Below are 57,671 nucleotides of genomic sequence, written 5' to 3'. Positions count from 1 at the left end.
CGGTGATGACACCCTCGTTGCCGACGCGCTGCATGGCGTCCGCGATCTGGCGACCGATCGATTCTTCGCCGTTGGCGGAGATGGTGCCGACCTGTGCGACTTCGTCGGAGTTCTCGACGGTGCGCGCGGCGCCCTTGATCTGCTCGACGACCTTGGAGGTTGCGAGGTCGATGCCGCGCTTGAGGTCCATCGGGTTCATGCCGGCGGAGACGGCCTTGACGCCTTCCTTGACGATGGCTTGCGCCAGAACGGTCGCGGTGGTGGTGCCGTCGCCCGCTTCGTCATTGGTGCGGGAAGCGACTTCCTTCACCATCTGCGCGCCCATGTTCTCGAACTTGTCCTCAAGCTCGATTTCCTTGGCGACGGAGACGCCGTCCTTGGTGATGCGCGGGGCGCCGAACGACTTGTCCAGAACCACGTTGCGGCCCTTGGGGCCGAGGGTGACCTTGACCGCATCGGCGAGGGTGTTGACACCCTTCAGCATCCGGTTGCGGGCGTCGGTATCGAATTTCACGTCCTTGGCAGACATAAGCTTCACTCCTTAAGATGTTGTTGAGGAAATGCGTTCCGGGTCAATCGCTCAGGCGATGACGCCCAGGATGTCGCTTTCCTTCATGATCAGCAGCTCTTCGCCGTCGATCGTCACTTCGGTGCCGGACCACTTGCCGAACAGGACCTTGTCGCCCTCGGACACGGCCATCGGGATCAGCTCGCCGCTGTCCTTGCGTGCGCCTTCGCCACAGGCCACGATGGCACCTTCGGCGGGCTTTTCCTTGGCGGTTTCGGGGATGATGAGGCCGCCCTTGGTCTTGTCGTCGCTCTCGACGCGACGGACCAGAACGCGGTCATGAAGCGGTTTGAATGCCATCTTCGAGTCTCCTTGGCTCAAAGTTTGTTCCATTGTGTCCCCCCTCAGGCAGACACGTTAGCACTCACCGTAGCCGAGTGCTAACGAGCCGGAGATAAGGAGGCGCCAAGAGGGTGTCAACAACGCGTCTGCAAAAATTTGCGACGTCCTGCCGCAGGTTTCGTGATGCGCTGCGACGTGGCGTTCTCGGGGGCAACGCCTGTCAGAGGCCGGAGGCGATTTCAACCGGCAGCGCCATGCCGCAGGCGGGTCCGCGCGCGTCAGTCGGCAGGCGCGCCGCCCCAATCGGCCAGCCCCTTCCGGCCCTCCGCGCTGAGGGCGTAGATCCCGGTCTCGACCTTCTCGAACCAGCCGTAATGGTTGTCGCGCATGATCCGCGTGGCCTCCGGCACGCCGGTGGCGCGGGCCACGAGCGCGCCCTTCTCGGCGCCCGCCTCCGCAAGGTAGGCCGCGCAGGCCAGCGCATCCTGCCGGTAGCCCGTGACCAGGCCGTGCCGCGTGGCCCCGCCGTCATTGGGGTCGCCGCGAAGACGCGCGAAAGCGCGGAGGAGCTTGGCCTTCGCCCGCTTGTTCTGCCTCGGCGCATAAGGCCCCGGATCGCAGAGCACCTCCACGGCCCCGTCGCGCTCCCGCACGGTGATGAAGCCCAGTCCAAGCCGCCTGCACAGCGCGAGATTGTCCTTCAGCGCCCGCTTGGCACGGGGCCCCGTGGGCCGAGTCACCGCGATGTAGACATGGTCCGTGACCTGCAGTCGCGCGCAGGCCTGATGGATCAGGCCCAGCGTAACCGCGCGTTTCAGCTCCACGATCACCGGGTCCAAGCCCGCCTTCACCCCCACCACATCCGCCGCGCCGACCTCGCCCTTCACGACATAGCCCTGCGCTTCGAGAAGCCGTTTTACCGGCGCGTAAAGATCACGTTCGCGTCCCATCGCCCGAAACCTCGCCCGCCCGCTTGCCCCGTGCAAGGGCTCCGCCTAGCTTTGAGCGGACCCGACCCGGAGATGATGCATGCGCGCCCTTCTCGCCCTTCTGTTCTGGCTTCTCCAGGCGCCGCTCGCCCTGGCGCTCTGCGCAGGCACCGATCTGCGCGCGACCCTCTCGCCCGAGACCCGCGCCTCCGTGGCAGCCGAGGTTGCCGGGATGCCCTATGCCGAAGGCAACCACTGGATTGCCCGGCGTGACGAGGAGGTCGTCCACCTCATTGGCACGATGCATGTGGACGATCCGCGCTTCGACGCGGTGACCGACCGCCTGCAGCCCGTGATCGCCGATGCGCGCCTGCTTCTCCTCGAAGCGACAAAGGCCGAACAGGACGCGCTCACCGCGGATCTGGCCAATGATCCGAGCCTGCTGATCCTGTCGGAGACCACCCTGCCCGAGCTTCTGAGCGAAGAGGATTGGCAAGCCCTGTCGCGCGCCGCCTCCGATCGCGGCATTCCGGGGTTCATGGCCGCGAAGATGAAGCCCTGGTACCTGTCGCTCGTCCTCGCGCTGCCGCCCTGCATGCAGGCCGAGATGGGCGCTGCCAACGGGCTCGACGCCCAGCTCGAAGCCCTGGCCGAGGCCGCGGGCACGCCCACCGCCGCCCTTGAGGATCCCCGCAGCGTCTTCGCCGCGTTCGAGGAAACCCCGCTCGAGGAGCAGGCCGCGATGATCCTGCCCTCCGTCATGGATCCCGCCGATGCCGAGGACATGTTCGCCACCCTGCGCGGAGCCTATTTCGACGAGAAGACCGCGCTCGGCTGGGTGCTGTCGACGACGCTGGCCGCTGAACTGTCCCCCGCAGGCCCCGAAATGGTCGCCGACGCGATGGCCCGGGCCGAGGATGCGCTTCTGACCGACCGGAACCTCGCCTGGATGTCCGTGATCCTGCCCGAGGTGCAGGTGGGCGCCCCGATCGTCGTGGCCGTGGGCGCCGCGCATCTGCCCGGCGAGACCGGGCTTCTGAAGCTCTTGGAGGCGGAGGGCTTCACCCTCAGCCGCGCAGAGTTCTAGGCGGCAAGCCCCCGGCCTTTCAGCAGCGCATCGACCTCGGGCATCTTGCCCCGGAACGCGATGTAGAGCTCGTCCGCCTCCGCCGATCCGCCCTTCGACAGGATGAACCGCTCCAGCTTGTCGGCCATGGCCGGATCGAAGGCCCCGCCTGCCTCCTCGAAGGCCGCGAAGGCATCGGCATCCATCACCTCCGACCACATGTAGCTGTAATAGCCCGAGGAATAACCGTCACCCGCGAAGACATGGGCGAAATGCGGCGTTGCGTGCCGCATCGCGATGGCGTCCGGCATGCCGATGCTGTCCAGGATTTCCGCCTGTCGCGCCATCGGATCGGCGGGCGGCGGTCCGTCATGGAACTCCAGATCCACAAGGGCCGAGGCCACATATTCGACCGTCTGGAAGCCCGCATCGTAAGTCGCGGCTTCCAGCACCTTGTCGAGCATGGCCTGCGGCATCGCCTCGCCGGTTTCCGCATGGGTCGCGAAATTGCGCAGCACTTCGGGCACTTCGAGCCAGTGTTCGTAAAGCTGGCTGGGCAATTCGACGAAATCCCGCGCGACGGATGTGCCCGCCATCGACCCGAAGGTCACGTCCGACAGCATCTGGTGCAGCGCATGGCCAAACTCGTGAAAGAGCGTGCGCGCGTCGTCATAGGACAGAAGCGCGGGCGCGCCTTGGGAAGGCTTTGCGAAATTGCAGACATTCACAACGATGGGCGCCTTGGGATCGGGCTTTTTCGCTTGCATCCGCATGGCCGAACACCACGCCCCCGAGCGCTTCGAGGCACGGGCGAAGTAATCGCCGACGAAGACCGCGCAATGCGTGCCGTTGCGCGTCACTTCCCAAGCGCGGCAATCGGGATGATAGAGCGGCACATCGAGCGGTTTGAACTCCAGCCCGAAGAGCCGGTGCGCGCAATCCATCGCCGCCTCGATCATCCGGTCAAGTTGCAGGTACGGCTTCAGCGCGGTCTCGTCGAGATCGTGTTCCTCCCGCCGCCGCGCCTCCGAATAGTAATGCCAGTCCCAGGGCTGCAGCGGGCCGTTCACGCCATCGGCGGCCATACGCTCCGCGAGCTTGGCCGCGTCCTCCTCGGCGCGCGCACGGGCCGGAGTCCAGACCGCATGCAGAAGATCGCGCACCTTGTCGGGGGCCCCTGCCATTTCGGTCTCGAGCTTGTAGGCCGCGAAGGTCTCGTAGCCCAGCAGCTTCGCGCGCTCTTCCCGAAGCGCCAAAACTTCGGCGGCAATCTCGCGATTGTCGGTCTCACCGCCATTCGCACCGCGTGCCACCCAGGCCCGCCAGGCCAGTTCGCGCAGGTCGCGCCGGGGCGAGAATTGGAGAAACGGCGTGATCAGCGACCGCGACAGCGTGATGACCGGGCCCGCGGCACCCCGTTCTTCGCCCGCAGCGCGCGCGGAGGCTTTCAACCAGTCCGGCAGACCTTCAAGATCGGCCTCCGCCAATTCCATCTGCCAGCCCGCCTCATCGGCCAAGAGGTTCTGGGTGAACGCGGTGCCCAACACCGACAGGCGCGATTTGATCGCGCGCATCCGCTCCGCATCGGCCCCCGTCAATGCAGCCCCGGCACGCACGAAGCCGCGCCGGGTGAGCATCAGGAGGCGCGCCTCCTCCCCGTCGAGATGCAGTGCGTCGCGCTGCTCCCACAGCGCCTCGATCCGGGCGAACAGCGCCGTGTCGGCATAGATGCCCGCGAAATGCTCGGCCAGCTTGGGCGAGAAGTCGCGCTGCAATTCCTGCCGCTTGGGGTTCGTATCCGCCCCCGCAACCGAGAAGAAGGTCGACAGCACCTTGTCGAGCGCAGACCCCGCCCCTTCCAGCGCCAGCACCGTGTTCTCGAAGGACGGGGCGGCCGGGTTTTCGGCGATGGCCGCGATCTCGGCCTTGTGCTCGATCAGCGCGGTCTCCAGCGCAGGCGCGAAATCATCATCGGCGATGGCGGCGAAAGGCGGCAGTTGAAACGGCGTGTCCCAATCCGCGAGCAGGGCATTTGTCATGGAGATCTCCTTTGGCCTTTATCTATGGTGCTCCGACAGCCCCGGCAATGCAGCCCGACGCGCCTTAGCCCTGCGATGCGCTTCCGCAGACCGGGCAATCCGCCCGGCGTTTCAGCGCGATCTTGCGCGTCTCGCCCCAAAGCGCATCGTAGATCAGCATCTCGCCTTTGAGAGGCGCGCCCGCCCCGGTGACGATCTTGATCGCCTCGACAGCCATCATCGCGCCGACGACCCCCGGCAAGGGGCCCAAAACCCCTGCCTCGGCGCAGGAGGGGGCGAGCCCCGGTGCGGGTGCTTCGGGGAAGATACATTGATAGCAGGGGGTGCCTCCCGCGGGGTCGAAGACCGAAAGCTGGCCTTCCCACTGGCTGAGCGCCCCGGATATCAGCGGCAGACCCGCCGCCACCGCCACCCGATTGGCGAGGTAGCGCGTGTCGAAATTATCGGTCCCGTCCAGGATGACATCGTAATCCGCAAAGAGGTCCGGCGCGATCTCATCGGTCAGACGGCGGTGATAGGGACGCACTGTAACGCCGGGGTTCTGCGCCTCCATCGCGGCTTGGGCGGAAAAGACCTTGGGCAGGCCGATATCCGCGTCGCGGTGGATGACCTGCCGCTGCAGATTGGCATTCTCGACCGCGTCGTCGTCTATCACGCCGATCGTGCCGACGCCGGCGGCGGCCAGGTATTGCAGCGCAGGCGCGCCGAGACCGCCTGCCCCGAGAACCAGCACCCGCGCCTCCTTAAGTGCCTTCTGGCCCGGCCCGCCCAGCTCACGCAGCACTATATGACGCGCATAGCGTTCAAGCTCCGTGCTGGAGAAGGTGCCCTTGGGTTGCTGGGCCGCGACCGCGCTTTCCTCGGCCTCTTCCTTGGCGACCGCCCGCGCTTTCACCCGCGCCAGAAGCTTGCGGTAGAAGAAGACGAACAGGCCGATGATGCCGAGGACCAGCCAGGGGGCGGCATTGTCACCGGTCATCGCCCGGACGGGATGACCATCGGGCAGCACGATATGCGCGGCCAGAATGGCCAGGTACAGCAGGCCGATCATGATGAAACGCGCCTGTTTCGGCGTGCCCATCAGGTGCCCGATCCCCCAAAGCGCCCCGGACAGCGCCAGAAACAGCAACATCAGTCGATCCCCGTCGATCCAAATCCACCCGCACCGCGCTCCGTCTCCGAGAGCCGGTCCGTCACGCCGAATGTGGCGCGCAGGACCGGGGCGACAACCATCTGCGCGATCCTGTCGCCATGGGCGATGGCAAAAGGCTCCGTCCCGGCATTGAGCACGATCACCCCGAGCGGCCCGCGGTAATCCGCGTCGATGGTGCCGGGCGCGTTGGGCAGCGTGATCCCGTGCTTCAGCGCGAGGCCCGAGCGCGGCCGGATCTGCACCTCGAAGCCTTCGGGGATCGCAAGTCGCAGACCCGTCGGCACCAGCATCCGCACGCCCGGCTCCAGGACATGGGTCGCGCGGTCCGGAAAGTTCGCCCGCAGATCCGCGCCCGCAGCGCCCGCGCTGGCATAGACCGGAAGGCCCAGCGCCCGGTCGGCGTCCTCGTCCCACGTGATATCAATGGCGACCAAATCCGCAGCCTTCCCTTGGTTCATGGACGCAAATCGCGCCTTATCCGTTCTGAAGCGCCTCTGCGATCCGTGCGGCCAGACGCGCGGCCACCTGATCCTTGCCCATGCGCGGCCAGCTCTCTGCGCCACCTGCGGTGATCAGGGTCACGGCATTCTCGGTCCCGCCCATGATCCCGGTCGCAGGCGAGACGTCGTTCGCGACGATCCAGTCGCAGCCCTTCCGGGCGCGCTTGGCGGTGGCGTTGGCTTCGACATCGTCGGTCTCCGCCGCGAAGCCCACGACCAGGGACGGACGCCCCGCCTCGAGCTGCGAGATCTCCGCCAGGATGTCGGGGTTTTCGGCGAATGTCAGGACCGGCAAACCGCCCTTCGTCTTCTTGATCTTCGACGTGGCCTCTTCGGCCATGCGCCAATCTGCAACCGCCGCGGCGCAGACAACCGTGTCCGCGGGCAGCGCGCCCAAGGCCGCCTCGCGCATCTCGCACGCCGTCTCGACGCGGGTCACCGCCACGCCCTCGGGCGGGGGCACCTGCGCCGGGCCGGTGACGAAGATCACCTCTGCGCCCAGCGCCGACAGGGCCCGCGCGATGGCGGTTCCTTGCGCACCGGAGGACCGGTTCGCGATGTAGCGCACGGGATCGATGGGCTCATGCGTCGGCCCAGAGGTCACGACGATGCGGCGCCCTTTCAAGGGGCCATCGCCCAGCCGCGCCTCGATGGCCGCGACGATTTCCAGCGGCTCGGACATTCTACCGGGCCCGTATTCGCCGCAGGCCATATCGCCTTCGTTCGGGCCGGAGACCGCAACGCCATCGCCGCGTAGCGTGGCGAGGTTGCGCTGGGTTGCCGGGTGATCCCACATGCGCACGTTCATGGCGGGTGCGATCAGAACAGGCGTATCGGTCGCCAAAAGAAGGGTCGAGGCCAGATCATCCGCCCGCCCGGTCGCCATCTTCGCCATCAGATCGGCCGTGGCCGGGGCCACGACCAGCAAATCCGCCACGCGGGACAGCTGGATGTGCCCCATCTCTGCTTCCTGGGTCAGATCGAAGAGGTCGCGATGCACGTTCTGTCCGGCCAGGGCCGCCACCGACAAGGGCGTCACGAATTGTTCCGCCGCCTTGGTCAGAACCGGGGTGACCGCCGCCCCACGTTCGCGCAGGCGCCGGATCAGATCGAGCGACTTGTAGGCCGCGATACCGCCGCCGATGATCAAGAGAATGCGTTTGCCACTCAGCATGCGCCGTCCGCCCCCGTTGCTCCGCTCAGGTCTAAAGAGGCGGGCCGTTGCGCACAAGCCGATGCGCTTGCGCAATGTGGCGGGCGGTAGTCAGCGAAAGGCGGCGCAGGGATCGCCACGATCGACGGGCGGCGCGATCTCGACCATGTCGAAGCCCTGATCGAGTTTTGGCCCACCCTCCTCGGCCTGCCCGAGCGAAAAGACCGACACATCCGGCTCCGCAGAGGCGATCATGGCGGGCGCGCCCCAATCGGGCCGGGCATGGCCGTTGCCGGTAATCACCACGACAGGCGCACCGTGAACCGCCAGAGCCGTGAGCGCCGCTTCGGCCAGGCTCGCGTCGCGAAGCCGCTGAATATCCACCATCACGGGCAGCATTTCGGGGGGCAGCGCGTCGCAATGTGCCTCGGCCTGCAACGCCTCACGCTCGGCTTGCATGTCCTCGGCAAGCGCGCGGTCCAATCCGAAGCGGGATGCGCCCGGACCGAACGCCTCCGCAACACCCACATCCATTGCGCGGCGCGCCTCGTCACGCGGGATGGCGGCCCCGAAGACCGTCGCCTGCGGCGCGGCGGCAAAGATCGGGTAATACATGGAGAAGTCGGGCCAGCCGCTATTTTCCCAATCAAGGCGTGTCCGAAGGGCGTCTTCATCGGCGACAAGCGTGGGCGTGACCTCGCCTGCCTGATCCGGAGTCAGCATCTCGAACACCATCGCTTTCGGTGCGATTTCGCGAACGAGCTGCGCTTGTCGTTCATGATGAGCCGGGTTGTCATGCTGCTCGCCAAAAAAGACGATCTCGGCCGACATGAAATCGCCCCCGCTCGCATATGCGGCGGAGGCGAAGAGGCTGAGAAGGGCTGCGATCACGCGAGGAATGCGTGGACCTCGCGCGACTGGCTTTCGAGCGTCTTGCGCATCTTCTGAAAGGCTGCTGCCTCAAGCTGGCGAACCCGCTCCTTCGAGAGGCCCAACTCGTTGCCGAGGCTTTCGAGCGTGCGCGTCTCTTCGCGCAGCTTGCGTTCGCGGACGATGAAGCGCTCCCGATCGTTCAGCTGCTGCATCGCAACTACCAGCCATTCGCGCAGCTGCGCGTTGTCGTGATCGTCCTCGACAAGCTCGGAGGCCTGCGCGCTGTCATCTTCCAGCGCGTCGATCCATTCGCGGCCTTCATCTTCCACCGATTGCGTCGCGTTAAGCGAGTAGTCGGATCCCGAAAGGCGGCCTTCCATCATCTCAACGTCGTGCAGCGGCACGCCGATCTCCGTGGAGATCATCTGGCGCAGCTGATGACGGTCGAGCGTATGACCGTTGGCAGCGGCTTCCCGTTCGATCCGCGCCTGAACCCGACGCATGTTGAAGAACAGGGACTTCTGCGAGGATGTCGAGCCCGTCCGAACCATCGACCAGTTGCGCATCACATAATCCTGCACGGAGGCCTTGATCCACCACACTGCATAGGTCGAGAAGCGCACGCCACGATCGGGATCGAACTTTTCCGCGGCCTTCATTAGGCCAAGCCCGGCCTCCTGAATGAGATCGTTCATCGGGGCGCCGTACCGCTTGAATTTCGCAGCCATGGAAATCGCGAGCCGCATATAGGCGGTGATGAGTCGGTGGAGGGATTCCTCACACCGCTGGTCGCGCCAGGCGTAAGCCAGCCGAAGTTCGGTTTCGGCATCCAGCAATTCTGCCTTCATTGCCCGCCGCGACAAAGTCTGATCGTTGAATGCATCAAGCGCCATATTCACTCCCCAGTGGAATACGAAAGTCGGTCGTTCTTGTCTTCGGGAACTATTACGCAGGGACAACGCCCCCAGATCACATCCGGTTTCCAAAAAATTCTTTAACACCGGATGTTTTGGCAATCATTGGCAACGCTGCAGCGCGATTTCGGGTACCGACTGCGCAAATGTGTACAATTGTCGACTTCGCTAGTGCGTTGACGCAGGGGCATTTAACGACATTCCAAAAGTGAATCCGCGATATCTCGCCCGCCCTTCAGGCGCGTCGCGCGGATACGAATTAATTTTTCGCATAAGGCTTTGAGCATTCTCGGAAGCGGCCGGTTCGCCGGGCCCGCGGCGTGATTTCAGGCGGCCATTCGCGCGCCGCTGTGGGTCATTAACCGATCGCTAACCCTGTGTCTGGCACCAAGGACGGGTTGGGAGGGACCGCATCTTGGTTGCTGAGGCCTATACCGTCGCCTTTGAAGGCGTCTCCGCGCGCATGGTTCAGGTCCAGTGCGCCGTCACCCCGGGTCTGCCCGCCTTTTCCATCGTCGGCCTGCCCGACAAGGCCGTGTCCGAGGCGAAAGAACGGGTCCGCACCGCGCTCTCCTCGCTTTCCATCGCGCTCCCGTCGAAACGGATCACAGTCAATCTGTCGCCCGCGGATCTGCCGAAAGAGGGATCGCATTTCGACCTGGCCATCGCGATGAGCCTCCTCTCGGCCTTGGAAATCCTGCCGCGCGATGCGGTGTCGGGATCGGTGGCGCTGGGGGAATTGTCGCTCGATGGCACGCTGGTTCCGGTCGCGGGCGCCCTGCCCGCCGCCCTGGCTGCCGCGGAAGGCGCGCGCGGGCTCGTCTGCCCGAAGGCCTCGGGTGCGGAGGCGGCCTGGGTCGAGGCCTGTCAGGTCATCGGCGCGGAGTCGCTTTTGCAACTCCTGCAGCATTTCACGGGCCAATCGCCCCTGCCTCCGTGCCAGGCCGGGGAGGTCACCGCCCTGCCGCCCTGCCGGGATCTGCGCGACGTGAAAGGGCAGGAACGGGCAAAGCGTGCCTTGGAAATAGCCGCGGCAGGACGCCATCACCTGATGCTGGTCGGCTCACCCGGATCCGGCAAATCGATGCTGGCGGCCCGGCTTCCCGGTCTCCTGCCCCCGCTCTCACCGGTGGAGGCGCTCGAGACGTCGATGATCCATTCGCTGGCAGCCCTGCTGGACGAGGGCGGGATTTCTCGAGCGCGGCCGTTTCGTGCGCCGCACCATACTGCCTCCATGGCTGCGATCGTGGGCGGCGGGCGGCGCGCCGCGCCGGGAGAGATCAGCCTTGCCCATAACGGTGTGCTGTTCATGGATGAATTTCCGGAATATCCGCGCGCCGTGCTCGAGACGCTGCGCCAACCGATCGAGACGGGCGAGGTGATGGTGGCGCGCGCCAATGCCCATGTGACCTATCCGTGTCGTTTCATGCTGGTGGCCGCGGCCAATCCGTGCCGCTGCGGGTACCTGCCGGATGCGGACAGGGCCTGCTCGCGCGCGCCGCTGTGCGGCGAGGATTACCTCGGGCGCATCTCGGGTCCGTTGATGGACAGGTTCGACCTGCGTGTGGAGGTGCCCCCTGTCTCCATGCAGGATCTGGACACGCCGCCAAGTGGTGACAGCTCCTTGGCCGTGGCCGGCCGCGTCGCCCAGGCCCGTGCGCGCCAGCTTGCGCGTTACGGCGAGGGCGACGCCGTGCGCACGAATGCCGATGTCGAAGGGCAGCGCCTGGACGAGGTTGCCACGCTCGATACCGAGAGCCGTCTTCTGATCACCCGCGCGGCGGAGCGCATGGGCCTGTCGGCCCGCGGATACCACCGGATTTTGCGCGTGGCGCGCACCATCGCTGACCTCGACGGGTCCGACGACATTGCGCGGGCGCATGTCGCCGAAGCCCTGGGCTACCGGCTGGTCAGCCGCCGCGAGAGTTAGGCGCGACGCGCCTCGATCGTCTCCCAGAGCTTGGCGGCCACGTTGATCCCGTCGAAGCGCTCGAGCTCCTGGATCCCGGTGGGCGAGGTCACGTTGATCTCGGTCAGCCAGTCCCCGATGACGTCGATGCCGACGAAGATCTGGCCTTTCTCGCGCAGGAGCGGGCCGATCTTGGCGCAAATCTCGCGGTCCCGGTCGGTCAGGGCGACCTTCTCGGGCCGTCCGCCCACATGCATGTTGGAACGCACCTCGCCTGCGGCAGGCACCCGGTTGATCGCGCCCACGGGCTCACCATCGACGAGGATCACGCGCTTGTCGCCCTTGCTGACCGCGGGCAGATATTTCTGCACGATCAGCGGCTCACGCGAGAAGCCGGTAAACAGCTCGTGCAACGAGGACAGGTTCCGATCCTCCGCCGCGAGCTTGAATATCCCAGCCCCGCCATTGCCGTAGAGCGGCTTGAGGATGATATCGCCATGCCGATCGCGGAACGCTTTCAGCGTTTCGAGGTCGCGCGCCACGGCCGTGGGCGGGGTCAGGTCGGGAAAATCGAGAACGAGCAGCTTTTCGGGGAAGTTGCGCACCCAGAACGGATCATTCACCACGAGCGTGGTCTGCGACAACCGCTGCAAAAGGTGCGTCGTGGTGATGTAATGCATGTCGAAGGGCGGATCCTGGCGGAGCCAGACCACATCGAACTCGGCCAGATCGACGGTTTCCATCTCGCCCAGGATCGCGTGATTGCCGACCTCGCGCTGCACTCGAAGTGTGCGGCCACGGGCTGTGATCCGACCCTCCTCATAGGCCAGCGCGTCGGGGAGATAGTAGAACAGGCTATGCCCCCGGGCCTGCGCCTCCTCTGCGATGCGGAAGGTGGAATCCGCCTCGATATTGATGGGCTCGATCGGATCCATCTGGATGGCGACTTTCATAGGGGCGCTCCTTCGCAGGCGTGATTTCCGCCTAGAGATGCGCCAAGCACGGTCCGAGGGCAATGGTCCGCGGATAAGGTGACGATTGCGCGACGCTCGATCCAACCCACGCCTCGCGACCATCCCGAATGCGGTATGCGTAAGCAAATGTGCTCAACAGACTCGCCGCATTCTGATAAAAAGCGGGGCATACCGCAGGGCCGGGATGGCATTGCAGCGCAATGGCGCGGCGCCGATGCCGGATCTGCACCCGCGTCATCGATGCAAAACCTGCTTCGGTCCAGAGGGATCAGGCGGCGAAGGCATTCTCGATGATCCGGATCTCGCCATGAGCGTTTTGCAGCGCCACATCGAAACGCATCTCCGTCAGGGCGCCGCGCGGCTCCCCTGCGAGGAATTCCTCTGCCGCAGCACAAAGCCGCGTCATCTGGCGCGGCGAGACACGTTCCGCCGCCCGTGAGAAAGACCGGCTTTTCTTCACTTCGACAAAAATCAGGGCCTCGCCATCGCGCAGGATCAGATCGACCTCGCCCGATTTGCCGCGCCAACGCGTCCGCGCGATCGCATATCCGCGGCGTTCGTAATCCGCCGCAACGCCACTTTCGGCAGACAGCCCGCCGAGATACGCCATCTTGCCGAGGTCCGGATTAATCATTCCCATCGCGCGCGTTTTCCTGCAACTTCATGGCCTGTTGATAGACGGGCCGTTTTTTCACACCGAACATGGCAGAGACCGCTTCGGCGGCATCGCGCACCGACATCGTCTTCAGCGCCTCTTCCAACGCGACCGTAACATCCGATTCGCTAATTTTTTCCTTATCTGCCCGCGATATCAGCACGACGATCTCGCCCCGCGCCTGTTCATCCTGATAGTGATCCGCCAGTTCCTCGAGCGATCCCGACCGGACCTCTTCGAATTTCTTGGTCAGCTCGCGACAAACGGCAGCCGGACGCTCCGCCCCGAGGGTTTCCGCCGCGGCGCGCAGCATCGCGCCCAGCCGCTTCGGGCTTTCGTAGAACACGAGTGTCGCAGGAATACCGGTCAGCTCGGACAGCGCCGCGCGGCGGGCGCCCGAAGCATTGGGCAGAAACCCCGCAAAGAAGAACCGGTCCGTCGGCAGCCCCGCCACCGTCAGCCCTGCAATGACCGCAGCGGCCCCGGGGGCAGCGGTCACTGGATATCCTGCATCGCGCGCGGCGCGGGCCAGATCGAAGCCCGGATCGGAAATCATCGGAGTGCCCGCCTCCGACGCGTAGGCGATCGTCTTGCCCTCGGCCAAGGCCGCCAGCAGCTTGGGGCGCATCGCGGCCCCGTTATGCTCATGATAGGAGAGGCAGGGCCGCCCGCCCAGCGCCACGCCATGGATCTCCAGAAGGCGCCGCAGCGCGCGGGTATCCTCGGCCGCGAGGATATCGGCCTCCGCCAGCACATCGAGCGCTCGAAGCGTGATGTCGCGCGCATTGCCGATCGGTGTCGACACAAGGGTGAGACCGGGCGAAACCTTGCTCTTTGCCGATATCATGGTTGGACCCGCCCCCGCGCTGTTCTACTCTGCGTCCGGATAATAGCGGCGATCCGGACCGGTCGCTCGAAATCAGGACCGAGGGGGCCCCGTATCACGATGTTTGCTGTATTCAAAACCGCCCGTCGCAGCTTGCGCGCATTATGCGCCGCTGCGGGCCTGTTCACCCTGGCCGCCTGCGATGTGGGCACGCTCACCTCCTCCCTTCCCGGAGGCGGCACCAGCGTCGACCCGTCGCGTCCCGTCCCGGTGGCGCTTCTGATCCCGCGCTCGGACAGCGGTGCGGGCAACATTCCGCGCGATCTGGAAAACGCCACGCGGCTCGCCATGCAAAGCCTCGACGGTGTGTCCGTCGATCTGCGGGTCTATGACACGGCAGGCAACCCCGCGACCGCAGGCGCCGTTGCACAACAGGCCGCAGATGAAGGCGCGGTGGTCATCATCGGGCCGCTTTACGCAGAATCCGCCAATGCCGCGGCCATCGCCGTGGCCGATGAGGGCCTGAACGTCCTGAGCTTCTCGAACAATCCCACGATTGCGGGCGGGAACCTGTTCATCCTCGGGCAGACCTTCCAGAACACGGCCGATCGCCTGATCGGCTACGGCGTACGCCAGGGCCGCAGCGATATCGCGGTGCTCTACCAGGACAACCTCGCCGGTCAGATCGGGCGCAACGCGATCCAGAGCGCTGCTGCGCGCAACGGCGCCCAGGTCGTCGGCGCGGAGCCTTACGCGCTCAACACCGAGAGCCTGACCGGCGCGATCGGACGGGTGAAGCCGCTCGTGGATGCGGGCACGGCGGACGCATTGTTCCTGACCGATAGCTGGGAAGGCGGGCTCTCCGTGGTCCTGCAACTGGCACCCGAGCAGGGAATTTCCCCCCAGAGCACGCAATATATGGGGCTGACGCGCTGGGATTCGCGCCCGGACGGCTTCCAGCTTGCCGGGATCGAGGGGGCCTATTTCGCGCTGCCCAACCGCAGTGCCATCGCGTCCTTCGAAAGCCGCTACACGGCGGCCTATGGTGCCGCCCCCCATCCGCTGGCCGCGCTGGCCTTTGACGGCATGGCCGCGGTCGGTGCGCTGGTGGGTCAGGGCCGAAACAACACGATCGGCCCCGCAGCCTTGACCCAGGGTGCTGGCTTCCAGGGCGCAAGCGGGGTATTCCGGTTCCGGCCCGACGGTACGAATGAGCGCGGGCTTGCCGTGGCAACCATTCGCAACCAGCAGGTGACCATTCTTGACCCCGCCCCTCGCGCCTTCGGCGGTGCAGGCCTCTGAGCTCCAGGGGCCGCCCGCAGCGGCCCCTGACCTGATCCTCCCACCCGAGGTCATTTTCGACCGCGACGCGGTACGCGACCGGCTTTGGTCGGCCATCGGGGATGCCACAGACGAGCGCTCCGTTCGCGAGGCCTGCGTGCGCGTGCTGCGCGAGGCGCGCGATGCCGGGCGCAAGGCTGTGGCGGAGGCCTTCGCGGAGGCGCCGTTCCGCGCCCATGCCACAACCCATGCCTATACCTACATCACCGATGGCGTCGTCGCGCTCACCTTCGAGATCGCGACGGAGCGGCTCCACCGCATGCCGAACCCCACCGAGGCGCAGCGCATCGCCGTCATGGCCGTGGGCGGTTACGGACGCGGCGAGATGGCGCCATTCTCGGATGTCGACCTGCTTTTTCTGAACCCCTACAAGATCACCGCTTGGGCCGAGAGTGTCATCGAATCGATGCTCTACATCCTGTGGGATCTGAAGCTGAAGGTCGGCCATGCCTCGCGCACCATCAAGGATTGCCTGAGACTGGGACGCGAGGATTTCACCATCCGCACCGCGATGCTGGAATCGCGCCTGGTGACCGGACATGCCCCGCTGGCCGAGGAGCTCGAGACACGGCTGCGCGAGGACCTCTTCAAGGGCACCGAAACCGAGTTCGTGACCGCGAAGCTCGCCGAGCGCGACAGCCGCCACGAAAAACAGGGCGGCCAGCGCTACATGGTCGAACCCAATGTCAAAGAGGGCAAGGGCGGTCTGCGCGACCTGCAATCGCTCTACTGGATCCTGAAATACGTTCATCACACCGATGATGCGGAAACGCTTGTCGGGCGCGGCATCTTCCGCCCCGAGGAGTTTCGCACCTTCGTCGAGGCGGAGAATTTCCTCTGGGCCGTGCGCTGCCATCTGCACCAGATTGCCGGCCGCGCGATGGAGGTGCTGAGCTTTGACATGCAGGTCGAGGTGGCGGACCGCATGGGCTTTTCCGATCGCGGCGGCCGCCGTGGCGTCGAGATCTTCATGCAGGCCTATTTCCGCCACGCGGTCGCCGTGGGCGATCTGACGCGCATCTTCCTGACCGCGCTCGAAGCCGAGCAGACGAAGGAAGCGCCCCTGCTCCTGCGCATCTTCAATCGCCCGCCGCGCACCCGGAAAGGCTATGAGGTGCTGAACGGGCGCCTGGCCATTTCCGACGATGCGGATTTCCTCGCGGACAAGATGAACATGCTGCGGCTCTACGAGGAGGCGTTGCGCACGGGCCTGCTGATCCATCCCGACGCGATGCGCCTCATCCAGGCCAATCTGCACCTGATCGACGACGACATGCGCAATTCCCGCGAAGCGCGCCGCATCTTCCTCGACCTGATGCTGAAACACGGCAATCCCGACCGCGCCCTGCGCCGCATGAACGAGCTCGGTGTGCTCTCGGCTTTCATCCCGGAGTTCGAACCCATCGTCGCGATGATGCAGTTCAACATGTATCATCACTACACGGTCGACGAGCATACCATCCAGTGCATCTGGCACCTGTCGGAGATCGAGCACGGCAACCTTGTCGAGGAATTGCCCGTCGCCTCGGAGATCCTGAACGAGGGCGTCAATCGCAAGGTGCTTTATGTGGCGTTGCTCCTGCACGATATCGGCAAGGGCCGGGACGAGGATCATTCGGTCCTTGGCGCCAAGATCGCCCGCAAGGTCGCGCCGCGCCTGGGGCTCAGCAAGGCGGAATGCGCGACGGTGGAATGGCTGATCCGGCATCACCTTCTGATGTCAGACATGGCCCAGAAGCGCGACATTGCCGATCCGCGCACGGTGCGCGATTTCGCCAAGGCGGTGCAGACGAAGGAGCGGCTCGATCTGCTTTGCGTGCTGACGGTCTGCGATATCCGCGGCGTGGGTCCGGGCACCTGGAACAACTGGAAGGCGGCGCTGCTGCGCGCGCTCTATCGTCAGACGCGTCGCGCCCTCGAATCCGGGATGGAGGCGCTCAATCGCGAGAACCGGGGTGCCGAAGCCAAGCAACTCCTGCGCGAGAAGCTGTCCGACTGGGACAAGAAGGATGTGCGCGCCGAGACAAGCCGCCATTACGAGACCTATTGGCAGGGTCTGCATGTGACCGCCCACGTGGTCTTCGCGGAGCTGCTGCGCGGGATCGACACCGACGAGATCCGCATCGATATCCATGCCGACGAGGACCGGGACGCCACCCGCGTCTGTTTCGCATTGGCCGATCATCCCGGCATCTTCGCGCGGCTTGCAGGCGCATTGGCGCTGGTGGGGGCCAACGTGGTCGATGCGCGGACCTATACGTCGAAGGACGGCTTTGCCACGGCGGCCTTCTGGGTGCAGGACGGCGAAGGGGCCCCCTACGAGACATCGCGCCTGCCCCGCCTGCGCTCCATGATCGAGCGCACGCTCAAGGGCGAGGTCGTGGCCCGCGAGGCGATCAAGTCGCGCGACAAGATCAAGAAGCGCGAACGCGCCTTCAACGTGCCGACCTCGATCACCTTCGAGAACGAAGGCTCGGAAATCTACACGATCATCGAGGTCGATACCCGGGACCGGCCGGGTCTTCTGCATGATCTCGCGCGCACCCTGTCGGAATCGAATATCTACATAGCCAGCGCGGTTATCGCGACCTATGGCGAACAGGTCGTGGACAGCTTCTACGTGAAGGACATGTTCGGGCTGAAATTCTACACGCCCTCGAAACAGCGCGTGATCGAGCGTCGTTTGCGCGCGGCGATCGAAGCGGGCGCCGAACGCGCGCGGGAGCAATAAGCGCAACCGTGCAGAAATTTATCTAAATTTCTGTCCGCACCACGCCTTCCTGCGCATCAGCCCCGGTGGCATTGGTGCTGCGATCCGGGCGGGCCTCAAAATCGTAATTAAGATTTTGGCGCCTCATCCGAAGCTGCCGTGGCAGAACCAGCCCGAGGACAAGGCTCCGCCATAGGCATAATACAGCCACAGCCGCTCGCCCCGGTCCGTCTCCACCCGCCAGTAATCGCGCTGACCCGAGCGCCAGTCGGGCTCCTCCAGCCACCATTCGGGGGCGATCCGTTCGGGGCCTTCCAGCCCGGTTGCGGAAAAGTCCCGCCCGCGCCAGCGGAATTGCCGCGGCGGATCGGGCGTGTCGGCCGCATGCACGGGCTCGGGCCGCCACAGCAGCAGCGGGCGCGGCGTGGCCGGACGCGGCCAGCCCGTCGCGGGTTCGGACCAGGCCGCCGCCAGCGTCAGCGCGGATTTCTCGGGGATATGGCTCGATGCCGGATGGCGGCGCGTGATCGCCTCGAGCCCCAGCCGCGCCCCGAGCCGCCCCACCAGGTCATCGAGCGCTGTCTGCCCCGACAGCCGCGCGGCGACCACCCGTCCCGCCTCCCGGTGCCCCACCGGATCGCGGGCATGGACCGGCTCGTGCATGCTCACATCGAGGCGCAGCATGTCGATGCCGAAGCCTGCATCGATCTCGTCCATCTTCATCGCCAGGAGCGGGCGCAGCCGCGCAGGATCGGCGCTGGGACGCGCAAGGCCCACGCCCAGCCATTGCATCGTCCCATCGGCGCGATATGCCTCGAGCCGCACCTGCCGCGCTCCGCGCCCCTTGCGGCTGAGTTTTTCGCAAAGCGGCGGCAGCATCCGGTCGAGCCCGGCCAGAAGGTCGGCCTCGAGCCCGATGGGCTCGGGCAAGCTCAGCCGGATCGAGAAGCGGTCAGGCGGGGCGGCGGGGCTGATCGGCTCAGGCGCCGCGCCCATCGCCTGATCGAGCCTGTAGACGAGCCCCGTGCCGAAGCGCCGCGCAAGGCTGGCGCGCGGCTGGCCCGCCAGATCCCCGATCCGCCGCAGCCCCAGCCGCGAGAGCTGCGCGACACTCTCTTCGGGCAGGCGCAGCGCGGCAATGGGCAAGGGCGAGAGCGCGCCATAGGTCTTGCCCGGGGCGGCGATGCGCGGGGCCTTCGCGGTCGCACCGCCCTCCCCCGGCCCCGAAACCTGTGGCAAGGCGGGCGCCGCCCCGCCCCGTTCCCAATGGCGCCGCTTGCCCGCCCGCGACCGCGTCGCCCGCGCCTCCTGATCGACCGCATCGCCCGTCCGGTGCGAGCCCGCCTGCGCCCCGCCATAGCGCGCGAGCGCCCAGGCCGCCCCATAGGTATCGGCAATCCCCGGCGAGACGCTGAGCCCCAGATCCGTGCAATCGAGCATGACCTGCGCCAAAAGCGCGGCCTCGCCGCCGAACAGATGCGCGCAGCCCGTCAGGTCGATCACCAGCGCATCGGGCTCCTCCCGCCCGACCCAGGGGGAAAACTTGCCCGCCCAGCGATGGAGCACCCCCAGAAAGGCTGCTTCGTGATGGGGATTGGCCCGCCGCGTCAGAAGATCGGCGCAGGCCGCATGGGCATCGCGCAATGGCTGGCCCGGATAGAGCCCGGCCGCACTGGCCGCAACCGACAAGGCCCCCAGCACCTGGGCGTTGCCGATCTCGCGCATGGTGGCAAAGGGCGCGGCACCGAGCGTCGGATCCTGGCGGATCAGCCGTTCGGCCCCGAGGCGCGGAAACCAGAGGGAGAGGATACGTCGGTTGGGCATGCGGGCAGCGCAAGTTTGTTCGCTCTTTGTTCTAATTCGCCCGACCCTGCGAGTCGAGTCCTCCCTCCCACTGGTCGCGAATGCGATTGCGCCTACCTACCGCCTCGGACACTTTCGCAGGAAAATCAGGATCGGAGGACAGATATGAAAACCCGTGCAGCCGTGGCGCTCGAGGCCGGAAAACCGCTCGAAGTGATGGAGGTGAACCTCGAAGGTCCCAAGGCGGGCGAGGTCCTCGTGGAGATCAAGGCGACCGGCATCTGCCACACGGACGAATTCACCCGCTCGGGCGCCGATCCCGAGGGGATCTTCCCGGCGATCCTCGGCCATGAGGGCGCGGGCGTTGTCGTCGAGGTGGGCGAAGGCGTCACCACGCTGAAGCCCGGCGATCACGTCATCCCGCTCTACACGCCCGAATGCCGCGAATGTGCCTCCTGCCTCTCGGGCAAGACCAACCTCTGCACCAAGATCCGCGCGACGCAAGGCCAGGGCAAGATGCCCGACGGCACCACGCGCTTCTCGATGATGGATGGCACGCCCATTCATCACTACATGGGCTGCTCGACCTTCGCCAATCACACCGTCCTGCCCGAGATCGCGCTCGCCAAGGTGCGCGAGGACGCACCCTTCGACAAGATCTGCTATATCGGCTGCGGCGTCACCACCGGTATCGGCGCGGTCATCAACACCGCGGGCGTCGAGATCGGATCGACCGCGGCGGTTTTCGGCCTGGGCGGCATCGGGCTCAACGTGATCCAGGGCCTGCGGCTCGCGGGTGCGGACAAGATCATCGGCGTCGACATCAACAACGAAAAGAAGGCCATGGCCGAGCATTTCGGCATGACCCATTTCGTGAACCCGAAAGAAATCTCGGGCACGGTTGTCGAGGAGATCGTGAACCTCACCAAGACCGATTTCGATCAGATCGGCGGGGTGGATTACTCCTTTGATGCCACCGGCAACGTGCAGGTGATGCGCGACGCGCTGGAATGCACCCATCGCGGCTGGGGCCAGTCGATCATCATCGGTGTCGCGCCCGCAGGCGCGGAAATCTCAACCCGCCCCTTCCAGCTTGTCACGGGCCGGGTCTGGAAAGGCACGGCCTTCGGCGGCGCCAAGGGCCGAACCGACGTGCCGAAGATCGTCGACTGGTACATGGACGGCAAAATCGAGATCGACCCGATGATCACCCATGTGCTGACTCTCGATCAGATCAACGAAGGCTTCGATCTGATGCATGAGGGCAAGTCGATCCGCGCGGTCGTGCAGTTCTGATCACATGTCTTGCGGCCCCGGAACGGAACCGGGGCCGCAACGCACCAATCTTCGTATCACGCGAGAAACCGGGCCGAACGCGCTGGACAAGAGACCCGGCGACATCGCCCCTTACCGTTGCCCGGTCGATGCGGTAAGGCCGGAACACAGCCCTCCCAATCCCCCGTCCCGAAGGACAGAGATCATGGCCAATTCCGATCGCAACTCGCTTCTCGCCGTGCTGATCGACGCCGACAACACGTCCCCGAAATATACCCGCGCGCTCTTCGAGGAGATCGCCACCTTCGGCGAGGCCGCGGTCCGCCGCTGCTACGGGGATTTCTCCAGCCATCACATGGCGGGCTGGTCCAAGGTCTCGGCGGAGTTCGGACTTGTCCCGCATCACCAGCCCGCGAATACCGTCGGCAAGAACGCCTCGGATATCGCGCTCGTGATCGACGCGATGGACCTCATGCATTCGGGCCGCTTCGACGGCTTCGTTCTGGTCTCCTCGGACAGCGACTTCACACGTCTTGCCTCGCGGCTGCGCGAACAGGGGCTCGAGGTTTTCGGGATGGGCATGCAGAAGACGCCCGATGCCTTCCGCAAGGCCTGCAAGCGCTTCATCTTCCTCGAGAACATCGCAGGCGCCGCCGAGGCTGCCAAATCCGGCTCAGCCGAGACCAAGGCCCATGGTAATCTCGAAGAGGCGCGCAACCTGATCTTCTCGGCGATGGATGCGATCGAGCAGGACGACGAATGGTACACGCTGGGCCAACTCGGCCAGTACCTGACCGCGTCCAACCCGGATTTCGACACCCGCACCTATGGCAAGCGCAAGCTGTCGGACCTCATCGCCGATCTGAAGGTCTTCGAGACCAAACGCTCAAGCGGCAATCAGCTTCTGGTGCGCCGTCTCGACTGAGATCCGGCCCGGTCCGGCAGCAAACCGAGCCGCGCACCGGGCCGAGCCTTGAACCTTTCAATGCCGGTCGGCGCGGGCATTGCGCGGTCGGCCCCGCTGCGCGGCGCACAGCAGCGCAATGCGCTCCCCCTTCCACCGCCCGACGCGATCCGCTAGTGCTGCGCGGCGTCCCGATCCGGGATTGGAAAGGCCCTGCGCGACATGAAACCCATCCGCCTTCTGTCCGGCATGATGACCGTGGGGTTCTGGACCCTCGCGAGCCGCGTTCTGGGCGTCGTCCGCGAGATCGTGATCCTCGCCCTGATCGGCCCCGGCCCCGTGCTCGATGCCTTTGTCGCGGCATTCCGCCTGCCCAACATGTTCCGCCGGTTCTTCGCGGAAGGCGCGTTCAACGCGGCCTTCGTGCCGATGTTCTCGAAACGGCTCGAGGCCGACGAGGACCCGCTCGGCTTTGCCCGCGATGCGGTCTCGGGTCTGGCCTTCGTCCTGCTGATCCTGACTGCACTTGCGCTTCTGTTCATGCCCGCCCTTGTCTATGCCACGGCGGGCGGCTTTGCCGGAGACGAACGCTTCGATCTGACGGTCGGCTACGGACGCATCTGTTTTCCCTATATTTTCCTGATCTCATTGGCCGCGCTTTTTTCCGGTGCGCTGAATGCGGGCGGGCATTTTGCCGCCGCGGCCGCGGCTCCGGTCTTTCTGAACATCATCGTCGTGGCCTCCATGCTGGCGGGCTATGCGCTGGGCGGCGAGGTCGTGCTCTGGCTCGTCTGGGCGGTGCCCGTGGCGGGCGTGGCGCAGCTCGCACTCGTCTGGGTCGCGGCGGAGCGGTCGGGCCTCAAGGTGCGCCCCGGACGCCCGGTCTGGTCGGACGAGATGAAGACGCTCGTGCGCATCGCCGTGCCCGCCGCGCTGGCGGGCGGCGTGATGCAGATCAACCTTCTGGTGGGCCAGCAGGTCGCCTCGCAATTCGACAATGCGGTGGGCTGGCTGTACGCCGCCGACCGGCTTTATCAATTGCCCTTGGGCGTCGTGGGCATTGCCGTCGGCATCGTGCTTCTGCCGGATCTTTCGCGCAGGCTGAAGGCCGGGGACGATGCGGGCGGGCGCGATGCGTTCAGCCGGGCCAGCGAATACGCCCTTGCCCTGACCATTCCCGCCGCCGTGGCGCTGGTGGTCATCCCGCTGCCGCTGGTGTCGGTGCTGTTCGAGCGCGGGGCGACGGGCCCGGACGATAGCGCGGCCATCGCCGTCGCCGTGGCGATCTACGGCCTCGGCCTGCCCGCCTTCGTCTTGCAGAAGACCCTGCAGCCGCTGTTCTTCGCGCGCGAGGACACGAAAAGCCCGTTCCGCTACGCGCTGGTCTCCATGGTCGTCAATGCGGTCATTGCCATCGGCCTTGCGCCCTTCATCGGCTGGATCGCCCCCGCCATCGGCACCACCCTGGCCGCCTGGAGCATGGTCTGGCTGCTGGGCCGCGGCGGGCGCCGGATGGGCCCGGTGGCCCGCCTCGACGACCGGTTCCGGGGGCGCATCTGGCGGATCATCGGCGCCTCGATCCTCATGGGCGGAGTTCTTTGGTTGACCGTGCTGGTGATCGGGCCCTATCTCGCAAGGGCGGGATGGCGATATCTGGCCCTTGCGGTACTGATCGGCATTGGCATCTTGTCCTATGGCCTTTTCGGCCAAATGCTAGGGGCTTTCCGCATGCGTGACTTCGCCAATGCCTTCCGTCGAAAGGCCCGCTGATCCATGACCCTGAAAGCCCTGATCACCGCCGCCGAGGTATACCCCGCGCTGGAACGCATGGTCGCCGCCGCCGAGGAGGAGGTGCTGCTCTCCTTCCGCATCTTCGACCCCGAAACGGCGCTCAGACTGCCCGAACTGCGGGATCGCGGGCTCATGACCTGGGCCGATCTCATCACGTCCGTGGCCCAGCGCGGCGCGCGGGTGCGGATCATCCTGACCGATTTCGACCCGCTCTTTGCCTCGCCGCTGCACCGCGCGGCCTGGGCCTCCGCCTCCCGCCTTGCCGACGAGGCCGAGGGGGATCTGCAGGTCCTCTGCGCGCCCCACGGTCAGGAAGTGGGCTGGGCGTGGCGGTCGATGCTCTGGCTCAAGATCGCCGAGAAGCTGCGCCTTCTGCGCGAAGAGCCCTCCGACAAGCTGACCCCGGTGCAGCGCGCCATGCTCAAGGTCCGGCCACAGCTCCGCCCCGTTTCGATCCACCAGAAATGCGCGGTGGTCGACGGCAAGGATTGCATGATCGGCGGGCTCGACATCAACGAACGCCGCTGGGACGACAACGACCACGACCGCCCCGGCGAGGAAACCTGGCATGACGTCTCCATGGCGGTCGACGGCCCTTTCGCCGCGATTGCGCGCGCACATCTGATCGAGACGTGGAACGCCGCTTTCGAGGGCGGCGCGGCCGATCTCGGAACCGATGCGGAACCGATGCAATCCGCGACCCGCCCGCAAGGCACGCAGGATCTGCGGCTCGTGCGAACGGTCTCGGCCCCCAAGCGCGGCCCTTTCGCCTTCGGGCCCAAGCTGCATCACCGCGAACACGAGGAGACGCTGATCCGGGCGTTCGGAGCCGCGCGCCGATCAATCTATGTCGAGACGCAATTCCTCCGCCACCGACCCATCACGAAGGCGCTGATCTCTGCCGCCGAAGCGCATCCCGATCTGAACCTGATCGTGCTTCTGCCCATCGAGCCGGAGCGTATCCTCTATGAAGGCGACCGCAGCCTGAACGCGCGCCACGCCCATGCGCTGCAGACCAAGGCGCTGAACGACATCGTCGCGGCCTTCGGGGACCGCGTGGCCCTGGTGACGCCGACGCGGCGGCACCCCTCGGATGACAGCGACTACGAGACGATCCATGGCGCAGCAGCGATCTACGTGCATGCCAAGGTGACCCTGATCGACGACGATTTCGGGATGGTCGGATCGGCCAACCTGAATGGACGGTCGTTGCGCTGGGACACCGAGGCGTCGGTGCTGTTCCGGGATGCCGAGGCGGTCGGCGACCTGCGCAAAAGGCTGGCCGAGAAATGGCTGGGGCACGCCGCGCGCGAAGGCAATATCGAGACGGCCGCGCTCTGGCGGGAGACGGCGCACGCCAACAAGGAACTGGCGCCCGGGGAACGGTCGGGCTTCGTCGTGCCCTACCCGATGGGTCGCGCGCGGCGCTTCTCGCGTTTCCTGCCGATCCTGCCTGCGGATATGTTCTGAGCGCGGGGCGACTTCGCACGCATGCGCGATTCGCCCCGGAGCAGCGGGCCTTGTCAGCGCTCCCGCAGACGCTCCATCAGGCGGGTGAAGCCACCGGGCACCAGCACGATCGATAGCGCAAAGCCCGCCACGAACCCTGCGATCTCCGCGATCCAGTAGGGCCCACCACCAAAGAGCAGGCCGAACACCAATTGCAGGCCAAGCAATACCCCGATCAATGAGAAAGCGCGGATCTGCGCCTCGCCCATCTGACCAAGCCGCAGCCACAGCAGATAGGTGAAGGCCCCGATCAGGCCGTAGATCGGCGGAAAGGCCCCGACGAGCGGCACGCGTCCGGCAAAGAGGCCGAAGACCACCGCCCCCGCGATCGCGCTTGTCACGAACACGGCTAGCATCCGCACGGGGCCCAGCGCTTCGGCCACGATCTTGCCCAATGCCAGCAGCATCACGCAGGCAAAAAGGGCCGAGGTGAAATTGCCGTGCACGAAGGGATAGGTGAGAAAGCGCATCATATGCTCGGGCGGAAAGACGCGGGTCTCGACCATCCAGGCCAGGATATCGCCCGAAAAGGCGTATTGCTCGACCGCCTGGATCCGCCAGCCCACGGCGCCCGGCCCGCCCATGAGCCCGCGCGCGCCCAGCGACAGGATCGCCTCAACGGCGAACATCACGATCACCAGCGCCGAGGTGACCGGCGGGATCGCGTTGAACGGGCTGACATTGTGATCGGTGCCTGACATCGCTCGGGGCCCTCTTCTTGACGCCTCTTTGGCCCATCGGTAAGCCACCGCGACACCAATTGCCAGCAGGAGCCTTGCCTTGTCAGACGCGGCCCAGACCAACACGTCCTTCACCCCGCGCGTCTTTTCGGGGATCCAGCCCTCGGGCGGCCTGACGCTCGGCAATTACCTGGGCGCGCTCAAGCGTTTCGGCGAGATGCAGGACGACAATTACGAGACGATCTACTGCATGGTCGACATGCACGCGATCACCGTCTGGCAGGAGCCCGAGAAACTGCGCCGCGCCACGCGCGAGCTTTGCGCGGGCTTCATCGCCTCCGGCATCGATCCGGAGCGTTCGATCCTGTTCAACCAGTCGCAGGTTCCCGAACATGCGCAGCTGGGCTGGATCTTCAATTGCGTGGCTCGCATGGGCTGGATGAAGCGCATGACCCAGTTCAAGGACAAGGCGGGCAAGAATGCCGAGAACGCATCGCTCGGCCTTTTCGCCTATCCCGCGCTGATGGCGGCGGACATCCTCGTCTATCACGCCACCCATGTGCCCGTGGGCGAGGATCAGAAACAGCACCTGGAGCTGACGCGCGACATCGCGGCCAAGTTCAACCACGATTACGGCGTGGATTTCTTTCCGCTGACCGAACCCGTCATCGAGGGCGCGGCCACCCGCGTGATGTCCCTGCGCGACGGCTCCAAGAAGATGTCGAAATCGGACCCCTCGGATATGAGCCGGATCAACATGACCGACGATTCCGACACGATCGCTGCCAAGATCCGCAAGGCGCGCACCGATCCCGAAGCCCTGCCATCGGAGGCCAAGGGGCTGTCCGAGCGGCCCGAGGCGCGCAACCTCGTGAATATCTACGCGGCCCTCTCCGATCAAAGCGTCGATCAGGTGCTCGCGGATGTCGGCGGCAAGCAATTCTCGGAATTCAAACCGATGCTGGCCGAACTCGCGGTCGAGAAACTGTCGCCGATCTCGACGGAGATGGCGCGGCTGATGGAAGAGCCCGCGGAGATCGACGCGATCCTGCATCGCGGCGCGGAGCGGGCGCGCGAGGTTGCCGCCCCCATCCTGAAGAAGACCCGCGACATCGTCGGCATGGTCGGCTGACACCAGAAGCAGCGACAATGGGCCTCGTCGTCGATACGGCGGGGCCTCTGATCGCAGCGACCGCACAGAACCACCAAATCGCAAGAAGCGATGCCGCTTCCCAGCGCGCGTGCCTCTGCTAAGCTCGGCCTTCTACTCCGCAGCATCGGCGAGGCCTCATGCCACAGCGCGATTACCAGATCTTCGAGATCCCCGATTTCACCTTGCAGCGCGGCCTGACGCTTCCCGTCGCTGAGGTGGCCTACCAGACCTACGGGCAGCTCAACGCGGACAAATCCAACGTCATCCTCTACCCCACTTCCTATGGGGCGCAGCATTTCGACACCGAATGGCTGATCGGCGCGGGCCGCGTTCTCGATCCGACCGATTGGTTCATCGTGATCCCCAACATGTTCGGCAATGGGCTTTCATCCTCGCCCTCGACCCTGCCCGCGCCGTTTGGCCCAGACCGGCCACCGCTTTTCACGCATTGGGACAATGTGCATGCGCAGGAAAGGCTCCTGCGCGAGGTCTTCGGCGTTGAACGGATCGCGCTGGCCTATGGCTGGTCCATGGGCGCGCAGCAATCTTTGCATTGGGGGGCCATCTTTCCCGACCGCGTGGACCGGATCTGCGCGATCTGCGGCACCGCGCGCACCGCGCCGCACAACAAGCTGTTCCTCGAAGGGGTGCGCGCGACGCTCACGGGCGACCCGCATTGGACAGGCACGCATTTCAGCGCCCATCCGGTGCGCGGTTTGCGCGCCATGGGACGGATCTATGCCGGTTGGGCGATGTCGCAGACCTTCTACCGCGAGGAACTCTGGCGACAGGCGGGCTATTCCAGCCGGGAGGATTTCATCCTCCGCGCCTGGGAGGCCAATTTCCTGCGCCGCGATCCCCATGACCTGCTGGCCAGCATCGAGACATGGCTCGCCTCCGACATCTCCGACAATCCGATCCATGGCGGCGATCTCGACCGCGCGCTCGGGGCCATCACCGCGCGCACGATCATGATGCCGTCGGCGACCGATCTCTATTTCACGCCGGAGGATTGCCGCCTGCATGCCGCTGGCATGCCCAATGCCGAATACCGGGTGATGGCGTCCGATTGGGGCCACCGCGCGGGCAATCCCGCGCAGAACCCCGCGGATGAGGCGATCCTGCGCAAGGCGGTCGCGGACCTTCTGTACGGCTGAGACCGCGTTGTGCGCCGGGTGACTGCTTCGGTCTGGCCGGGAACGCCGCAGGGGAGTTTTCACACCCGAGCGCGCGGCGCAGTACCAGCTTGCCGCCCTGGGCTGCGGACCCCGCCTTCCTGAGTGGGCCTGATGATCGGAAAGCGCACTTTTCTGCACACAGTCCCATCACTTAAAACCTGCAAGAGTCATGTATTATTGCCGCTGCGGTTGCGTGCTTTATGTTTGCTCCATGAGCTCTGACGATCGCACCTTTCCCGTCCCGTCTTCCCGCCTGTCCCGCGTCGGTCGGATGGGCCGCTTTGCCTCGGGCGTTCTGGGCCGCGCGGCACAGGACAGCCTGCGCGCCTTCGCAAGGGGGGACAGGCCCGGCCTTCAGCAACTCATGATGACGCCTGCCAATGCGGCAAAACTGGCCGAGGAGCTGTCGCGCATGCGCGGCGCCGCGATGAAGATGGGCCAGCTTCTCTCCATGGAGGCCGGGGAGGTGCTGCCCGCCGAACTGGCCGACGTTCTCTCCCGACTCCGCTCCGAGGCGCATTACATGCCGCCCGAGCAGCTCAAGACCGTCTTGTCCGACAATTGGGGCCCCGATTTCCTGAAGCAGTTCAAGAAGTTCGACGTCCGCCCCATCGCGGCGGCCTCGATCGGCCAGGTCCATCGCGCCGTCACGAAAGATGGGCGCGAGCTGGCGATCAAGGTGCAATATCCGGGCATCCGCGCCTCTATCGACAGCGATATCCGCAACCTCGGCGCTTTGCTGAAAATGTCCGGGATGCTCCCCAAAGGCCTGGACCTGTCGCCGCTTCTTGAGGAAGCCCGTCTTCAGCTTCACGAAGAGGCCGATTACGAGCTCGAAGCGCGCTCCCTGACCGAATTCGGGGCGCATCTGGCAGAGGATGCCGATTTCGTGGTTCCCGCCCTCGCGGAAGATCTGACCACACGCGATATCCTCGCGATGGAATATATCGACAGCCGACCCATCGAAAGCCTGACCGAGGCAGACGCCAAGACCCGCAACAGCGTGGCCGAAAAGCTGATCGCACTGACCTTGCGCGAACTTTTCGATCTGACGGCGATGCAGACCGATCCGAATTTCGCCAATTTCCGCTACCAGCCCGAAACGGGCCGGATCGTTCTTCTGGATTTCGGTGCCGTCCGCCGCTTTGAGGAAGGCCGGGTCGCCGCGTTCCGCGATCTCATGCGCGCGGCCTTGTCGGGCGACCGCACCTTCCTGCATCAGGCCGCCATCACCGTGGGCTATCTGCGCGACGACACCGCCGACCATCACCGCGAACAGATCCTCGACATGATGGAAATCGCAGCCGCCCCCCTGCAAGGCTACGGGCCGTTCGACTTTGCCCGCGCGGGCCTTGCCACCCGGTTTGCCGAAGCCGGGCAACGCTTTGCGGAGGATCGCGAATTCACCGTGATCCCGCCGGTCGACGCGCTTTTCCTGCAGCGCAAGGTCGGCGGGCTCTACCTGCTTTGCGCCCGGCTTGGCGCCCAGATCCCGGTGCGTCCGCTGCTGGAAAAACACGCCCCATCCTCGATTTACGGAGGGTGAGCGTGCGGATATCGGCAATTGCCCGGATTTGAGCACGATTCTAGCGTCTGCCCGTCATTTCAGGGAAGGCGCATACGATGTCCAAAGCACCCGAGGCCATGCAGATTGGCCATGTTCATCTGAAAGTATCCGATCTGGCCCGCTCGATCCGCTTCTATAAAGACGTCATCGGCCTGACGGTGACCCAGCATTTCGGCGATCAGGCCGCGTTCCTGTCCGCGGGCGGATATCACCACCATATCGGCCTCAATACCTGGTCCAGCAAAGGTGCCGCCCCTGCGCCGAAGCGCCATCCCGGCCTGTTTCACACCGCCTTCCTGTTTCCGGACCGTGCCAGCCTTGCCACGGCACTCCAGCGCGCCGTCGAAAACGGTGTCGAGATCGAGGGCGCGGCGGATCACGGTGTCTCTGAGGCGATCTATTTCTCCGACCCCGACGGCAACGGCATCGAGATTTACCGCGACCGCGCGCCGGAGGATTGGCCCCGGGACGCGCAAGGCGCGCTCCAGATGGGAAACGCGCCGCTCGATCTCGAGGCTCTGCTGGCGGAAGCGCCTGCGCACTGAACGTACCGCGCGGGCCATGACGGCGCACAGGTGGCGGGGCGCTCTCGGCTGGCCAAGTGCGCCCCCGCGCGTTAGAGCGGTGCGGCAAAACAGGACAAGACGAGGGACGCGCCATGGCTGTGGGCCGCAACATCCGCACCTATTTCGAAGGCGAATGGTATGACGGCGACATGCCGATCATGAAGGCTGCCGATCACGGCTCCTGGCTGGGCTCGACGGTGTTCGACGGCGCCCGTTTCGTCGATGGCATGGCGCCCGATCTCGACCGACATTGCGCGCGGCTCAACCATTCCGCCCACGCGCTGATGATCACGCCCACCTATTCCGACGCCCAGATCCTCGAGATCGTTCAGGAGGGCCTCGCCGCCTATCCCGATGACGCGCAGGTCTATGTCCGCCCGATGTATTGGTCGGTGGACAGCGAGCCCTCGGCGATTCTCGCCAAGGAAGGCCGCACCGGCTTTGCCGTCTGCCTTGAGGAATTCCCGATGCTGGCGCCCGAGGATACGGTCACGCTTGGCCGCACGCGGTTCCGCCGCCCGGTGCTTGAGGACAACGTGGTGAATGCCAAGGCAGGCTGCCTCTATCCCAACAATTCCAGGATGTTGGCGGAAGTGAATGCGCGTGGCTTCGGTAATGCGCTGGTGGCCGACGCGATGGGCAACGTGGCCGAGACTGCGACCTCCAACGTCTTCATGGTTCGCGACGGCGTCGTCTTCACACCCGTTCCGAACGGCACGTTCCTCGCGGGCATCACCCGCGCACGGCACATCGAGAACCTGCGCGCCGATGGCGTCGAGGTGGTCGAGACAGTGTTGGGATTCGCCGATTTCGAAGCCGCGGACGAGGTGTTCCTGACCGGCAACCTCAACAAGGTCACGCCCGTCACCGCGTTCGAGGACACCTCCTATCAGGTGGGCCCCGTGACCCGCCGCGCGCGCGAGCTTTACTGGGATTGGGCCGCATCCGCCGCCTGAACTTGCCGAGGCCCCGGTGCGCTGCCATGATCGCATCCGGATAGGAGGCCCCTCATGCGCAAGTTCCTCGTGGTGCTCGACGATAGCCGCGAATGCCTGAACGCGATGCGTTTCGCCGCGATGCGCGCGTCCAATACCGGTGGTGGAGTAACCATCCTGTCGGTGATTCCGCCCGATGAGTTCAACCACTGGATCGGCGTCGGGGACATCATGCGCGAAGAGGCGCGCGAACGGATCGAAGCCCATTTCGAGGTCTTCGCGAAATGGATGCGCGACAGGCAAGGCGTCGATCCCGAATTGGTGATCCGAGAAGGCGAACCCGTGCCCGAAATCATCGCGCAAGTGAATGAAGACAAAGAGATCGGCGTGCTCGTCCTCGGCGCCGGAAGCGGCAAGAAAGGCCCCGGCCCGCTGGTCACGAACCTGACGAAAAATGCAGGCTCGCTCCCCGTGCCGATCACCATCGTGCCGGGGGATCTGTCGAAGGAAGAGCTGCAGGCGATCACCTAGACTTGCTCTGTCCATGGTCGGATCGACAAGGGCACGACCCGGTTTCGTCTGGCCTGCAGCGTTAACTATAAGACACTGAAATCAGGATTGGATTTCAGCGCTTAATCCTTCCTTCATCGACGCCGTCTATCGCTTTTCACATGAAACGCATCGAACGGATCATTGTGCCGGTTTTCCTGGTCGCCACCCTGTTTGCCGGACCGCTGGCCGCGCTTGCCATGGCGCCGGAGGCGGAGCCGGGCGATCCGATGCTGGTACTCGCGTGGGAGCCGGGGCGCGTGATCGAACAGGCGGGTGGCCGTCCAATCGGTCCGGTCGGGGCGCCGCTTGCCATGATGGCGCAGGGCGATGATGGATTTTCGGCCCGCTTGTCTGCGTTCGGCGCCTGGGCCGTTCTGGATGCGGGATGGCTCGGGGCACTCTGCGTGGCAGAAAGGATTTAGGTATGGACACCACATCGAAAGACGAGGCGATCGTCGGATATTTCGCTCTGGCCACCGCTATCTTCGCGCCCTGCGTCGTGATTGCGGCCTGGATCTTCGGCAATGCCATCTGGTTGCCGTTGGCGATTTCTGCCCTGTTCGCTAGCGCAGCCTTCATTGCAACGCGAATGTCCGCCGAAGTTGCGAAACCCTTGGTCGCTGTTGGCGTCATCGGTCAATGCATCGCCTTGACCGCCGCCATGGCCGGGACGCCTTGGCAGATCGACGCGCATATGACGTTTTTCGCGGCGCTGGCCGTGCTTGTCGTCTTGAACGACGTGAGGACGATTCTTGTCGGCACGGCTGCAATCGCTCTGCATCACCTGGGCTTGTCCGTGGCGGTCCCCTCTCTTGTCTATCCCAGCGCAGACCTACTCGAAAACCTTGAGCGGACCGCCTTTCATGCCGTGGTCGTTGTGGTCGAAGCCGCCGCGCTCAGCTTCGCGATCCAGCGTCAACAAACGCTCCGGGCTGAAATCGCGGAAGGGGTCGATGCTGTGACGGAAGCCTCGAAAGCTGCTGAAGCCGCCCGTGATGCCGCTCAGAAAGCGCAACGCGATGCGGAAGAACAGCGGAACCTTGCGCTTGAGGCGCAGACGCGAGCGGAAAATGCGGTCTCGGACCTCGAAGACGAGAAGCGCCAAACGATTGCCCTTCACGAGGCCGGCAAGGCGCGAGACGCCCAGGAACTCGAAGCGGCGGAAGTCCGTCGCCAGGAACAGGAACAGATCGTGCTCGTCCTCGTCGATGGCTTGACCCGCCTGTCGCAGGGAAATCTGACCAGTCGCATCCTGAAGCCGCTTCCGCCGGAATTCGAAGGCCTGCGGCACGACTTCAACCTCGCAACCGAGGCGCTGGATACCGCAATCAGCGATGTGGCCGCGAATGCCGCGCAAGTGCTCGAAGAAGCAAGTGGCATCAGCGGCTCTGCAAACGCCTTGTCTCAACGCACCGAGCAGCAGGCGGCGACTCTGGAAGAAACGGCCGCCGCGATGGAGCGGTTGACCGACCTTGTCCAAACGACAGCCGACAATGCATCCCAGGCCGCAACCTCGTCCAATGATGCCAAGAAAAACGCCGAAGAAAGCGGCCTTGTCGTGGCACAGGCATCGGAAGCCATGCGCGCGATCAGCGAGTCGGCGGGCGAAGTCTCAAAAATCATCGGCGTGATCGACGATATCGCCTTTCAAACCAATTTGCTTGCGCTCAATGCCGGGGTCGAGGCCGCGCGCGCAGGCGATGCCGGGCGCGGCTTTGCCGTCGTCGCCTCCGAGGTGCGTGCGCTCGCGCAAAGGTCGTCGCAAGCCGCCAAGGAAATCAACGCGCTCATCTCCAAAAGCCAGAGACAGGTGGCGGATGGCGTGCGTCACGTCGGCGATACCGTGAGCGTGCTGGAAAGCGTCATCACGTCGGTCAGCGATATCTCCGAACGGGTCGGCGACATTGCGGCCTCGGCGCATGAACAGGCCACTGGCTTGGGCGACATCAACGCGGCCGTCACGCGCCTAGACAACGTGACCCAGCACAACGCCGCGATGTTCGAGGAAACGGCCGCCGCCTCCAGCAAGTTGACCGAAGCCGCAGATCGCATGCGCAGCCTGACCGAGCATTTCACCTATGGCGACAAGAATGCAGCCAATAATAGAGCCGCATGAATGCCGCGTTTTGCTCGCCCTTCACCGCGCCTGCTTGCGTTTTGTGTCCAGCGAAAAAGGCGCGGCGCAAGATGAACAAATTAATGCGGTGGAAGAAATTGCTCGCCAACTGACCTAAGAGACCACGACTCGCTCGATATGCGCGGGTCTGGGTGACCGCCCGACCTCAAATCGAATGACCCCGGGCCCCGAGGGCTTCGCTGCCCCCCTCCGACACATCCAGCCCCAAACTTAGAATCGTTCCAAACCTTGACCTCGCGACGCGCAATCCGCATATAAGGGCTTCATCCGACAGGAGCCGATGCGATGTTCATCCAGACCGAATCCACGCCCAATCCCGCAACGCTTAAATTCCTGCCCGGTCAGACCGTTCTCGACATGGGCACAGCGGATTTCCCCTCCCCTGAAGGCGCAGGCGACAGCCCGCTTGCAAGCCGCCTTTTCGAGGTCGAGGGCGTCAAAGGCGTGTTCTTCGGCAATGATTTCGTCACCGTGACGAAAGCCGATGAAACCGATTGGGACCACGTGAAACCCGCCATTCTTGGCGCGATCATGGAGCACTTCCAGTCCGGCCAGCCGGTCATGAAGGACGACGCCGCGCAAGCTGGATCCGGCCATGCCGAGCATGTTGGCGAAGACGGCGAGATCGTGGGTCAGATCAAGGAACTGCTCGATACCCGCGTGCGCCCGGCCGTGGCACAAGACGGCGGCGATATCACCTTCCACGGGTTCGAGCGCGGTGTCGTTTACCTTCACATGCAGGGTGCCTGCGCGGGCTGCCCGTCCTCCACCCTCACGCTGAAGATGGGTATCGAGAACCTGCTGCGGCACTACATCCCCGAGGTCACGGAGGTGCGCCCGGTTGGTGTCTGACGCCCTGATCCTCGGCTTCGACACATCGGCCGCGCATTGCGCGGCCGCTTTGCTGTCCGGCGATCGGTGTATCGCCGCAGCCGCCGAGGACATGCGGCAAGGGCAGGCGGAGCGGCTCTTCCCCCTTCTTGAAAGCCTCCTGAACGAGGTCGGCGCGGATTGGGGCGACCTTTCGCGGATCGGCGTGGGCGTCGGGCCCGGGAATTTCACCGGCATCCGGATTTCCGTCTCGGCGGCACGCGGTTTGGCGCTGTCGCTTGGCGTGCCCGCGATCGGAGTGAGCACGTTCGAAGCAATCGAAGCGGCATCGGACCATCTTCCGGCCGTTCGGGGACCACGGGATCAGGTTTATCTCGCTAGGCCGGGCTGCGCGCCAAGCCTCGAGATCGAAGCACAGGTGCAGCAGGCCTTGGCCTTCCCTCCGACACCCGCACAACTGGCGCAAAACATCGCGCGGCGAGCGGCGCTTGCCGTGCCGGGTCCTGCCCCGGCCCCCCTCTACGTGCGCGCGGCGGATGCTGCACCCGCCCGAGACACAGCGCCCGCGATCCTGACATGAGCCCCGCTGATGCCGCCGCGATCATGTCCGCGGCCTACCAGCACCAGCGGTCCTGGCGCACAGACGAGATCGCCGCAACGCTCGCCAGTCCCGGCGTGCGGCTTTTCTCGGCCGGAAGCGCCATGCTGATCGCCCGCATCCTCGGGGACGAGGCGGAAATCCTGGCCCTCGCCACCGCGCCAGACCAGCAGCGCAGCGGGGCGGCCTCGGCCTTGATTGCGGAATTTCACGCAACAGCGAGAGAATCCGGGGCCCACCACGCCTTCCTGGAAGTGGCCGCCCTCAACGCGCCCGCCCGCGCGCTTTACGCCGCGCATGGCTACGCCGAAACCGGGCGGCGCCCGCGCTATTATCGCCTCGAAGACGGACGCTTCGATGACGCGATTGTCATGCAGCGTGCACTTGGTGAAAAATAAGCACTGACGTTGCGCGACACGCCCCGAACAACGGGGAAAAGCGGTTGACGCCCCTTGGCCCCTTCTGCCTACTTGCGCCTGATCTCACAGATCCAAGCGCCGCGCCGGGCCGCAGAGGCGAACACCGCGCGCCGCACCACAACGGGAGACCCAGATGACCTTGATGAAAACCCTCGCAGGCTCCGCGGCCGCGCTCGCCCTGACCGCAGGCGCCGCCCTGGCCGATCCCGCCCTGATCTACGATCTCGGCGGCAAGTTCGACAAATCCTTCAATGAAGCCGCCTTCAACGGTGCCACCCGCTGGGCCGAGGAAACCGGCGGCGAATTCCGCGATATCGAGCTTCAGTCCGAAGCCCAGCGTGAACAGGCCCTGCGGCGCTTCGCCGAGGCCGGCTTCAACCCGATCATCACGACGGGCTTTGCCATTGCAGGCCAGGTCGAGACCGTGGCCAAGGACTACCCGGACGTCAAATTCGTCAATGTCGACGGCTTCCTGCCGGAAGTGCCCGAGAACGTTCTGATGATCAATTTCCAGGAACACCAGGGCTCGTACCTCGTGGGCATGCTCGCCGCGATGGCCTCCGAAACCGGGACCGTGGGCTTCGTCGGCGGCATGGACATCCCGCTCATCCGCCACTTCGGCTGCGGCTACGCGCAGGGCGCGCAGGCGGTCAATCCCGACATCGAGATCATCGCCAACATGACCGGCACGACGCCCACGGCCTGGAACGACCCGGTGAAGGGCTCCGAACTGACCAAGGCGCAGATCAGCCAGGGCGCTGACGTGATCTATGCCGCTGCGGGCGGCACGGGCGTGGGCGTTCTGCAGACCGCCGCGGACGAGGAGATCTACTCCATCGGCGTCGACAGCAACCAGAACTACCTGCATCCCGGCTCCGTTCTGACCTCCATGCTCAAGCGCGTCGACGTCGCCGTCTATGACGCGATGATGGCGGGCGAAGACCTGGAGACCGGCAAATACATGACGCTGGGCCTTGCCGAGAACGGTGTGGGCTATGCCGTGGACGAAAACAACGAGGCGCTGATCACCGACGAGATGCGCGCCGCCGTGGAAGAGGCCCGCGACGCCATCATCGACGGCTCGCTGAATGTCGTGAGCTATTACGAGAACGACAGCTGCCCCGCGATCGACTTCTGAGGCACGTAACATCACGACCCGGGCAGCCATAGCGCTCGCCCGGATACAGGGGCCGCACATGTCGCGCGGCCCCTGCTGCAATAAGTCTTACCCGGCTCGGAGCCACGTTTCATGTCCGACCAAGCCCCCGCCATCGAGCTGAAAGGCATCTCCAAGGCCTTCGGCCCCGTCCAGGCCAACAAGGATATCTCGATCCGCGTGATGCCCGGCACGATCCACGGCATCATCGGCGAGAACGGCGCGGGCAAATCGACGCTGATGTCGATCCTCTACGGCTTCTACAAGGCCGATGCCGGCGAGATCTACGTCGCGGGCAAGAAGACCGAGATCCCCGACAGCCAGGCCGCCATCGCCGCGGGCATCGGCATGGTTTTCCAGCATTTCAAGCTGGTGCAGAATTTCACCGTCCTCGAGAACGTCATCCTCGGGGCCGAAGATGGCGGGCTCTTGCGGCCGTCGCTTGCCAAGGCGCGGGACGTGCTGAAGCAGCTTGCCGATGAATACGGTCTGTCCGTCGATCCCGATGCCCCGGTCGAGACGCTTTCCGTCGGCCACCAGCAGCGCGTCGAGATCCTGAAGGCGCTCTACCGGCAGGCCGATATCCTGATCCTCGATGAGCCCACGGGCGTGCTGACCCCGGCCGAGGCCGATCACCTCTTCCGTATCCTCGACAACCTGCGCGCCGAGGGGAAGACAATCATCCTGATCACCCACAAGCTGCGCGAGATCATGGAGATCACCGACACCGTCTCGGTCATGCGCCGTGGCCAGATGACCGCGACCGTAAAGACCGCAGAGACCGATCCGCAGCAGCTGGCGGAGCTGATGGTCGGCCGCAAGGTCCTGTTGCAGGTCGACAAGGCGCCTGCGAAGCCCGACGGCACGGTGCTCGAGGTCGAGAACCTGCGCCACGTGGATGCCGACGGGGTGGAGCGGCTGCGCGGCATCTCCCTCGATCTGCGGAAGGGCGAAATTCTTGGCATTGCGGGCGTGGCCGGGAATGGCCAATCGGAATTGCTGGAGGTGCTGGGCGGCTACCGTGAAGCCACCGGCACTGTGCGCCTGAACGGCACGGAGCTGCCGCTTTCGGGCGCGGGCTCCGACGGGCGCGCGCGACGCGCGGCAGGCATCGGGCATGTGCCCGAGGATCGCCAGCGCGAAGGGCTCATCATGCCTTATACCGCGTGGGAGAATACCGTCTTCGGCTATCACCGCGACGCCGCGCATCAATCCGGCGCGCTGATGAACAACACCGCGATCAAGGCCGAGGCCGCGGGCAAGATGGAACGCTTCGACGTGCGCCCGCCGAATCCCAACCTCAAGGCTTCCAATTTCTCGGGCGGCAACCAGCAGAAGATCGTCCTCGCCCGCGAGATCGAGCGGAACCCCGATGTCCTGCTCATCGGCCAGCCGACGCGCGGCGTCGATATCGGCGCGATCGAGTTCATCCACCAAGAAATCATCCGCCTGCGCGATCAGGGCAAGGCGATCCTTCTGGTCTCCGTCGAACTCGACGAGATCTTCGCTCTCTCGGACCGCATCGCCGTGATGTTCGACGGCCAGATCATGGGCGAGCGTGACCCCGCGCAGACCGACCAGCGCGAACTCGGCCTCCTGATGGCAGGCGTCACCGAAGATCCCGGTGCCGACCCCATCGCCGCCATCGATGCGAGCCTCGAAGAACAAGAACACCGAAAGCTGCCCCACCATGGATAAGATGCCTGCCTGGGCCGATGCGGTCCTTGTCCCGCTGATCTCCCTTCTGCTTGCCGCGTTCCTGTCGGCGCTGGTGATCCTCGCCATCGGCGAAAACCCGGTGGAAGCCTTCAACCTCATGGTCGAAGGCGCGCTCATGCGCTCGTCGGGCTGGGGCTACACGCTTTATTACGCGACGAACTTCATCTTCACCGGCCTTGCCGTGTCCGTGGCCTTCCATGCCAAGCTCTTCAATATTGGCGGCGAGGGGCAGGCCACGATCGGCGGCCTCGGCGTGGCGCTGATCTGTCTGTACATCCCCTGGCCCCATTGGTCGCTGGCCCTCGTGGGCGCGGCGCTGGGGGCGGCGGCCTTCGGCGCGCTCTGGGCGCTGATCCCGGCCTATCTGCAGGCCAAGCGCGGCAGCCATATCGTCATCACGACGATCATGTTCAACTTCATCGCCGCCGCCCTTCTGAACTACGTGCTGGTCAACCTGCTGAAACCCGCAGGCCAGATGGACCCGGCCTCGCCGCTCTTTCCCGAAGCCACGCATCTGCCCACCTTCCAGGACATGTTCGCCACCGATGCGATGCCGCTCTTCCGCGGCGCGCCCGGCAACGTCACTTTCTTCCTCGCGCTTGCGGCCTGTTTCGCGGTTTGGGTGCTGATCTGGCGGACACGCCTCGGCTACGAGATCCGCGCGCTCGGCCATTCCGAAAGTGCCGCGCGCTATGCGGGAATTTCGCCGGTGAAGATCGTTGTCGTGGCGATGCTGATCTCCGGCGGGCTTGCAGGCCTCATGGCCGTGAACACCGCCATGGGCGAGGCCGAGCGGCTGGTGATGAACGCCACCGAAGGCGCGGGCTTCATCGGGATCGCGGTCGCGTTGATGGGCCGCAACCATCCCGTGGGCGTCCTCCTTGCCGCCATTCTCTTCGGCTTTCTCTACCAGGGCGGGGCGGAGCTCGCGCTCTGGACCAATATACCGCGCGAGCTGATCATCGTGATCCAGGCGCTCGTGATCCTGTTCACCGGCGCGCTCGACAACATGGTACGGACACCGCTCGAGCGGCTGTTCCTCGCCTTCGGCCGGAAGGAGCGCAGCTGATGGATTTCGCCACCCTCCTCCAGGTCCTCGATTCGACCGTGCGCCTTGCCACGCCGCTTCTGCTGGCCTGCCTCGCGGGGCTGTTCTCCGAACGCTCGGGCGTCATCGATATCGGGCTCGAAGGCAAGATGCTGATCGCCGCCTTCTTTTCGGCAGCGGTCGCGGCACTCACGGGCTCGGTCTGGTTGGGCCTCGGCGCGGGCATCGTCTCCTCGATGCTGCTCTCGGGCCTGCACGGGCTCGCCTCGATCACCTTCCGCGGCAATCAGCTGATCTCGGGCGTGGCGCTCAATTTTCTGGCGGCAGGCCTCACCGTGCTCATTGCGCAGGACCTCTTCAGCCAGGGCGGACGCACGCCGTCGCTGATGGGTGGCGGCCGCTGGGAGGCGATCACCCTGCCCTTCGCCGAGACGCTGCGCGACGTGCCGATCTTCGGCCCCATCTATTACGAGCTGATCTCCGGCCATTCGATCCTCGTCTACGTGGCCTTCCTCTGCGTGCCCGCGACCTGGTGGGTGCTGCAACGCACCCGCTTCGGCCTGCGCCTGCGCGCGGTGGGCGAAGCCCCCGAAGCGGTCGACACGGCGGGCGTGTCGGTCATCGGCCTGCGCTACGCGGCAATCGTGATCTGCGGGCTGCTCTGCGGCCTTGCCGGTTCCTATCTCGCCACGGGCCTTCAGGCAGGCTTCGTCAAGGACATGACCGCGGGCCGCGGCTATATTGCCCTCGCCGCGCTGATCTTCGCCAAGTGGCGGCCGTGGTACGCGCTCATGGCCTGCCTCCTCTTCGGCCTGCTGCAGGCCGTGGCGCTGCGCTACCAGAATATCGACCTCGGCGGCATTACCATCCCGGTGCAGGTGATGGATGCGCTGCCCTACATCCTCACGGTCGTGATCCTTGCAGGCTTTGTCGGCCGGGCGATCCCCCCGCGCGCAGGTGGAGAGCCCTACGTGAAAGAGCGCTGAGCCCATCTCCATCCGCGTGTCCCAACCATGGACTGGTGCGCCAACCCGATGTCACGACCGGACCATAAATACCTCCGGGGAGCGCGAGGGGCTGGCCCCTCGCTGCCGCCGAATGCCACGCTCACGAGGCTTTGAAGTGGGTGCCGCACCGCAACCGGGCTAGGCTTCGAATACCCCGAAGGAGCCCTGCCGATGATCCGCATCCTGATTGCAATCCTGATCGCCACCCTGCCGCTCACAGCCCATGCCCAGGACCGCCGCCCGTCCCATTGCATCGCTGTCGCGGAGGCTGCACCCGGGCTCGAATACCTCCACAAAGCCAGCTGGCAGGCGCCGGTGCCCGAATATTCGGTGCGCATCAGCTACATTGCCCATGCCTCCTTCCTGATCCAGACCCGAGGCGGGCTCAATGCGGTGACGGATTTCACGGGCTTCATCGGCAATACCACGATGATCCCGGACGTGGTCACCATGAACCACGCCCATTCCACCCACTGGACGGCCAATCCCGATCCTGCGATCCCGCATGTCCTGCCCGGCTGGGGCGAGACCCATGGCGCGGGCATCAACCACCGCCTCGATCTGGGTGAGATGCTGGTGCGCAATGTCTCCACCGATATCCGCAGCGAATTCGGCGGGCGCGAGGAGAACGGGAATTCGATCTTCGTCTTCGAGGTCGAGGGGCTTTGCATCGGGCACCTCGGCCACCTGCATCACGAACCGAATGACGCACAATACGCGGCTCTCGGGCGGCTCGACGTGGTGATGGTGCCGGTGGATGGCGGCTACACCATGGCCCGCACCAACATGATCAACGTGCTGGAGCGCCTGAAAAGCCGCGTCATCATCCCGATGCACTGGTTCTCGGGCTATGCGCTGGAAGCCTTTCTCGAGGAGATTTCCACCACCTTCGCCGTGGAACGCACCGGGCAGAGTCACCTTGAAGTCTCGCTTGCCACCCTGCCCGACCGGCCCACGGTCACGATCCTCGAGCCGCGCTGGCTGCGCGATCCGGACTGAGCCGCGAGGCGTCACATCCCCTTCGTCAAAAACTTATGCCAGGGGCCAGCCGGAAGCGGCACCAATCGGTGCCGCTGACATGACATGCCGCGTTCGGCCCCGGGCCGGACGCGCCCGCCGGATCAGCGCCCCCCTTTTGCCATGGCGCCCAGTACTCTATCTCAAGGCGGAACCTTGCCGCGACCGGAGCCGCCCTTGTCCCTCGCCTCAGCCGACCAAAGCTTCCTCTGCGCGCTTGCCGCGCAACTGCCGGAAGATACGATCCGCCCTGCCGATGCACGCTTCCACGAGGAGCCGCGCGGGCGCTGGCGCGGCGCGGCCTCCCATGTCGCCCTGCCCCGCACGACAAGCGAGGTCGCGACCATCGTCGCTCATGCCCACGCGGCCCGCGTTCCGCTCGTGCCTTACGGCGGCGGCACCGGGCTCGTCGGCGGGCAGATCGCCCCCGAAGGCGGCGCGGTACCGCTTCTCGTGAGCCTGGAGCGGATGAGCGCCATCCGGGCCGTTCACCCGGACGAAAACGTACTGATCGCCGAGGCCGGCGCGATCCTGCTCGACGTGCAGAATGCCGCGCGCGAGGCGAACCGCCTGTTCCCCCTCTCGCTCGCCTCCGAAGGCTCCGCCCGGATCGGCGGGCTTCTTGGCACCAATGCGGGCGGTGTGAACGTGTTGCGCTACGGCAATGCCCGGGATCTCTGCCTCGGGCTCGAGGCGGTGATGCCTGACGGCACGGTCTGGAACGGGCTTCGGCGCCTGAGGAAGGACAATACCGGCTACGATCTGCGCAACCTTCTGATCGGTGCGGAGGGCACGCTCGGCATCATCACCGCCGCCGTGCTCAAGCTTTCCCCGATCCCCGCGCGCACCGGCACGGCACTTCTGGTGGTCGACAGCCCCCGCGCCGCTCTGGATCTGCTGGCCCGCGCACGCGACAGGCTGGGCGACGGCATTTCCGCCTTCGAGCTAATGAGCGGAACGGGCTACGACTTCCTGCGCGAGACCATTCCCGAGCTGAGGCAACCCTTCGAGGCGTCGCCCGACTGGTCCGTCCTGATCGAGGTCGGCCTGCCCGAGGGGCTCGACCCCGCGGAGGCGCTGGAGGCGGTCTTTGCCGATGCGCTCGAGGCGGGGCTCGTCTCCGACGGGCTCATCGCGCAATCGGACAGCCAGCGGCAGGATTTCTGGGCGATCCGCGAACGCATCCCCGAGGCCAACCGCCATATCGGCGCGATCTCAAGCCACGACATCTCCGTTCCGATCTCGGAGATCCCCGATTTCATCCCCGAAGGCATCGCCCGTCTGAAGGAGATCGGCGCGTTCCGCGTCAACTGCTTCGGGCATCTGGGCGACGGCAATCTGCATTACAACGTCTTCCCGATGCCGGGCCGCAACCGCGACGAGCACGAGAACAGCCGCGACGCCATCAAGCGCGTCATCCATGACCTGGTGCATGAAATGGGTGGATCGGTCAGTGCCGAGCACGGGATCGGGCGGCTGAAGGTGGCCGATCTGGAACGCTACCAGGATCCCGCGAAGCTCGCGGCCATGCGCGCGATCAAGTCAGCACTCGATCCGCAGGGCATCATGAATCCCGGCGCCGTGCTGCGCATGCCCGACTAGGAGGCTGCGCGCTCAGCTTCCCGGCGAGACATGGAAGACGCAGCCATCCGAGATCATCATCGGCGGCGTCTTGCACAAGGCCCGCGCGACCTCGAACGCGGCCAACACCTTGGGCACGTAATCGCGCGTCTCGGCGAAAGGCGGCACGCCGCCCGCATTGGCCACGGCTGTCTGCCCGGCATTGTAGCCCGCCAGCACAAGCACCGGATCGCCGCCATAGGCCCGCATCAACGCATCGAGAAAGGCGATCCCGCCCTTGATGTTCTCATCGGGATCGAAACTGTCCGCGACACCCAGCTTGGCGGCGGTATCCGGCATCAACTGCATCAGCCCCTCGGCCCCGACCCGGCTGACCGCATCGGGCTTTCCGCCCGACTCGATTGCCAGAACCGCCAGCGCAAGTGCGGGCGAGACCTCCGTACCGACAGAATGGCGCAGAAGTGCCGAGCCGTAGCGCGTGGCGATTTCCTGCAGGTTCTGAACGCGCGGCGCCGTGACCCGCGCGCCCCCCGGCCCGCCCTTCAGCGCTGATAATGCGGGCTCGAGCCGTCCGGGCCCCGTTCCGCTATCCGCGCTCGCGGCCACGGATTGCCAGAACCAGCCATACCGCCCCTCTGGAGCGGCCTTGTCCGATGGGGCGGACGCCATGCCGGATGTTGCAGGCGCGCCGGGCTCCGCGCTCTGGCCGGGCGGCGGCATCACGGCGGGATTGGCGCGCGGCGCGATCTGCACCGTCACACGCTTCTTGGTGCCGGGCTTCGGTGGCTTCACGAAGCGCGCGGAGAAATCGGAATTGGCCTCTGCAGGCCCGACGACAGGCACCGCAAACAGGAACGCCGCGCAAAGCGCGCAGGATCGCGTGAAGGACATGGAACTGCTCTTTTCGTTTTTTGTTGCGTGGATCATCGCACGAAACGTGAAAATCCCCAAGATCGGGCTCAAACATCGGCGATTTCGCCAGATTGTCGTGCCCCAGAAGCCGCCAAAAAACAAAGTTAACGTTTTTTATTATTTTAAATCATGAGGTTGCAAGATTTTTCGCAGATTCCATGCAGGATGCGGAAATCGATCCATTGCGGTCAAAATCGTGCCCCAATCCGGGGTCTATATAGCGTCATACCGCAACGGAGACGGGGATTGAGAGACCCCGACAAACTCCGGACCGGTGGAAACGAGAGCAAACTGAACCTTACGGAGAATACCCATGCTTAACTTCATCAAAACCTTCCGCAACGACGAAGACGGCGCTGTCACGGTTGACTGGGTCGTGCTGACCGCAGCTGTTGTCGGCCTCGCAGTCGCAGCCTACTCCACCATCGAGACCAACTCGAAGGCCCTGATCGGCGCCGCAGCAACCGCTGTGTCCGGCGAGAACGACGGCTTCAAGAAAGAGTAATCAGATCTCGTGATCTGAGCGGGAAGGTTTCTGACCGCAGAATAGTGAGGGCGCGCCGGCCAGTCCGCTGGCGCGCTCTTTCCGTGTGACGCATGCGAAAACGCACGAGGGCCGTGAAACGAGCCCCTCCCCGTCGACGGATGGAAAGAGGTTTGCCCGCATACCAGAATGGAAACGCGGGCATGAGAATGGTCCGGACCAGATCCGGTGCAGGAGGATGGAGCGGCCTATGCCCTTTTCCAAGTTCGAGTTTACCCGATTTTTCCACGCCGAAGACGGCGCGGTCACGGTCGATTGGGTGGTCCTGACCGCCGGGATCATCGGCCTGTGCCTGATCGCCTACAGCACGATCGAACGAGAAAGCGTCGCGCTGTCCAAGGCGGCGGGAACCGCGGTGAACGGCCGCATTGCCGAATTGCCGGAGTAAGGCTGACGCGAACCCCACGGCGTTTGTCAAAGACTGGTCACAGACCGTCCCGCTTTTCGCCATTGTTTCCTGTCAGGCTTCAGACAGATCGACAGACCGCCACAATCCCGTAAGCGGTCGAGCAATGAATTGAGGTATCCCCATGCGTCTGCTGTTCGGACTTGTCCTGATCGCGGGGCTCGGCCTGGCCGGTTTCGCGGTATACATGGCTCAGAATTATATCGGCGCCTACGAGACCGCGCTTCAGGAAGAGCGCGCCAAGCAGGTGCAGGCGGTCGAGACGACCATGGTCTACGTGGCGACCAAGCCCCTGTCTTACGGCCAGGCCATCACGGAAGAGGACATCTCCCTCGTGCCCTGGCCCGTGCCCGCGCTGCCCGAAAAATACTTCACCGAGGAAGAGCCCCTGCTCGTCGCGGGCGAACAGCCCCGCGTGGCCCTGCGCCAGATCGAGCCCTTCGAGGTTCTGATGGGCGTCAAGGTGTCCGAGCCCGGCGGCGATGTCGGCCTGACCTCACGCCTCAAGCCGGGCTTGCGCGCCTTCGCGGTCAAGGTCGACGTGGCCTCGGGCGTGTCCGGTTTCCTGCGTCCCGGCGACCGCGTGGATGTCTACTGGACCGGCCGCATCGGATCACGCGACCCGTCGCTGCCGCAAGGCGAAGTCACCAAGCTCATTCAGACCGGCGTCGAGTTGATCGCCATCGACCAGACCGCAAATGTCGACACGACCAGCGCCACCATCGCGCGGACCGTGACCGTCGCGGCCACCCCGCAGCAGATTGCAGCGCTGGCCCAGGCCCAGTCGACCGGCGATCTGACCCTGTCGCTTCTGGCCAATAACGACACGACGGTTGCGGAAGCCATCGAGGTCGATCAGCGCTCGCTTCTCGGGCTCGAGAAGGAGGAGCAGACCCAGATGCAAAAGGCGCGCGAAGTCTGCACGATCAAGACGCGCAAGGGCTCCGAGGTTGTGGACCTGCCGATCCCCTGCACCAACTGAGCACCGGCTAAATCACGGTTTGGCAAAGGCGTCCTTCGGGGCGCCTTTCGCTGTTTTGGAGCGTTTTTGTCACGGCTGTTGCCCGTAACCCACATGAACTTCACGGCTGAAGGCATTGATTCTTGCAAAAATTCCAAATCTCGCGCAGGCTTTGACCAAATGCAGGCAGAAGACCTGCACCTGAGGCGTGATCGGAAAGGCAGGTCACATGAAATTCGACGGTATTCTGCGGGCGGCCCTCCTTGGGTCCGTCCTTGGCTTTGCACCCATCGCGACCCCGGTCGCCGAAGCGCAAGACCTCCGCATCGTGCGCGGAAACGTGGGCTCGCAACTCAGCGTGGCCATCAACCGCGCGCTCGTGGTTGAAAGCGATATCCCCTTCGCGGAGATTTCCATCGCGAACCCGGCCATTGCCGACATCTCCTCGCTCTCCGACCGGTCGATCTATGTTCTGGGCCGCGCGCCCGGCACGACGACCATGTCGATCTTCGATGCCGAGGGCATGCTGATCGCCAATGTGGATGTACGCGTCGCGGCCGATATCAGCGAATTCAAGGAGCGGCTGCGGCAGATCCTGCCCGGTGAGCCCATCGAGGTGCGGACCGCCAATGACGGCATCGTGCTGTCGGGCACACTGTCTTCGATTCAGGCGCTTGATCGCGCCCTGAGCCTCGCGGAACGCTACGCGCCCGAGCGGGTATCGAACCTGATGCAGGTGGGCGGCGTCCAGCAGGTCATGCTGAAAGTGCGCTTTGCGGAGATGCAGCGTTCGGTGTCCAAGGCGCTGCGGTCCTCGCTGTCGATCGGTGGCGATCTTCTGGGCGGCGATGCGGGCCTCGTCTCCGAGACGGGCACTTGGCTCGATGGCAACACGTTGGGCGATCCGGTGGCCTTCGGGAACGACACGGAGGGCGGCGCGGTCATAGGCTTCGATGCGGGCGGCCTGGAAGTGGGCATTCTGCTCGAAGCGCTTGAATCCAAGGGCCTCGTGCGGATGCTGGCGGAGCCGAACCTGACCGCCCTGTCAGGACAGGAGGCCAGTTTCCTTGCAGGCGGCGAATATCCCGTGCCGGTTCAGGCCGAAGGCGATCAAATCTCCATTGAATTCAAGCCCTTCGGTGTGGAGCTCGATTTCATTCCGCGCGTGATCGACGGCGATCTGATCAATCTCGAACTCAAGACGGCGGTCTCATCGCTCGATTCGACCACGGGCATCGATCTGCAGGCCGTGCGCATCAACGGCTTCTCCCGGCGGGAAGCCTCGACCACGGTCGAGCTGCGCGACGGCGAAAGCTTCGCCATTGCGGGCCTTCTGCAGGACGATTTCCGCGATCTGAACGGTCAGGTGCCGTGGCTGGGCGACATTCCGGTCCTGGGCGCGCTGTTCCGCAGCGCCGAATATTCCCGCGAGCAATCCGAGCTTGTCATCATCGTGACCCCGCATCTCGTCACCCCCACACGGGGTGAGGCGCTGGCACTGCCGACGGACAAGGTCCGCCCGCCTTCCGAGCGGGACCTGTTCCTCTTCGGCAAAACGCAGGCGGGTGAACGGCGCAGGCCGAGTTCCGGTGCGGCGGGTGAGGTTGCCACGCAGGATTTCACCGGTTCCTATGGCTATGTGATGGATTGAGACAATGGGCATGACGGCGCACACGATCAGAACCGGCCTCCTCGCCATCGGCACGATGGGCATCCTGTCGGGCTGTGCCCACGAGGCGGGGAATTCGGCGGGCTATGCGTCGTTCCGTCCCGAAGCGGGCGCAATCCTCGATCCGGGAGACTTCGGCATGGCCACGGCCAACAACGTGGCGGTCATGTCCGGTGAGAAGCGCTACACCTTCGATCTGGCCCAGCGGTTCGCCTCCGAGGTGATGACGACCGTCAATTTCGCCTTCAATTCGGCGCAGCTTGACAGCGGCGCGCGCGATACCCTGCGCGAACAGGCCGCCTGGATTCGTCAATTCCCCGAAGTGCGCTTCCGGGTCTACGGACATACCGATCTTGTGGGCGACGACGCCTACAACAAGCGTCTGGGCCTCGCCCGTGCGCGCGCGGCGGTGCATTTCCTCTCGACGCAGGGCATCAGCCTCGAGCGGCTGGAAGCCGTTGTTTCCTATGGCGAAACCCAACCGCTGATCGTCACCCAGGGCCGCGAGCGGCGCAATCGCCGCACCGTGACCGAAGTGTCCGGCTTCGTGTCGTCGCACCAGAACGTGCTCGACGGCAAGTATGCGCAGATCATCTACCGCGAATACGTCCAGTCGGCCCAGGCCGAAAGCAGCGTGGGCGGCGGCGATGGTGGCGCAGCGATCACCATTCCGGGCGGCTAATCCTTACCGTCTGCGAATACCGTACAATTACGGTTTTTTCGTCCAAATGTTGCCGCCTTTGACTGCAACTTTCTCACCATAGCGACAGGACCGTCTGGCCGATTGGCCCCTCGGTTCCTGCATCGGTCGGGGTGAGAAAGCGCATGAAGACTGCGTCCTGCCTCCGTTCGGTGCGAGACAGGCAAAGGACGTAAAGCTTATGAGTACGGTGACAAACGCAGACGCAGTTGCAGAAGCCGCGCCGATTGTGGCCTGCACGATCAGCCGCGACGTACAGATATTCGACCTCCTGATCGAGGACATGGAATCGCTTCTGGGCGAAGCCTGGGGGGATCTGGGCTTTGCTGAAGCGCTGGCCTTCCTCGGCCAACCGGAAGCCGACAGCCTCGATTTCGTCGCTCTGGCCATCGATGACACCGACGAGGACAATGCCGATCAGCTGATGGCGATCATCACCACTGCGAAAGCGCGCGGCGTCAAGACCGTGCTGATCGCGGAGGATGTGAGCCCCGCCACGCTGCACCGGCTCCTGAAGAACGGCGCCGATGAATTCGTGCCCTACCCGCTGCCAGAGGGCGAGCTTGCCGCCGCGGTGGAACGCATCAAGAGGCCCCCTGCCCCGCAGCTTGTCGCGGAAAGCGAGGGCCGGGAGTCGCAAGCGCGTCTGAAATCCGATGGCGACGGCGTGCTTCTGGCCGTGCAGGGCATGGCAGGCGGCGTCGGCACCACCACCTTTGCGGTGAACCTCGCCTGGGAGCTGGCCAATGTCGAGAAGGACAAGGACAAGGCGCCGCGCGTCTGCCTTCTGGATCTCGGTCTGCAATTCGGGTCGGCCGCGACCTATCTCGACCTGCCGCGCAAGGAAACGATCGTGGAGCTTCTGGCCGATATCGGCACGCTCGATCAGGACACCTTCGCGCAGGCGCTGCAAAGCTTCGAGGACCGGATCGACGTCTTCACCGCGCCGTCGGATCTCTTGCCGCTCGACATGATCACCCAGGAAGATGTGAGCCTGCTGCTGGGGCTCGCGCGCGAACATTTCGACTACATCGTCGTCGACATGCCGTCCGCGATCACCCAATGGTCCGAAACCGTGCTGCAGGCCGCGCAGGTCTATTTCGCGATGATCGAGCTCGACATGCGCTCGGCCCAGAACACGCTGCGGCTGAAGCGGGCGCTGCAATCCGAGGATCTGCCCTTCGACAAGCTGCGCTTCGTGCTGAACCGCGCGCCGAAATTCACCGACCTGCAAGGCAAGAGCCGCGCCAAGCGGATGGCCGAAAGCCTCGATATCGGCATGGACCTGTTCATGCCCGATGGCGGTCGGCCGATTGCGCAAGCCTGCGATCACGGTCTGCCCATCGCGCTGCAGGCCGCGAAGAACCCGCTGCGCAAGGAAATCGCAAAGCTGGCCCAGTCTCTGCATGAGATCGGTCAATCCGACGCTGTTGCCGCTTAAGGAGCTGCTTGAAGATGTTTTCACGCTACAAAAAGTCCGGCGCCACGACCGCCGCCCCGGCCCCCGCGCCTGCTCCGGCCGCCGAGAAAGCCGCAGCCCCGGTCGAGAAACCCGTCTCGATGCGGAAGGTAAAGCCGCAAAGCCCCGCGCGTCCCGTCGCGGGCGACAAGGAGAAAAAGCGCAAGGAGCGGCTGGGCGAGATCAAGCTCGAGCTGCACCGCGCGCTTCTGGACAACCTGAACCTCGCCGCCCTCGATCAGGCGAGCGAGGCCGATCTGCGCGCCGAAATCCAGGCCATCACCGCGGAATCGCTGCAGGAAAAGTCCATCGTCCTGAACCGCGAAGAGCGGCTGCAGCTCAACCAGGAGCTTTACGACGAGGTGAAGGGGCTCGGCCCGCTCGAGGCGCTTCTGAAAGACGACACCGTCTCGGATATCCTGGTGAACGGCCCGCAGCAGATCTTCATCGAACAGAACGGCAAGCTGTCGCTGTCGGACATCACCTTCAAGGATGAACGCCACCTGATGCGGATCATCGACAAGATCGTGTCCGCCGTGGGCCGCCGGGTCGATGAATCCAATCCCTACGTCGACGCCCGTCTGCAGGACGGCTCGCGTTTCAACGCGATGGTTCCGCCCATTGCCATCGATGGCAGCCTCGTCTCCATTCGTAAGTTCAAGAAGGACAAGCTCGGCATCGACGATCTTGTGGCCTTCGGCGCCTTCTCCGAGGAGATGGCCGTTTATTTGCAGGCCGCTGTCGCCACCCGCCTCAACGTCATCGTCTCGGGCGGTACGGGTTCGGGCAAGACCACCACGCTCAACGCGCTCAGCTCCTTCATCGATGACAGTGAGCGCATCCTGACCATCGAGGATACGGCCGAACTTCAGCTTCAGCAGACCCATGTGGGCCGGATGGAAAGCCGACCGCCCAACGTGGAAGGCAAAGGCGCCGTCACGCCGCGCGATTGTCTGAAGAACGCGCTTCGTATGCGTCCCGACCGCATCATCGTCGGCGAGACGCGGGGCGAGGAAGTGATCGACATGCTGCAGGCCATGAACACGGGCCATGACGGCTCCATGACCACGATCCACGCCAACTCCGCCCGCGACGGTGTCGCCCGTCTGGAGAACATGATCGCCATGGCGGGCATCGAGATGCCGCTGAAGGCGATGCGGAGCCAGATCTCCTCGGCTGTGAACCTGATCGTGCAGGCCAGCCGCCTGCAGGACGGCTCGCGCCGGATGACGTCGATCACCGAAGTGACCGGCATGGAAGGCGAGGTGATCTCCATGCAGGAGCTCTTCCGCTTCCAGCGCGTCGGCCTGACACCTGACAACAAGATCCTCGGCCATTTCACCGCGACCGGGGTTCGCAGCCATTATTCAGAACGCTTCAAGATGTGGGGATATGATCTGCCGCCCTCCATCTACGAGCCGTTCCGGGGGGACTGATCCATGCTGAACGCAGAATTCATTATCTACGGCGCGATCTTCGTGGGCGTTCTCGCCCTCGTCGAAGGCGTCTACCTCGTTGCCTTCGGCAAATCGATCAGCCTCAACAGCCGGGTGAACCGGCGGTTGCAGATGCTCGACAAGGGCGCACGCCGCGACGAGGTTCTGGCCAAGCTCCGCAAGGAGATGGACCAGCATCTCGATAACCGGGGCGTGCCGCTCTACTCGATGCTGGCCGACCGGGCGCAGAAGGCGGCCATCGCCTTCACGCCCAACCAGTTGATCATGCTGATGGTCGCCGTGTCCGTCATCGCCTTTCTGGGCCTGTCGATCACGACCGAGGCAGGTCTGCCGATCCGGATCGCCATGGGCATCGGTTTCGGTGTGGGCGGCGTGTTCTTCTGGGTGAACTCGAAGGCCAAGAAGCGCCTTGCGATGATCGAGGAGCAGCTGCCCGACGCGGTCGAGCTGATGGTCCGGTCGCTCCGGGTGGGTCATCCGTTCTCCTCGGCGATTTCCATCGTCTCGAAGGAGATCCAGGACCCGCTGGCCACGGAATTCGGCGTCATCGCGGACGAAAGCGCCTACGGCCGCGATATCGGCGAGGCGCTGAAGCACATGGCCGAACGCCTCGACATGCAGGATTTGCGCTTCCTCGCCGTGGCGGTGTCGATCCAGCAGCAATCGGGCGGTAACCTCGCGGAGATCCTCGAAGGTCTGGCCAAGGTGATCCGCGCGCGCTTCCGTCTCTTCCGCCGGGTGAAGGCGATCACGGCGGAAGCCCAATGGTCGGGCAAGTTCCTGTCGGGCTTCCCGGTCATGGCGCTGATCTTCATCCAGGTCACCAAGCCCGACTACTACGACAACGTGCTGGACCACCCGTGGTTCATCCCGGCCTGTTTCATCGTCGCCATCTTCCTTGCGCTGAACCTTTTCATCATGCGCATGCTCGTGAACATCAAGGTCTGAGGAAACCATCATGGACGCCATTGCCAATCTGAACGCCGTGATGACCGACCTGCTTGGACCGGCGGCACCGATGATCATTGCAGGCGGGCTTGGCCTGCTGCTGATCCTCGCCTCTATCCCCATCATGCTGGCGCAGAAGCCGGACCCGATGGAAAAGCTCAAGCAGATGGAGAAGCGCGGTCAGCAGGCCGAGACCAAGCAGATCCTCCGCGAGAAGGCGAAAAACGACAAGCTCAACAGGTATGCGCAATTCCTCGAACCACAGGACGAGGAAGAGCTGGGCTCGGCGCGGCTGAAACTGATGCAGGCGGGCTATGCCTCGAAGGAGGCGGTGCGCTTTTACTACTTCGCGCAATTCGCGCTGGGTCTCTTGGGGCTCGGGCTCGGCACGGCCTATTACACGCTGGCGCTTGGCGACAACGCCACCACCAAGGACATGGTGATGTATGTGCTGGGGCCCGGCGGTCTGGGCTATTACCTGCCGAAATACTGGGTCAACAAGCGCGCGGGCGAACGTCAGCAGCAGATCCAGGACGGTTTCCCGGATGCGCTCGACATGATGCTGGTCTGCGTCGAGGCGGGCCAGTCGATGGACCAGTCCATTGTCCGGATCGCCCGTGAATTGCGCCCCTCCTACCCGCAACTCGCCGACGAGTTCCAGATGGTCAGCTACGAGATGAAGGCCGGCAAGGACAAATCGAACGTCCTGAACGACATGTCGGAACGCTGCGGCGTGCAGGACGTGTCCTCCTTCGTGACCGTGCTGAACCAGTCGCAGACCTTCGGCACCTCGGTCGCCGACGCGCTCAGGGTCTATGCCGCCGAGATGCGCGACAAGCGCGTGATGCGCGCGGAAGAGAAGGCAAACAAGTTGCCCACGAAGATGACTTTGACCACAATGATGTTCACGGTGCCGCCGCTTTTGATCATCCTCGTGGGGCCTTCGGTGGTCGGCATCACCAACATGACCGGGAACTGACCAATATGCGCACGCCCCTCGCGGGATGCCTTCTGATACTTGCAATGCTGATGGCCGCCTGTTCACCGGGCGGCCTTGAGCTGCCGGAGGACCAGCTTTACGCGCCTGAAATCGACCCCGACGGCGAAGGCGTGGGCGGGCTTCTGGTGGGCCATCGCCTGATGGATGCCGATGAGCCCGAGCTCGCGCTCGACGCCTATACGCGCGCCGCGGCAGAGCTTGGACTGACCGTCGAGGTGCTGTCGGGTCTTGGATCGGCCAATCTTGCGCTGGGGCGTCTGAACCAGGCGGAGCGCCTGCTCCGACAGGCCGTGGACGAGGACGAGGCCAGCCCGGAGATGTGGAACAACCTGGGCGTTGTCCTGATGGAACAGGGCAAGGAGGCCGAGGCCGCCGCGACCTTCCGCAGGGCCTATGCGCTCGACAATGGCCAAAACGACTCAATCCGCGACAATCTTCGCTTGGCGCTCGCAAAAATTGAAAATAGCGTCTATGGTGAGGAACAAGAACAAGAATTTAAGCTCGTGCGACGCGGACAGGGGGATTTCCTGCTCACATCGACCGAGTAACGAGGCAGAAGCAGGACAAGGACGCAGCAAATGCGCCACTCCAGGATTTTTATCCTCTGCGCGGCAGGGGCATTCGGGCTATCCGCATGCGGAGATACCGCGAGCGAAGCGGAAACGGTCGACCGGAACTTCCAGGGCGTGAACGCCATCGACGGAACCGGGCTGAACGACGTGATGCTGACCGTGGCCGACCCGAACGAGGCCGTGGATTACTTCCGCAGGGCCCTGCAGGACGCACCCGACAACATCGAACATCGCCGGGGCCTCGCGAAATCGCTGATCCGCGCCAAGCGCGTGCCCGAAGGCGTGGCGGCCTGGTCCAAGGTCGTCGACCATGAAGACGTGGCCCACAAGGACAAGGTGGCGCTGGCCGATGCCCTGATCCGCTCGGGCGAATGGGACCGCGCCAAGGAGACGCTGAATGCGATCCCCCCCACCCATGAGACATTCGAGCGCTACAAGCTCGAAGCCATGGTGGCCGACGTGAACCAGGACTGGAAGAAGGCCGACAGCTTCTACGAGGTGGCCCTGGGCCTGACCACGCAACCCTCGAGCATCCTGAACAACTGGGGCTATTCCAAGCTCACGCGCGGGGAGCACAGCGCCGCAGAACGGCTGTTCACCGACGCGATCCGCCAGGACGAGTCGCTGTTCACCGCGAAGAACAACCTGATGCTGGCCCGCGCGGCGCGTGGCGACTACACGATCCCCGTGATCCCGATGACCCAGGTCGAACGGGCGCAGCTTCTGCACACGCTGGCCCTCGCCGCGATCAAGAAGGGCGATGTCGAGACCGGCAAGGCGCTTCTGCGCGACGCGATCGAGACCCATCCGCAGCATTTCGAGGCCGCAGCAACCAGCCTCGACGCGCTCGAAGGCTCGAATTAAGGCCGAAGGGGCGCGCACATGTCCATCGATGCCTCGGCCGCGCTGTGGTTCCTGCCCTTCGTCGTGCCGCTGTGCCTGTACACCTGCTACACCGACATGGCGCGGATGAAGATCACCAATCCCACGGTGATCGCCCTGTTCGTCGTCTTTGCGCTGGTCGGGCTGATCGCCCTGCCCTTCGAGACCTATCTCTGGCGCTACCTGCATCTGGTGGTGGTCCTGATCGCGGGCATCGCGCTCAATGCAGGGGGCGTCATGGGCGCAGGGGATGCGAAATTCGCCGCCGCCGCCGCACCCTTCATCCATCTCGGCGATCTGCGTTTGTTGCTGGTCCTGTTCACCGGCGTTCTGATCGCGGCTTTCGTGGCGCACCGCTTGGCCCGCGCGACGCCGCTCACACGCCTCGCGCCGGAATGGCAAAGCTGGCATTCGGGCTCGAAATTTCCCATGGGCCTCGCCCTCGGTGGGGCGCTGGCGCTCTATCTCGGGCTGGGCGTGCTCTACGGCGCCTGAGCCTTCTTGCCGGGGTGGCATTTCCCCGGAAAACGCCAAGTCCTAGCCAAGCTCTCGCCATAAAGAATTGGTCCTCTCTGCCGCGTGGATACGGGCAAAGGACCGCTGGCAATGAACATGGAAACTTCGAACGTCATGGCACCTCCGCCGCCCAAGCGGCTGCAGGACATGCAATTGCCCATGGTCATGATGCGCGACATCGTGATCAAGACGATCTTCCGCAAGAATACCGGCAGCGCCAGCGAGCTTGCCAAGGCGGTCTGCCTGCCCGTCCCCATCACGCAGGAACTGATCGATTATGCCCGCGGGCAGAACCTTCTCGAGGCGATGGGCACGCGCTCCGAAGGTATCAGCACGGAGATGGGCTACCAGCTCACAGATAGCGGCAAGGCACGCGCGATGGATGCGCTGGCGCAGTCGGAATATTACGGCGCCATGCCGGTGCCCCTGCAGGTCTACCGCGAACAGGTGCAGCGCCAGTCGATCCGCAACATCCAGATCACGCGCCAGCAGCTGTCGAACGCGATGGGTCACCTGATCCTGCCGCCCCAGCTTCTGGGCAATCTGGGACCCGCCGTGACCTCGGGCCGCTCGATCCTGATGTACGGCCCCCCGGGCAACGGTAAATCCTCGATCTCGAACGGCATTCGCGACGCCATGGGCGACAAGATCTACGTCCCGCGCGCCATCGAATATGCAGGCTCCGTCATCACCGTCTACGACCCGATCGTGCATTCCAAGGCCACGGAGCAGGAAGACGATCCGACCCAGCTGCGCCGCCGGAACCTCTACGATTCGCGCTACGTGCTGTGCGAGCGGCCCACGGTGATCACCGGAGGCGAATTGTCTCTCGACATGCTGGATCTGGTCTACAACCCCACGGCACGGACCTACCAGGCGCCGCTGCAGCTCAAATCCACCGGCGGCATCTTCATCGTCGACGACCTTGGCCGTCAGGCCGAGCCGCCGCAGAAACTGGTCAACCGCTGGATCGTGCCTCTGGAGGAATCGAAGGACATCCTCGCCCTGCAATCGGGCGAGAAATTCGAGGTCCCCTTCGACACGCTGGTGATCTTCTCGACGAACTTCCACCCGAACGAGATCTTCGACCAGGCGGCCCTGCGCCGGATCTTCTTCAAGATCAAGATCGACGGGCCGAGCCAAGAGGATTTCCTGAAGATCTTCGCGCTGGTGGCCCGCAAGAAGCGGATGCAGCTTTGCGAGAAGAGCCTCGTGCACCTGCTGAAGACCAAGTATCCGACGATCAAGAATGTCTTTGCCAATTACCAGCCGGTCTTCCTCATCGATCAGATGATCTCGGTCTGCGATTTCGAAGGCCTGCCTTACAAGATGACTCCGGAACTGGTGGACCGCGCCTGGGCCAACATGTTCGTCAAGGACGAGGTGATCGTGAAATAAGGGCGGGTTGCGCTGTCAGGCTCCTGACACTTCGGGCGGTCGTGGCTCCGTCGGGCAGCGAGGGGGCTGTCTGCCCCACCGCCATTTCGCTTGGGAAATGGCGCGCCAAAAGAGCGAGGGGGCTGTCTGCCCCCTCGCGCTCCCCCGAGAGGTATTTTCGGTCCGGTCGTGACAGGGGGGCTGCGCTTTAACGGCGGCGTGGGACGCGCGGATGTCGAACGGTGGCTGCGCGTCGCGACAGCGCTTGCCGAGGAAGGCGCAGACGCGCGCAATTTCGGAAATTTCCCGCTTGACCCTCCTGCGGGGCTCTTCTAATCAACCGCCACTCTGGCGGAGTAGCTCAGTTGGTTAGAGCAGCGGAATCATAATCCGCGTGTCGGGGGTTCAAGTCCCTCCTCCGCTACCATCCCACCTCAGTGAACATTTGCACTAAAAACAACGCGTTTAGTCGAGTTTGCCGCTTAACCTTCGGTTAGGCCTATGGGGTGTGTAGATACCTTAATTGGCAAAACTCAGGCGTTTAGCGCAATACGAGGTGGAAACCGAATGGAAGCCAGCGGGTCGCGACTCACGCTCGAGAGCTGATGCGGTGCTGAAGTCCGCTTGGCGTCTGCTCGCCGACATCTCTGTCCAATGAAGAGCAGAGCCAAACGAGGGCGGCATCGCGCCGCCCCCTGAACCATGATCGCTTGTTGCTTGTTGCTTATTGGCTGTCACCAGCAGCAATACATCACCGCGTCAAACAACATGCCGCCCAATAGTCTCGTTGCGGTCGTATCCAGCAGTACCAAGTTCGCGCCACGCTGGGCTGATTGGGCCCTGATTTGGTTTATTGCACGGTCCTGAGCGTACTTGTTCGACCCGACCTGCGGGATCAACCCAATCTCGCGAGGATTCGCGCAGGTAGGACCTGAGGCGAACGAAACCCG

Annotated in this window: 53 protein-coding genes and 1 tRNA gene (1 of these 54 cut by a window edge); 39 read left to right on the top strand and 15 right to left on the bottom strand. The window is 64.6% G+C overall.

Features of this window, described 5'->3' with window-relative positions:
• The 3 genes from groL to FIV09_RS03565 all read right to left on the bottom strand — a co-directional run.
• On the bottom strand, positions 1-529 hold the 5' end (the start) of the coding sequence (groL, locus tag FIV09_RS03575) for a chaperonin GroEL (RefSeq protein WP_152448704.1). It extends 1,118 nt beyond the left edge of the window; 529 of the gene's 1,647 nt are visible here — the first part of the coding sequence; the start codon lies at positions 527-529; its stop codon lies off the left edge, out of view.
• Between the two features lie 51 nt (positions 530-580).
• Positions 581-868: a co-chaperone GroES gene (locus FIV09_RS03570; protein WP_076445526.1), complete on the bottom strand. Its 288-nt coding sequence runs from the start codon at positions 866-868 to the stop codon at positions 581-583.
• Between the two features lie 260 nt (positions 869-1,128).
• Entirely contained in the window at positions 1,129-1,800 is a 672-nt protein-coding gene (locus tag FIV09_RS03565; protein WP_152448703.1) for a DUF2161 domain-containing phosphodiesterase, read from the bottom strand.
• Positions 1,801-1,879: 79 nt separating this feature from the next.
• On the opposite strand from FIV09_RS03565, the gene FIV09_RS03560 reads away from it, so the two are divergent.
• Complete coding sequence (locus FIV09_RS03560) at positions 1,880-2,866, top strand: TraB/GumN family protein (protein WP_152448702.1); 987 nt, start codon at positions 1,880-1,882, stop codon at positions 2,864-2,866.
• Here FIV09_RS03560 and FIV09_RS03555 read toward each other — a convergent pair.
• The 6 genes from FIV09_RS03555 to FIV09_RS03530 form a co-directional block, all read right to left on the bottom strand.
• A complete protein-coding gene (locus FIV09_RS03555) occupies positions 2,863-4,884 on the bottom strand; it encodes a M3 family metallopeptidase (RefSeq protein WP_152448701.1) in 2,022 nt (673 codons plus the stop codon). The genes FIV09_RS03560 and FIV09_RS03555 overlap by 4 nt on opposite strands.
• 64 nt (positions 4,885-4,948) lie before the next feature.
• Positions 4,949-6,016: a HesA/MoeB/ThiF family protein gene (locus tag FIV09_RS03550; RefSeq protein WP_152448700.1), complete on the bottom strand. Its 1,068-nt coding sequence runs from the start codon at positions 6,014-6,016 to the stop codon at positions 4,949-4,951.
• Positions 6,016-6,495, bottom strand: coding sequence for a dUTP diphosphatase (gene dut, locus FIV09_RS03545; RefSeq protein WP_371417748.1), 480 nt, complete (start codon positions 6,493-6,495; stop codon positions 6,016-6,018). The genes FIV09_RS03550 and dut overlap by 1 nt, the downstream gene beginning before the upstream one ends.
• 16 nt (positions 6,496-6,511) lie before the next feature.
• Positions 6,512-7,711 carry a bifunctional phosphopantothenoylcysteine decarboxylase/phosphopantothenate--cysteine ligase CoaBC gene (gene coaBC, locus FIV09_RS03540; protein ID WP_152448699.1) on the bottom strand — a complete coding sequence of 400 codons (1,200 nt, stop codon included), beginning with the start codon at positions 7,709-7,711 and terminating at the stop codon, positions 6,512-6,514.
• A gap of 90 nt (positions 7,712-7,801) precedes the next feature.
• Positions 7,802-8,581, bottom strand: a complete 780-nt coding sequence (locus tag FIV09_RS03535; protein ID WP_254702300.1) for a ChaN family lipoprotein — start codon at positions 8,579-8,581, stop codon at positions 7,802-7,804.
• Positions 8,578-9,456, bottom strand: a complete 879-nt coding sequence (locus tag FIV09_RS03530) for an RNA polymerase factor sigma-32 (RefSeq protein WP_152448698.1) — start codon at positions 9,454-9,456, stop codon at positions 8,578-8,580. The genes FIV09_RS03535 and FIV09_RS03530 overlap by 4 nt, the downstream gene beginning before the upstream one ends.
• A gap of 436 nt (positions 9,457-9,892) precedes the next feature.
• On the opposite strand from FIV09_RS03530, the gene FIV09_RS03525 reads away from it, so the two are divergent.
• The gene (locus tag FIV09_RS03525) at positions 9,893-11,407 is read left to right on the top strand and encodes a YifB family Mg chelatase-like AAA ATPase (protein ID WP_152448697.1); all 1,515 of its coding nucleotides are present in this window, start codon (positions 9,893-9,895) and stop codon (positions 11,405-11,407) included.
• On the opposite strand, the gene gshB is transcribed toward FIV09_RS03525, so the two are convergent.
• The 3 genes from gshB to rsmI form a co-directional block, all read right to left on the bottom strand.
• Positions 11,404-12,339: a glutathione synthase gene (gene gshB, locus FIV09_RS03520; protein WP_152448696.1), complete on the bottom strand. Its 936-nt coding sequence runs from the start codon at positions 12,337-12,339 to the stop codon at positions 11,404-11,406. The genes FIV09_RS03525 and gshB overlap by 4 nt on opposite strands.
• A gap of 289 nt (positions 12,340-12,628) precedes the next feature.
• Positions 12,629-13,000, bottom strand: a complete 372-nt coding sequence (locus FIV09_RS03515; RefSeq protein WP_172975616.1) for a YraN family protein — start codon at positions 12,998-13,000, stop codon at positions 12,629-12,631.
• Positions 12,987-13,862 carry a 16S rRNA (cytidine(1402)-2'-O)-methyltransferase gene (gene rsmI, locus FIV09_RS03510; protein WP_152448694.1) on the bottom strand — a complete coding sequence of 292 codons (876 nt, stop codon included), beginning with the start codon at positions 13,860-13,862 and terminating at the stop codon, positions 12,987-12,989. The genes FIV09_RS03515 and rsmI overlap by 14 nt, the downstream gene beginning before the upstream one ends.
• A gap of 99 nt (positions 13,863-13,961) precedes the next feature.
• On the opposite strand from rsmI, the gene FIV09_RS03505 reads away from it, so the two are divergent.
• Positions 13,962-15,143, top strand: coding sequence for a penicillin-binding protein activator (locus FIV09_RS03505; protein WP_152448693.1), 1,182 nt, complete (start codon positions 13,962-13,964; stop codon positions 15,141-15,143).
• On the top strand, positions 15,103-17,913 hold the full coding sequence (locus FIV09_RS03500) for a [protein-PII] uridylyltransferase (RefSeq protein WP_152448692.1): 2,811 nt from the start codon (positions 15,103-15,105) through the stop codon (positions 17,911-17,913). Before FIV09_RS03505 ends, FIV09_RS03500 begins: the two co-directional genes overlap by 41 nt.
• A gap of 123 nt (positions 17,914-18,036) precedes the next feature.
• On the opposite strand, the gene FIV09_RS03495 is transcribed toward FIV09_RS03500, so the two are convergent.
• Entirely contained in the window at positions 18,037-19,716 is a 1,680-nt protein-coding gene (locus FIV09_RS03495) for a DUF6504 family protein (RefSeq protein ID WP_152448691.1), read from the bottom strand.
• 144 nt (positions 19,717-19,860) lie between these two features.
• On the opposite strand from FIV09_RS03495, the gene FIV09_RS03490 reads away from it, so the two are divergent.
• The 4 genes from FIV09_RS03490 (at position 19,861) to FIV09_RS03475 (ending at position 25,135) form a co-directional block, all read left to right on the top strand.
• Positions 19,861-20,991: an S-(hydroxymethyl)glutathione dehydrogenase/class III alcohol dehydrogenase gene (locus FIV09_RS03490; RefSeq protein WP_152448690.1), complete on the top strand. Its 1,131-nt coding sequence runs from the start codon at positions 19,861-19,863 to the stop codon at positions 20,989-20,991.
• Positions 20,992-21,175: 184 nt separating this feature from the next.
• Entirely contained in the window at positions 21,176-21,895 is a 720-nt protein-coding gene (locus FIV09_RS03485; RefSeq protein WP_152448689.1) for an NYN domain-containing protein, read from the top strand.
• Positions 21,896-22,096: 201 nt separating this feature from the next.
• Positions 22,097-23,644, top strand: coding sequence for a murein biosynthesis integral membrane protein MurJ (gene murJ, locus FIV09_RS03480; protein WP_152448688.1), 1,548 nt, complete (start codon positions 22,097-22,099; stop codon positions 23,642-23,644).
• A 3-nt stretch (positions 23,645-23,647) separates the two neighbouring features.
• Complete coding sequence (locus FIV09_RS03475; protein WP_152448687.1) at positions 23,648-25,135, top strand: phospholipase D family protein; 1,488 nt, start codon at positions 23,648-23,650, stop codon at positions 25,133-25,135.
• Positions 25,136-25,188: 53 nt separating this feature from the next.
• Here the strand turns inward: FIV09_RS03475 and FIV09_RS03470 are convergent, their stop codons facing one another.
• On the bottom strand, positions 25,189-25,875 hold the full coding sequence (locus FIV09_RS03470; protein WP_152448686.1) for a rhomboid family intramembrane serine protease: 687 nt from the start codon (positions 25,873-25,875) through the stop codon (positions 25,189-25,191).
• Positions 25,876-25,954: 79 nt separating this feature from the next.
• Here FIV09_RS03470 and trpS point away from each other — a divergent pair, with 79 nt between their 5' ends.
• The 17 genes from trpS to FIV09_RS03385 all read left to right on the top strand — a co-directional run bounded on the left by trpS (position 25,955) and on the right by FIV09_RS03385 (position 43,339).
• Entirely contained in the window at positions 25,955-26,986 is a 1,032-nt protein-coding gene (trpS, locus tag FIV09_RS03465; protein WP_152448685.1) for a tryptophan--tRNA ligase, read from the top strand.
• A gap of 158 nt (positions 26,987-27,144) precedes the next feature.
• Positions 27,145-28,164 carry an alpha/beta fold hydrolase gene (locus FIV09_RS03460; protein WP_152448684.1) on the top strand — a complete coding sequence of 340 codons (1,020 nt, stop codon included), beginning with the start codon at positions 27,145-27,147 and terminating at the stop codon, positions 28,162-28,164.
• Positions 28,165-28,396: 232 nt separating this feature from the next.
• A complete protein-coding gene (locus tag FIV09_RS03455; RefSeq protein WP_152448683.1) occupies positions 28,397-29,731 on the top strand; it encodes an AarF/ABC1/UbiB kinase family protein in 1,335 nt (444 codons plus the stop codon).
• 77 nt (positions 29,732-29,808) lie between these two features.
• The gene (locus FIV09_RS03450) at positions 29,809-30,297 is read left to right on the top strand and encodes a VOC family protein (RefSeq protein ID WP_152448682.1); all 489 of its coding nucleotides are present in this window, start codon (positions 29,809-29,811) and stop codon (positions 30,295-30,297) included.
• 113 nt (positions 30,298-30,410) lie between these two features.
• Positions 30,411-31,274, top strand: coding sequence for a branched-chain amino acid aminotransferase (locus FIV09_RS03445; RefSeq protein ID WP_152448681.1), 864 nt, complete (start codon positions 30,411-30,413; stop codon positions 31,272-31,274).
• Positions 31,275-31,328: 54 nt separating this feature from the next.
• Positions 31,329-31,784, top strand: coding sequence for a universal stress protein (locus FIV09_RS03440; protein ID WP_152448680.1), 456 nt, complete (start codon positions 31,329-31,331; stop codon positions 31,782-31,784).
• A 140-nt stretch (positions 31,785-31,924) separates the two neighbouring features.
• The gene (locus FIV09_RS03435) at positions 31,925-32,227 is read left to right on the top strand and encodes a hypothetical protein (protein ID WP_152448679.1); all 303 of its coding nucleotides are present in this window, start codon (positions 31,925-31,927) and stop codon (positions 32,225-32,227) included.
• Positions 32,228-32,229: 2 nt separating this feature from the next.
• Entirely contained in the window at positions 32,230-33,921 is a 1,692-nt protein-coding gene (locus FIV09_RS03430; RefSeq protein ID WP_216646447.1) for a methyl-accepting chemotaxis protein, read from the top strand.
• Between the two features lie 306 nt (positions 33,922-34,227).
• On the top strand, positions 34,228-34,794 hold the full coding sequence (locus tag FIV09_RS03425) for a NifU family protein (protein ID WP_152448677.1): 567 nt from the start codon (positions 34,228-34,230) through the stop codon (positions 34,792-34,794).
• Positions 34,784-35,353: a tRNA (adenosine(37)-N6)-threonylcarbamoyltransferase complex dimerization subunit type 1 TsaB gene (tsaB, locus tag FIV09_RS03420; RefSeq protein ID WP_152448676.1), complete on the top strand. Its 570-nt coding sequence runs from the start codon at positions 34,784-34,786 to the stop codon at positions 35,351-35,353. The genes FIV09_RS03425 and tsaB overlap by 11 nt, the downstream gene beginning before the upstream one ends.
• A complete protein-coding gene (locus FIV09_RS03415) occupies positions 35,350-35,769 on the top strand; it encodes an N-acetyltransferase (RefSeq protein ID WP_152448675.1) in 420 nt (139 codons plus the stop codon). Before tsaB ends, FIV09_RS03415 begins: the two co-directional genes overlap by 4 nt.
• 154 nt (positions 35,770-35,923) lie before the next feature.
• Positions 35,924-36,928, top strand: coding sequence for a BMP family protein (locus FIV09_RS03410; RefSeq protein WP_152448674.1), 1,005 nt, complete (start codon positions 35,924-35,926; stop codon positions 36,926-36,928).
• Between the two features lie 111 nt (positions 36,929-37,039).
• Entirely contained in the window at positions 37,040-38,644 is a 1,605-nt protein-coding gene (locus FIV09_RS03405) for an ABC transporter ATP-binding protein (RefSeq protein WP_152448673.1), read from the top strand.
• Positions 38,637-39,734, top strand: coding sequence for an ABC transporter permease (locus FIV09_RS03400; RefSeq protein ID WP_152448672.1), 1,098 nt, complete (start codon positions 38,637-38,639; stop codon positions 39,732-39,734). Before FIV09_RS03405 ends, FIV09_RS03400 begins: the two co-directional genes overlap by 8 nt.
• On the top strand, positions 39,734-40,699 hold the full coding sequence (locus tag FIV09_RS03395) for an ABC transporter permease (RefSeq protein WP_152448671.1): 966 nt from the start codon (positions 39,734-39,736) through the stop codon (positions 40,697-40,699). Before FIV09_RS03400 ends, FIV09_RS03395 begins: the two co-directional genes overlap by 1 nt.
• A gap of 192 nt (positions 40,700-40,891) precedes the next feature.
• Positions 40,892-41,719, top strand: coding sequence for an MBL fold metallo-hydrolase (locus FIV09_RS03390; protein ID WP_152448670.1), 828 nt, complete (start codon positions 40,892-40,894; stop codon positions 41,717-41,719).
• A gap of 195 nt (positions 41,720-41,914) precedes the next feature.
• Positions 41,915-43,339, top strand: a complete 1,425-nt coding sequence (locus tag FIV09_RS03385; RefSeq protein WP_152448669.1) for an FAD-binding oxidoreductase — start codon at positions 41,915-41,917, stop codon at positions 43,337-43,339.
• Positions 43,340-43,351: 12 nt separating this feature from the next.
• Here FIV09_RS03385 and FIV09_RS03380 read toward each other — a convergent pair whose 3' ends face one another.
• Positions 43,352-44,209, bottom strand: a complete 858-nt coding sequence (locus FIV09_RS03380; protein WP_152448668.1) for a lytic transglycosylase domain-containing protein — start codon at positions 44,207-44,209, stop codon at positions 43,352-43,354.
• A 334-nt stretch (positions 44,210-44,543) separates the two neighbouring features.
• Here FIV09_RS03380 and FIV09_RS03375 point away from each other — a divergent pair, with 334 nt between their 5' ends.
• From FIV09_RS03375 to FIV09_RS03310, 14 genes are all read left to right on the top strand, one after another.
• On the top strand, positions 44,544-44,735 hold the full coding sequence (locus FIV09_RS03375) for a hypothetical protein (RefSeq protein WP_152448667.1): 192 nt from the start codon (positions 44,544-44,546) through the stop codon (positions 44,733-44,735).
• Between the two features lie 229 nt (positions 44,736-44,964).
• Positions 44,965-45,162, top strand: coding sequence for a hypothetical protein (locus FIV09_RS03370; protein ID WP_152448666.1), 198 nt, complete (start codon positions 44,965-44,967; stop codon positions 45,160-45,162).
• Positions 45,163-45,304: 142 nt separating this feature from the next.
• Entirely contained in the window at positions 45,305-46,162 is an 858-nt protein-coding gene (cpaB, locus tag FIV09_RS03365) for a Flp pilus assembly protein CpaB (RefSeq protein ID WP_152448665.1), read from the top strand.
• 208 nt (positions 46,163-46,370) lie between these two features.
• Complete coding sequence (locus FIV09_RS03360; protein ID WP_152448664.1) at positions 46,371-47,792, top strand: type II and III secretion system protein family protein; 1,422 nt, start codon at positions 46,371-46,373, stop codon at positions 47,790-47,792.
• Between the two features lie 4 nt (positions 47,793-47,796).
• Positions 47,797-48,492 carry an OmpA family protein gene (locus FIV09_RS03355; RefSeq protein WP_371417747.1) on the top strand — a complete coding sequence of 232 codons (696 nt, stop codon included), beginning with the start codon at positions 47,797-47,799 and terminating at the stop codon, positions 48,490-48,492.
• Positions 48,493-48,691: 199 nt separating this feature from the next.
• Positions 48,692-49,951, top strand: coding sequence for an AAA family ATPase (locus FIV09_RS03350; RefSeq protein WP_152448663.1), 1,260 nt, complete (start codon positions 48,692-48,694; stop codon positions 49,949-49,951).
• A gap of 14 nt (positions 49,952-49,965) precedes the next feature.
• Positions 49,966-51,405 carry a CpaF family protein gene (locus tag FIV09_RS03345; RefSeq protein ID WP_152448662.1) on the top strand — a complete coding sequence of 480 codons (1,440 nt, stop codon included), beginning with the start codon at positions 49,966-49,968 and terminating at the stop codon, positions 51,403-51,405.
• A gap of 3 nt (positions 51,406-51,408) precedes the next feature.
• Complete coding sequence (locus FIV09_RS03340) at positions 51,409-52,374, top strand: type II secretion system F family protein (protein ID WP_152448661.1); 966 nt, start codon at positions 51,409-51,411, stop codon at positions 52,372-52,374.
• 10 nt (positions 52,375-52,384) lie between these two features.
• Positions 52,385-53,353, top strand: coding sequence for a type II secretion system F family protein (locus tag FIV09_RS03335; protein ID WP_152448660.1), 969 nt, complete (start codon positions 52,385-52,387; stop codon positions 53,351-53,353).
• 5 nt (positions 53,354-53,358) lie between these two features.
• Positions 53,359-53,922 carry a tetratricopeptide repeat protein gene (locus FIV09_RS03330; RefSeq protein WP_152448659.1) on the top strand — a complete coding sequence of 188 codons (564 nt, stop codon included), beginning with the start codon at positions 53,359-53,361 and terminating at the stop codon, positions 53,920-53,922.
• A 30-nt stretch (positions 53,923-53,952) separates the two neighbouring features.
• Positions 53,953-54,810 carry a lipopolysaccharide assembly protein LapB gene (locus FIV09_RS03325; RefSeq protein WP_152448658.1) on the top strand — a complete coding sequence of 286 codons (858 nt, stop codon included), beginning with the start codon at positions 53,953-53,955 and terminating at the stop codon, positions 54,808-54,810.
• Between the two features lie 18 nt (positions 54,811-54,828).
• A complete protein-coding gene (locus FIV09_RS03320; protein WP_152448657.1) occupies positions 54,829-55,323 on the top strand; it encodes a prepilin peptidase in 495 nt (164 codons plus the stop codon).
• 111 nt (positions 55,324-55,434) lie between these two features.
• Positions 55,435-56,742, top strand: a complete 1,308-nt coding sequence (locus FIV09_RS03315; RefSeq protein ID WP_152448656.1) for an ATPase — start codon at positions 55,435-55,437, stop codon at positions 56,740-56,742.
• 329 nt (positions 56,743-57,071) lie between these two features.
• Positions 57,072-57,148 (top strand) — tRNA-Met (locus FIV09_RS03310).
• Positions 57,149-57,671: the final 523 nt, after the last annotated feature.

The organism is Roseivivax sp. THAF197b (assembly GCF_009363255.1).
In the GTDB taxonomy this organism is placed as follows: Bacteria; Pseudomonadota; Alphaproteobacteria; order Rhodobacterales; family Rhodobacteraceae; genus Roseivivax.
This window is presented reverse-complemented; position numbering and strand designations above follow the sequence as displayed.

Coding starts and splice junctions, on each gene's coding strand:
- FIV09_RS03415 (WP_152448675.1), top strand. CDS start 35,350: ATGAGCCCCGCTGATGCCGCCGCGATCATGTCCGCGGCCTACCAGCAC.
- FIV09_RS03370 (WP_152448666.1), top strand. CDS start 44,965: ATGCCCTTTTCCAAGTTCGAGTTTACCCGATTTTTCCACGCCGAAGAC.
- FIV09_RS03335 (WP_152448660.1), top strand. CDS start 52,385: ATGGACGCCATTGCCAATCTGAACGCCGTGATGACCGACCTGCTTGGA.
- FIV09_RS03325 (WP_152448658.1), top strand. CDS start 53,953: ATGCGCCACTCCAGGATTTTTATCCTCTGCGCGGCAGGGGCATTCGGG.
- cpaB (WP_152448665.1), top strand. CDS start 45,305: ATGCGTCTGCTGTTCGGACTTGTCCTGATCGCGGGGCTCGGCCTGGCC.
- FIV09_RS03395 (WP_152448671.1), top strand. CDS start 39,734: ATGGATTTCGCCACCCTCCTCCAGGTCCTCGATTCGACCGTGCGCCTT.
- FIV09_RS03560 (WP_152448702.1), top strand. CDS start 1,880: ATGCGCGCCCTTCTCGCCCTTCTGTTCTGGCTTCTCCAGGCGCCGCTC.
- FIV09_RS03530 (WP_152448698.1), bottom strand. CDS start 9,456: ATGGCGCTTGATGCATTCAACGATCAGACTTTGTCGCGGCGGGCAATG.
- FIV09_RS03355 (WP_371417747.1), top strand. CDS start 47,797: ATGGGCATGACGGCGCACACGATCAGAACCGGCCTCCTCGCCATCGGC.
- FIV09_RS03470 (WP_152448686.1), bottom strand. CDS start 25,875: ATGTCAGGCACCGATCACAATGTCAGCCCGTTCAACGCGATCCCGCCG.
- FIV09_RS03330 (WP_152448659.1), top strand. CDS start 53,359: ATGCGCACGCCCCTCGCGGGATGCCTTCTGATACTTGCAATGCTGATG.
- FIV09_RS03375 (WP_152448667.1), top strand. CDS start 44,544: ATGCTTAACTTCATCAAAACCTTCCGCAACGACGAAGACGGCGCTGTC.
- FIV09_RS03440 (WP_152448680.1), top strand. CDS start 31,329: ATGCGCAAGTTCCTCGTGGTGCTCGACGATAGCCGCGAATGCCTGAAC.
- FIV09_RS03490 (WP_152448690.1), top strand. CDS start 19,861: ATGAAAACCCGTGCAGCCGTGGCGCTCGAGGCCGGAAAACCGCTCGAA.
- FIV09_RS03380 (WP_152448668.1), bottom strand. CDS start 44,209: ATGTCCTTCACGCGATCCTGCGCGCTTTGCGCGGCGTTCCTGTTTGCG.
- FIV09_RS03315 (WP_152448656.1), top strand. CDS start 55,435: ATGAACATGGAAACTTCGAACGTCATGGCACCTCCGCCGCCCAAGCGG.
- FIV09_RS03450 (WP_152448682.1), top strand. CDS start 29,809: ATGTCCAAAGCACCCGAGGCCATGCAGATTGGCCATGTTCATCTGAAA.
- FIV09_RS03410 (WP_152448674.1), top strand. CDS start 35,924: ATGACCTTGATGAAAACCCTCGCAGGCTCCGCGGCCGCGCTCGCCCTG.
- FIV09_RS03340 (WP_152448661.1), top strand. CDS start 51,409: ATGCTGAACGCAGAATTCATTATCTACGGCGCGATCTTCGTGGGCGTT.
- FIV09_RS03360 (WP_152448664.1), top strand. CDS start 46,371: ATGAAATTCGACGGTATTCTGCGGGCGGCCCTCCTTGGGTCCGTCCTT.
- rsmI (WP_152448694.1), bottom strand. CDS start 13,862: ATGATATCGGCAAAGAGCAAGGTTTCGCCCGGTCTCACCCTTGTGTCG.
- FIV09_RS03425 (WP_152448677.1), top strand. CDS start 34,228: ATGTTCATCCAGACCGAATCCACGCCCAATCCCGCAACGCTTAAATTC.
- FIV09_RS03485 (WP_152448689.1), top strand. CDS start 21,176: ATGGCCAATTCCGATCGCAACTCGCTTCTCGCCGTGCTGATCGACGCC.
- FIV09_RS03475 (WP_152448687.1), top strand. CDS start 23,648: ATGACCCTGAAAGCCCTGATCACCGCCGCCGAGGTATACCCCGCGCTG.
- FIV09_RS03445 (WP_152448681.1), top strand. CDS start 30,411: ATGGCTGTGGGCCGCAACATCCGCACCTATTTCGAAGGCGAATGGTAT.
- FIV09_RS03570 (WP_076445526.1), bottom strand. CDS start 868: ATGGCATTCAAACCGCTTCATGACCGCGTTCTGGTCCGTCGCGTCGAG.
- FIV09_RS03345 (WP_152448662.1), top strand. CDS start 49,966: ATGTTTTCACGCTACAAAAAGTCCGGCGCCACGACCGCCGCCCCGGCC.
- FIV09_RS03430 (WP_216646447.1), top strand. CDS start 32,230: ATGGACACCACATCGAAAGACGAGGCGATCGTCGGATATTTCGCTCTG.
- FIV09_RS03455 (WP_152448683.1), top strand. CDS start 28,397: ATGAGCTCTGACGATCGCACCTTTCCCGTCCCGTCTTCCCGCCTGTCC.
- coaBC (WP_152448699.1), bottom strand. CDS start 7,711: ATGCTGAGTGGCAAACGCATTCTCTTGATCATCGGCGGCGGTATCGCG.
- murJ (WP_152448688.1), top strand. CDS start 22,097: ATGAAACCCATCCGCCTTCTGTCCGGCATGATGACCGTGGGGTTCTGG.
- FIV09_RS03390 (WP_152448670.1), top strand. CDS start 40,892: ATGATCCGCATCCTGATTGCAATCCTGATCGCCACCCTGCCGCTCACA.
- FIV09_RS03350 (WP_152448663.1), top strand. CDS start 48,692: ATGAGTACGGTGACAAACGCAGACGCAGTTGCAGAAGCCGCGCCGATT.
- FIV09_RS03515 (WP_172975616.1), bottom strand. CDS start 13,000: ATGGGAATGATTAATCCGGACCTCGGCAAGATGGCGTATCTCGGCGGG.
- FIV09_RS03495 (WP_152448691.1), bottom strand. CDS start 19,716: ATGCCCAACCGACGTATCCTCTCCCTCTGGTTTCCGCGCCTCGGGGCC.
- FIV09_RS03460 (WP_152448684.1), top strand. CDS start 27,145: ATGCCACAGCGCGATTACCAGATCTTCGAGATCCCCGATTTCACCTTG.
- FIV09_RS03405 (WP_152448673.1), top strand. CDS start 37,040: ATGTCCGACCAAGCCCCCGCCATCGAGCTGAAAGGCATCTCCAAGGCC.
- FIV09_RS03565 (WP_152448703.1), bottom strand. CDS start 1,800: ATGGGACGCGAACGTGATCTTTACGCGCCGGTAAAACGGCTTCTCGAA.
- FIV09_RS03400 (WP_152448672.1), top strand. CDS start 38,637: ATGGATAAGATGCCTGCCTGGGCCGATGCGGTCCTTGTCCCGCTGATC.
- dut (WP_371417748.1), bottom strand. CDS start 6,495: ATGAACCAAGGGAAGGCTGCGGATTTGGTCGCCATTGATATCACGTGG.
- FIV09_RS03505 (WP_152448693.1), top strand. CDS start 13,962: ATGTTTGCTGTATTCAAAACCGCCCGTCGCAGCTTGCGCGCATTATGC.
- gshB (WP_152448696.1), bottom strand. CDS start 12,339: ATGAAAGTCGCCATCCAGATGGATCCGATCGAGCCCATCAATATCGAG.
- FIV09_RS03320 (WP_152448657.1), top strand. CDS start 54,829: ATGTCCATCGATGCCTCGGCCGCGCTGTGGTTCCTGCCCTTCGTCGTG.
- FIV09_RS03555 (WP_152448701.1), bottom strand. CDS start 4,884: ATGACAAATGCCCTGCTCGCGGATTGGGACACGCCGTTTCAACTGCCG.
- FIV09_RS03550 (WP_152448700.1), bottom strand. CDS start 6,016: ATGTTGCTGTTTCTGGCGCTGTCCGGGGCGCTTTGGGGGATCGGGCAC.
- FIV09_RS03435 (WP_152448679.1), top strand. CDS start 31,925: ATGAAACGCATCGAACGGATCATTGTGCCGGTTTTCCTGGTCGCCACC.